Genomic DNA, 57,671 nt, shown 5'->3' on the forward strand with positions numbered 1-57,671 from the left:
GGCGAACACCTCACTCCCTCACGCTGTTACACCACTTCCCGGGACACCGCCCAGCGGGGAGGCGGTGCGACGGGAGTTGAGGTAGGCGGTGTTGATGTTTGTCCGTCTAAAGATTGAGTTTTGGTGCAGTACGTATCCATCGGTGAGATCGCGGAACAGTCCTCTTGATCTCAAGAGAATGCTATTGAGATCAATACCATTCATCGTTGGCCACACACTACCATCGTAACCTGTTGGATTAAGCCCTCCAACTGCCAGCGCTTTCCATACAAAATCGATACAGCTATTCGACAGTCCGTTGTATACGTTACTGAATTCCGGCCCAAATGGATTCTCCCCAAAGGACTTCATTGCATCATATTGTTCTTTGCTAATTTCTATTGTTTGGCTAAAATCAGTGGCCTTGTAGTATTCGTCGTCATTCTTGTATCGTTGCCCTGGGCCGAGCGCATTGTTCCACCACTTATCATCCTTAACAGGGCCAAATCCATAGCTCAAAGGCGCGCCCCCACTTCCATCGCTGAGAGAAATCCACATATGCCCAAAAGATGAACTACCTTCGGAAGTCAAAGTGCCTTTTCCTGCGATCTTTATAGTGACTGTGTACGCCATGACAGCTCCTCAATATATTTTATTTGATAGAATCAACCTTTGGATTGGTTCCGATCGTGAAAATCACTTCTACTCCATCTAGCTCCGGATTGTCTTTTAGGTTTTCAACAACTATACGGTAGCGGCCAATTTTTATAGGGACAGAAACTATTTGCTTGCTATAAAAACCTACTCCGTGACCGTCTGATACAAGCTCTGAATTAACCGCCTCATAAAGCACCGCCGGATTCGGTCCGTCAATCTCGATTATTTTTAACCTAACCGCAACACTCACCCCGGGATCAATTAATTCGCCATTTGCATTCCTCTGAGAGTCGCCCACCAACTTGCGGACACGCTCGCGATCCAGGCTGTCTTCTTTTCTGTAAAGGAAAAGAAGATTGAACGAGTAAAATCTGTGATCAGTCACTCGATATTCAATTTCAATTCTGCTCCCTGCCTTCTGTGCCAGAAATGGCACACCGGTTGGCGAAGTAGTTATTGAACAGGACACAAGGATCGGAAAAAATGCCGTTGCGACTATTGCCAAAAACCTATCAATCCACGTTAGCAAACCACCGCCTTCTTTAGTTTCATTTCCTTTCTTCATGTCACCTCCATCAGAATTATTCATTCCTTTACTCACTCAGCCATTTCAACTTCGCTCGCCTGCTGCGGCCCATCAAAACTAAACACCTCATCCACCCTCAGCCCCTTGGGCACCTGATGCGTAATGAAGAGCATCGTCACCTTGCCCTTGAGGGTGTTGATGGTTCGGGCGAAGTGTTCGGCCGTCTGCTGGTCAAGGTTGGAGACGGCTTCGTCGAAGATCAGGATCTTCGGCCGCTTGAGGAGCGCTCTCGCAATCGCGATGCGCTGCCGCTGGCCGCCCGAGAGCCCGGTGCCGCGTTCGCCGATCTCGGTCTGGTAGCCGTTGGGGAGTTGTTCGATGACTTCATGGATTTCCGCCGCCTTGCACGCAGCAATCACGTCCTCGAAGCGCGCGTGCGGGTGCGCCATGACCAGGTTGTCGTAGAGCGTGCCGGCAAAGAGGATGGTTTCCTGCGGCACCACGCCGAAGGCGCTGCGGAGTTCGTTGGCCGCGAGGTGCCGGATGTCGCGCCCGTCGAGGGTGATTTGCCCTTCGTTGGGCTGGTAGAAACCGAGCATCAGTTTGGCCAGCGTGCTCTTGCCGCAGCCCGAGGGGCCCATCAGCACGGTAAGCCGGCCGGGCTGGAAGGCGAGGTCGAGGTTCTTGTAGAGCCAGGGCAAATGCTCGCCGTAGCGGAAGGCGAGGCCATGCAGGGTCAACTCCCCGGCGCCGCGCCCTTCGCGGCTGGGGGTAAGGGCGTGCGGTTCTTGCGGGATGTCGAGGATGTCGCCCAGGCGTTTGACGGCAATGCTGGCTTGCTGGAACTCCTGCCACAGGCCGACGAGGCGCAGGAGCGGCTGGCTCATTCTTCCGGCGAACATCTGGAAGGCGACCAGCATGCCGACGGTGAAGCCTTCGTTCTGCATCACCAGCAAGGCGCCGACGATGAGGATGGCCAGGGTCATCACCTGTTCGAGGGCGTTGGCGATGACGTTGTAGGTGTTGCCGACCTGCTTGGTCGAGAAGCCGGCGACGAGGTACTGGGCGAGGTAGTCGCCGTACTTCTTGTCGATGTCCGGCTCCATCTGCAAGGACTTGACGGTGGCGATGCCGGCGACGTACTCGGTGAGGAAGGCCTGGTTCCTCGCCCCGAGCATGAACTGCTGGTTGAGCTTGTCGCGGAAGAGCGGGGCGACGAGGGCGCTGATCAGGGCGATGGCGCCGAGGAGGCCGACGGCGATGAGTGAGAGCTGCCAGCTGTAGGCGAACATCACCGCCAGGAAGATGAACAGGAAGGGCAGGTCAAGGATCAGGGTGACGGCGGCGCCGGAGACGAACTCGCGGATCGTCTCGACCCCGTGCAGGCGGGCGACCAGGGTGCCGGTGGGGCGCAGTTCGAAGTACGGCAGCGGCAGGCGCAGGAGGTGACGGAAGACCTGGCTGCCGAGCACGGCGTCGATGCGGTTGCCGGTGTGCAGCACCAGGTACTGGCGCAGCCAGGTCATGCCGCTGGTAAAGAGCATGAACATCACCAAGGCCACCCCCAGGACGATGAGGGTGCTGTTGGTCTGATGGACGATGACCTTGTCGATGATGACCTGGGTGAACAGCGGCGTGGCCAAGCCGACGAGCTGGATGGCGAGGCTGGCGAGCAGCACGTCGCGCCACAGCGTCTTGTGTTTGAGGAGTTCGGGGACGAACCAGCTAAAGCCAAAGGCTTTCTTCTCCTGCTCGAAGCCGGGGATGTCGGGTTCTTCGCCATGGGCCCCGCTGGCGCCCGCGGCGCTTTCCTTGGCGACGAGGAGGAGTTGCGGCGCCCATTGGGTGGCGGCGTCAGCAAGGTAGATCGTCTCCGGGCTCTGGCTGCCGGGGCGGAAGTAGATGACTTGCTCACCGGCCACCTTGACGATGAGGCGCAGGGCATAAGGGGGCTCGGAGGGCGGCTCGGGCGAGGTCTCTGGTGAAGGCGCCGGGGCGGAATCGAACTGACCTTCCGCTTCGGTCGGCGCCGCAGCGAGGTGCAGCGCGGGCGTAGTTTGCGGGGGCGAAGCCGTCGGATCAGCGGGGCGGCTGGCGCCGTCGCCCTGGATCACCGAGAGGTGGTGGATGCTGGGGTGGCCTTCGGGAGTGGCGGCTGTTTCAGCGGCTTGTGCTGCAACATCAGAATCCGGGGTGACTGCCGAGGTGGTATCCGGCACCACACGCACGAAAGCGATGGCAGGCAGCGGCAACCTGGCCCAATCCATCCCCTTAAGGGGGCGCATCCCGGTTTTGATGCCGAGGGCGCGAGCTGCGTCGTGCAGGCTGGCGAGGGTAAAGGGCGGCGGGTAGTTCTGCTCGATCAGCGCCGGATCAAAGGGGATGCGGCACAGGCCGCACAGGCTGCCGAGCAGCCACAGCGCCTCCCCGCGTTGGAGTTCCCCGCGTAAATCCATTGCCCCAGCCTCTCGCCTGCGCGCAGTTCCGGCGGCGCTGCAAGCGCCTGCCCGGCCACGCCTCATGTTGTGTGTTGTGGGTGCACCGCCGGCCTAAAAGCAAATAGTTATTGCCTAAGCGGCATACTTATTGATGCAAAACACCACAATCCTATACCCCAAACAAATAATGATCAATAGATACAAAAGTATTTCGGCATAGACAAACGAACAAACAGGCGATTGATTATTATTGAATATTTTTATACGCACCGTGAAATAAGCGTAAAAAGACAATCACTTAAAACATGGATTAAAAACAAGAAAATGGCACCAACACAGAACAACCTCTGGGCATCTTGGCGTGATACATCACACGATCACTGGCCGGACCGTGACAATCCGCGCCTGCGTCATACCTCAATCATCAGGCGGGGGTTGAACCCATTGCACCGCTCGCCGGGATAGCCCCTCCGATTTGTGACCACCCGGCAACCGTTTTCAGCGACGAAATTGATATTGGTGTGCGTGCGCCCATAGCACCAGAGGTCGATCCGATATTTTTCCATCAGCCAAGAGAGATCGGTCACGAAATACGGCGACACGTCACTGCCTTGATGCTGTGGTGCCACGCAGCGTGGATGCGGTGCGAAATGCGTAACCACGACTGTCTTTCCGTCAAACGGTTTTGACAGTTCCCCTTCAAGCCAGCATACGGCGGCGCAGCACAGTTTCAGCGTACCGCGAGGCTCCAGTCGCTTTCCGTTTCGGGCATGGATCATCCAGTAGTCGTTGATGCGTCTCTTGGCGACAGCCATGTAAGCCTCGGCCTTGTCGGTGCCGTAGAGGCCGAAGCTGCTCCAGAGCGTACATCCCAAGAAACGAACGCCATCGAGTTCAAAAGACTGGTGATCCAGAAAATGCACGTCCATCTGTTCCCAGAACGGTTTCTGGAATTCGTCCATCAGGCCAAGCTGTGCGTCGTAATACTCGTGATTCCCGGCGACATAAACGATCGGCTGTTTCGGAAAACGCCGAGCAGCCCATTCCAGGCCATGCGTATGGCTACCAATGTCGCCGGCAAGCACAACAACGTCGGCCTGAAGAGCGCTTTCCGGCGGCTCCCAAGGCACGCCGCATTCGTTGTGCAGATCTGAATATAGGGCGAGGCGCATAGCTCTGTGTATCACGTAGTCCTTGAATTTTGCCAGCGTTGCCTCTTTGAACTAGGACGCTCAGGCAGAAGAACGAGCACAGTCGCATTAAAACAATAACAGCTGCTTCCCTTCTCGTGAGTTAAGGGGGAGTAGTCCGTTTAGCCATTCAGCATCATGATGCAGCAGCCAACGAAAACTCCGATATTCGAATTTGGTGAAGTCGAGTCGTGAACAGCCGGGGTGCTCGCGTATGAATTGGATGCAGCGACGTCGATGGAACGCACCAAAGAGCTCGAACTCTGTCGAGTCATTTGTGCGACCAGGAGCAAGCATCGGCACACCAATCACCTGAAGCCAAGCGCACTTTGCCTTCAACCCAGCAAGACCTCCGAACAACCACTGAACCAGTAGCAGTGCTTCGAATGTCAGGCTTGCTTGGGATGGATTGATGACGTATCTGCTCAACCGTTTAAGTAGCTTCGCTTGCACCTCTCCGGTTCCGCTTACTTCAGGAATTAACAGAAGAGGCCTTAGCTGTGCGGAAAATTCTGAAAGGTGGAGACGGCCACGGTCGGACAAGAGTCTCCTCGCGCGCAGTTCACTGACAATCGATGCGTGAATCAAGGCCGGCGAAGGTGGTGCCGGACATGCAAAAAAATCTCGGACGAGATGAGCAACAGCTTGCATGAAATCGCCAGGCGCATGGCGTCGAGCAACGCACGCTGAGTCCAGGCGCTTGAAGTCGCCCGGGAGCGGAAAAGTTGTGTGCAGGTCAGCCCGTTTCATCGGCACTTTGACCAATGACTCACCATGATCAGCGCAATACCAGACGATAGGGATCTGGTGCTGTCGGCGCCAATAAGACATGCCATACCCCAGAAGATCGCGCTTCCGACAGGCCGGGCAATACCTCAAGCTCACTGATTCCGGGAATGTCATTTCGGCCAGCGTTGGCTTGACTAGGCCGGCAGCCACGTAAGTCCCCCTTGATGGAGAGGCCACCTCAAGGCGTCCCGCAGCCCCCATCCAGGTGAGATTTTCGAGAACCTCGACGGGTTCACCGTACGCACCTTTCGTCCTGACGCAGAACTCAACGACATCCACTGGCGCGTTGATGAATGTCGTGTGCAAGCCATGTCCGAACAAAAGCGTGACCACATCACCATAGTCAGAGATACCGTTCAGGCGGCACAGCCTCGCCAGCAGGCTTGCGAGTGACTCATCGGAGAAAGGCTTGGGCAAAATCATGGGCTGGCGATTTATCTGCGATGCCAAATGAAATTATTGCGACTTAAAAACCTCACGCAGCGAGGTTGACAGGGCATTATTTTCATAGTCGTCGCGCAAAAAAATTGGGGACGTCATCATCAAAATCCAATGCGGCGCTCGATCTCTTCGGCGGCCATCGGAAGGCGACAATCATCGGCTGTAATCTCATGCCTCTCCGCATAAAGTGCTCGCCCGACCGCCTCGCGAAGAATCTGCCGCTGGCGCCGTGGTGCCATCTGTCCGAGCACGGCACTGACATCCGGACTCAGTGGTTGCAGTTCTGTTGGGAGGCCCATTTCGCATTGCAGGGATTCAAAAATGCTGTTGAGGATGGCGATGGCCTGTTCGGGCGTTGGCGGACGGATGTCAAAGCGACGCACTCGGCTCAAGATTGGCCCTGGTAGTGCGTTGGCTTCGTTTGCAGTCAACAACCAATAGATTCGGCTCGCGTCGATGCCAATCCGCGGCATCGATTGATCACGAAAGCACTTGGCAGTCCCGGGCTCGAGGAGTCCATACAACGCCCCAAGGGGGTCGTACTCTGGCCGACCACGGACTTTGTCGACCTCGTCCAGGAGAAACACCGGGTTCGCGTAGTCGCCCTCGACCAGCACTTCGAAGACCGCCCCTGTTTTAGAGTTCGCCCAGAACTCATCTGAGCCCACGAGTTGTGCGTTGGTCTGGGCATTTTCCATATTGAGCCGTCGATACCCGCATCCGAAAAACTGTGCCAAGCACTCGGCAAACATCGATTTCCCGACGCCAGGCGGACCGTTCAGCAAGATCGGGTCGGGCGCGGGTGTTTTTGTACCGTGCTCGGCGACTGCGAACATCGCGCGTAAGTAATCGACCACGCCGGAAAAATTCGGGAACCTGACCTCGATTCCATCCAACTGTGCCCGCCAGTCCTCGGGCAGGCAGGCAAGGCGCCGGAATGCACCGCGCGCCATCAGCCTGCGATGGACCGCCGCTTTTCGCTCCCTGGCCTCGGAATCCTGGTGAGCGTCAGTGCTGGCTTGGTCATGCGTCAGCTCATCCCATTCAAACAACTGCAAGATCGGACCGCTCCAGTCCGCGCAGCAGCTATTTTTCTGCAAGCTGGTAGCAGCCGTTTCGGCCGTGCCCGATGAAACAATCGCTTTGTGTTCATCCGCACGGCGAATCGCGTCCTGCACTTGTTTTGCGCGCTTTAATTCTGATGCGACCTCAGGACTGACAGCGACGCCGCTCCAAATTGACCAACCATGTTCTTCGTGGCCAAAACTATTTCTTCCCATCGCAACCCCCTCCAACGAAAAACCCCGCAAAGGCGGGGTTCGGTTCTACTGGCGAAGGAGGTAGGAGGTGTCTCTCACTCCGATTAAAGTCTCTCACTCCGATTAAAGCTCAGCCCAGAAACCCCGCAAAAACGCCGTCACCCCAATCCGCAGAGGTTTGGGGAGAACGTATCGCTATGCGACCAGGCCACGAGAGCGGATTTTTGGATTGGCGGAGCATGAGCATGGAAGAATAAAAAAGTCTGTATCAGATGGACTTATCGTGACACCAAGATTTTAAAACGTCAACAATAAACACAAAAACAATAAATAGCGCGCAATGAATATGATAAACGATCAGCACTTATTCAAATAAAAACAACGCCAAAACAAACCTTCTACTACCATCCATCAAAAGGTAGCACAACAAATCAAAAAGCAGTTAAATCGCCAACAACTGCTCAAATGATATACAGCAAGCGATATAAGCAAACGATAACAAACACCTTCTCTTGAACAGGCCATATTTTAATGATCGAATAGCGTACTTTCATACTGAAGAACGACCAACAAAAACCAAACAAATTGAAAGGAGCCTCCTTACTCACGAGTCGCGCACACACAAAAAAAAAACCGCGAGGGGCCTAAGCCTCGCGGTTTTTCAAAACTCAGCCGGGGGATCCCCGACCTGTAACTGATCGTTTACAGAGTCTAAGGACGCAATTGCCGTCCGTCAATCCCCCATTTTCGGTTTTCGAACGCCAGCTGGCGAGCGACGGAATTGCTCGCCCTGAAAATGGAGAATTCTATGCGCACCACCAAACGTTTTACCCCGACGGTGCTTGCCCGCTTTGCCCGCGAGGGACGTGGAAACGGCCTGTATGAGACTTATGTGCCTTGGCATCGCGTCAGCCGAGGCGACCCATCGAGCCGTGGCCGCTCTCACTTACAAATGTGGAACGGACGGCAACGCGAGTTGTTAAGCGATGGCGAGTGGGTCGGCACTTTCTTTGCCGCCATGCTCCCGGGTCTCAAAGACATCCGTGAACAGTTCCCGCTCTCAGTCGATTCCGGTCGGCATGAACTCGCTGACTACGTTATCGACGCACCTGCCGGGCTCTTTCCTGGCACAAAGGCGATTGCCGAGCAGCTAAACATTTCTCACCCAGCCATTTCCAGCAACGGAAAATCCGTCGACTGGACCCCAACCACCGACCTGCTTCTCCTCCTGCAGAGCAGCGGAGGGGCGCTCGAGCTGCTGGCCATCGCTGTTAAACCAACCGCGGAACTCACAAAAGGCATGCGAAAGTCACTAGCTCTCGAGAATGCCTACTGGGATGCACGGGGGGTTCCATGGTTGTTGATCACGCCAGAACAATTCGACAACCGCGTCGCACTGACCTTGCGTTGCACGATGCCCTGGGCACTGGGTGAAAAAACGAATGAGGACGATAGAAAAATCGCCGCCTCGCTCGCATCCAAGTGCAACGGACGCTCCTTAACCCACGTGCTCGAAGCCACCTCACGGGCCCTCGATGGTGACTTCGATCGCGCCCAGCGGGCCTTCTGGCAGGCCGTTTGGTGTGGTGACATTCCTCTCGACCTACGCCGCGGTTGGCGCCCTCACACGCCGATCTCGCTCTTGCCAGCCAGTGCCTTCTGGGAACAAAACCCGGTCGCGAGCCGGAGGTCAGCATGGAACTGATGCACAACCTCGCGTTCAGCATTCTTGAAGGCCCAGACGCCGGCATCTATCGCGTCCTCCTTGATGAAATCCAACTCGGCAAGACGGCGGCCGTTCGCCTGGATCCACCGGCTGGCGGGCAAAGGCGCAAAGGTGGGCGTCCACGGCTCACACAGACTAAACGTCCACGCCCCCTCCTCAGAGCACCGCTCCTCGGCGGACTGCGATGGTTCGAGCGTGATGACCTCCTGCGCATGGCCGAGAGTGATCAACTGAGCGAGGTCGTCATCGACGTTGAGAATCACCCGCTCTCCCCCCCAGACGAAGCAGTTTATGCCATAAGAAAAACTGCAATGGCACCGTTTCTAGATTTTGATCACCTCCGCGAACAGGTCTTGATCCACCACGGCATCAGAGGCCTGGTCAACGAAGCTGTGCAAACAGGGGCAAGTGAATCCTTCATCCGAAACTGCTTTTCATTGCTCTGCCGCTTCGGATTTCACGAAACCAGTCTCCAACCCGCGCGCCATCGTTGTGGGGCACCGGGTGTTCCGCGGCCATGCGATCCTGGCGGTCGTCAAAAATCCGGAAGGAAAACGGCCAAGCAACGGATTGCCCGAGCATTCGGAGAACACGCTCCACTTCAACAGCCGGGGATCAGCACCGAGTGGCGCAACAAAATTCTTGCCGCGGATAAACGAATCCCAACGCCAAAACCCGGGATGCCGGAGCGGGTTACATCAATCATCGGTTCTGCCTTCGTCACGCGCTATCGCCACGAGAATGGGACGCTCGTCGCGGTCGATCCAAAGCTTGGCGAGTATCCCAACCGGCGCCAGATTCAGCGTGTCCTGGAAACAGAGATTCCGCGCTTGCAGCGACTACTCGAACGAACGACCAAGGGCCACTTCTTGCGCAGCCTTCGCCGATTGGTTGCGCGAAACTGGCAAGGGGTTTCTGGCCCCGGGCACACCTGGGCGATCGATTCCACCATCGGTGACATTTTTCTACGCTCCTCGGTGAATCGCGCGTGGATCATCGGCCGCCCCGTGGTTTACATCGTCGTCGACGTCTGGAGCACGGCCGTCGTCGGTTTCTATGTCTGTCTTCGCGGCCCCTCCTGGGACACCGCCAAGGTCGCGCTGTTTTCTTCTGCGGTTCCCAGTGAACTTTTGGGCAATCTTTGGGGTTACCAACCGATGCAATCGCTTTATCCGGCCCCAACGATGTGTGCGGCCTTACTTTGCGACCGGGGTGAATACCTGTCACAGGCGGCCAAGATCACTGGAGCAAAACTGATCCCTTGCATGAGCTACACACCGCCGTATCGACCGGATCTAAAAGGCCTCGTGGAGGTGCTGCACCGGATCGCCAAGGACGAGCAGTTCTACTTCGTACCGGGCGCCATCAACCACCGCCGTGCAGAGTTCGAATTACGCAAAATCAATCTTGAGGAATCGGTGCTCACCGTCCCCGAGTACATCGCATACCTGCATACCGTTTTCACCGAGTACAACCTGACAGCGCCCAGACAACATCGAATTGACGCGCACATGAATGGCGCGGGCGTATTCCCAAGCCCGGCCGGCTTGTGGCGCTATGGGCATGAGAAAGGCATCGGCGTTCGTCGTAACCTGCCTGTCGATCGATTGATCACCGATCTGCTTCCGACAGAGCCAGCCAGAGTAACCCGGCGCGGCATCCGTTGGGCCGGCAAAGAGTATCGGTCGGATGTCGTCGATGAACAGCAGTGGACCGCTCTGGCCCGAAACTTCGGGGGCTGGGAGGTTCAAGCAAGCCATTTCCCGGGATCGCTCTCAAGGATCTGGACGCCGCAGACAGGGGCCTCAGGCCTTCTCGAGCTGTCGCTCGCCGACCATTCGACTGCATCCCCGGAGCTTACCGTGGACGAATGGGCAGATGCTTACATGTTCGGACTTTCGCAAGCTGCAGAGACTCAGCACGCCAATCATCTGGCTGCCTTGCACCTTCGGCGACAAGCTGAAGAAATCATCGCCCGTGCTAAAGGCCTCACGCGAGAAGCGTCAGACACTCATTTGGGGACGAAGCCCACGATGTCCGAAGCACGGCAAGTTGAAAACCAGACGATGGGTCAGCGGTCATCGCCCACGCCTGAAGCGCAGCAACGGGTAGCGGACGAGGCAGATGAGGCTTATCACGCACTGATGCAGGAAATCTTTGCTGATTCCAATCGGGGAGTCCCCGAAAATGAATGACCCACGTGACTTTGATCCATACGCCGGGAATTTGTTAACGGCTCACCTCGGCCCCATTCTTTCAAGGGCGGAGGTTGCCAGGCACTTGAGCTTCCTTCCCAGGCATCCCCAGGAGATCGCGAGCATTCCGAAACACATTCGAGTCCATCTGCTGATGCAACTTCGCGACCTGCACATTGCCAGCCAAGAGGACCTTCGACTGCAACCGTCCATCGACTTGATGGTCCGCCAGGGGTACCGTTATCGCGATCCTCACGCTCCACAAACTTGGTCGATTCTGACGGGGGAGAAAATCGCGCACAGAACCCAACGTGCTCCGGCCATGGCCGCTGTCGGCGTGGGGCATTCGGGAACGGGCAAGACCGAAGGCTCGCTGCGATGTCTCGGGCTTTACCCAGACAAAGTGATTCTCCACTCCGACTTCCCAAACATCGTCGGAACTCATCATCAGGTTGTGTGGCAATCCGTCGATGTACCCGCCAGCGGCCGCTCTGCAGACCTCGCCGCAAATCTCATGACGACCTGGGAAGAAACCATGGCAAAGCATGCGCCGGAGCGGATCGGACGATTCACAGCAAGCCTTGGTCGCGAACGGCGCGACGGGCAAAAAATGCTCGACGAGTGGCGCCAGGTCGCACTCGCCCACTTCCTTGGAATTCTGCACTTGGACGAAGTACAGAATTTTTTCAAGCTCCCAAGCCTCTCCAAGCGCCGAAAAGCAAATGGCAACCCCGGGGACCTTGAGCTGAGCATCGTCGAGGACCAGTGCTTAAAGTGGATACTGTCGCTGACCAACACCTGGCAGATTCCGGTGCTACTGACCGGAACGCCGGATGGCGTGGGTGCGCTGACCAAGCGACTGGCCAACATCCAACGCTTTGTGACCTGTGGTTACCATCCCTTTCGCCATTTCGAGCATGCCGATGACCTGGCCTATTCGAAAGGATTTATCGGCCAGTTGGCACGATATCAATTCGTCGCCACACCGCTCGCCGTCACCTCCGAATTGCTGGAGCTGATCCTGCTGTTGACGGGAGGAATTCCGCGACTGATCGTCGCGCTCTGGATTGCGGCGCACAGGGTGGCATTCGAGCGTCCGAAGGACGATGACTTGCGGATCGAGGATTTCAAAAAAGCCGCCGACACGTATTTGGCCCCGGTCGGCCCGGCTGTCGCCGCGCTCCGTAGCAAGGACCCGCGGTTGATGGCCCGCTATGAGGACCTCATCCGACGCGATGACAATTACTGGGGCACCTTCTGGAACTCGATGTCCCGCACCTGATGCCTGACACCTGCGAATCACCCCGAGGTCATGCCGAGTAAGGGCATGGCCTCGGGCAATTCCTGAGCTTCTTTGGGGCTCAATCGACGCGGTCGTTTGGCGGCTGTCTCTGGTGGGTGTGACACGCAGATTTCCCTGAGGGCACACCCCAGTGCACTCCCTGAACGACGGACCATATTTTCCATTTCACCCGGGGTAATGCGCCCCGCCGCGATGCTCTCGTTCCACGATTTCTCTTCGACATAAAAGGCGATCGCCGCGTCAAATAACCGAGCCCCCCGCTTTCCGGAAAAGTTCGGAAAACCCAGGGTTGCATAACGGCTAGCCACTGTCTGGTAGACACAATCGAAACGCTCCGCTGCCCGAGCGTAATCCCCACGAGACTGAATGTATGCCTCAATCAGGTCATCGGTCGAGAGCTCAGCTCTACGTTTCCGGCGAATGCCGAGGTCCTGCGGACGCACTTCGGCCAGCGCATTGATTGCCACGCCGGCAGAGGAGTAGAGCAACGCACAAACGAGGGCATAGGCAGCGGCCGACGACGATGATTTTTTGAGATAGCACACTCCGTCGACTTGGTACGAGATATCCCCTTCTGGTTTATTTGCCAGCGCCGGCACCACCGTTGCCAGCCACTGCCGGCCAATCACTTTGATGGCCATGTCGCTCAGCAGAGGGCGCTTCACCGGTCGGCCACTTGCTTGAAAGCCTTGCGCGCGAGCTTCCGCCTTGAGCACGTGTGAGACAACAGCCACGTCAAACGGACGATCACGTTCCAACAACCCAGAACAGACATCTGCGTATTTCTGAAGGTACGGATTTCCGATCAGTTCTTCGACCCACCCTGGGGATAAACGGGTGGCCGTCTCCACGAATTCGGACGGAGGCCTTTGAAACGCAGACTCTTTCTCCACGTAGCACAGCGGCGCCCTGTGCTTGTCACACCAAAACACGCCTGGAAGCTGGTGACCGCGTCGCCAATAACTCATGCCGTGGGATTCGATATCCTCGGCGACACAGTGCTCGCATAAATACGCACCGTCACGCGGCAAGTGCATCGGCCCCGACCACAACAACTGCAGCATTGATTCGCAACCGTGTGCAGTCTCTGGATGAAACCACGTAATCGCTCGCCGCAGAGAAACAAAGGAATGTTGCGAGACAAACTCGGTTACGGGTACGCCAGCTACCTTGGCAAACAAAACGGCACTTGGTACTTCGCGGTAGCCCGAGCCGGCAACCCCTGCCCATGCGCGCATCAGCGTATCGAGTTGCTTGTCGTCCGACACACCATTTGAACGCATGAGCCGACCGCGATACCCGTGTATCAGCTCACCTGGAAAGGGCGTCGTCCGAATCAGCACAATCGGCCTCGACAACCCCGCGTCGCGCACCAATGCGCCACAGACTGACGATATCCATACATGCGTTAAGTATTGCTCAACACATGCAGGCATATCAACGGCAAGGCCGTCGTACTGCGAATTATGGCTAGGGATTTTTCAGAAGGAACGGGGGCTGAATGGCGGCGGTTTAGAGTCAGCACTTCGGCCAAAGCTGACGCCAAGGAATGTCATGAGCAATGGCAGCTTTACACAAAACTCCGGACACAACCGCATCACATTCCCCGTCTCCGAGAGTACTCGCGGAGCCTTAAATAACGGCCATCTTGTGCAAGGTTTGGCACAGCTTGCACTATCTCGTTCAAACATTGACCCAACTCCCGAGGACCCCACTGTTGGTCGTCAATCACGGCATTCAGCAGGCTCAGTGCATCTGCTGGATATCGGCTGCACAAACCCGATTCGTGCAGCCGATGTACGACATAGTGCGGGTGTTCAATCGGTTGCAGCCAATCCTGCACCGCAGCCAAGGCCGCCGGGAACTCACTTCGGGCGGCAATCACTAGGCGAGTCAAAGACACGGCGATTCGCCGGGTGGCCAAGTCGCGGGATTTTGGCCAGATCTGCTGCCAGAACGGTTGGGCACGGTTTTTCCAGTAGTCCTCACGCTGATCGGCGGCACCTTCAAGCGCCTGGGAGAGCGCTTGCGCGGATTCCTCCAACCCTTCTTGTGGAAGTGCACCAATCGCAGAGCGGAACTCCTCTACGGTGTATCCCTCGCTCGGGCCCAATGCTGCGTAGGTGAGGAGGGTCGCGAATTGCTGGCGGTGCTCGCCAAGATCGGCATAGTAGTTTGCACAGTCCAGAAACTGTGACTTGAAGGCTGTCAGCAATGGCTGGTACAAGCGCGGCGACCAGAGGAAGCCTTCCCACACGGCCTTGGCTTCAACGGGATTGCTCCAGCCGAACAATGGCAGCAGGTGCTGTTCGGTCCAAGGGCGATCCACACGGAAGAATGCGATCAGCCGCGACCCCATCAGCACCCGACCGTGGCGGAATCGATCTACCTGCACGTCGCATAGTGTGGAGAAAATGGGCTTCAATTCAGCAGGAAGCAGATCGTTGTCGTTCGGGTTCTGCTTGAACCATAGGTTGATCAGTGCCTGCGTGGCGTGCCCGATGGGATGATTGATCGCCGAGCCGACAGGGTCATAGGTCTCGACACCGTTTCGAATAATGCGAGAACCTGAGCCTACTTCTAGCGGCAAGTCCAGAACGCGGCGGCACAGGTTCAGCAGGATGTCCTCATGGCGGCTGATAGCCTTGGAGGCTGCCTCCATCCACCAAGTCACGGCGTGATCAATTTCCAGTAGCAAAGCATCCGGCATGGTCTGTACCAGCGGTGCGGCGTACCGCCAGGATCGCAACACCATTCCTTCTGCGGCCCAAGCCTGCAGAGCTTCGCGCCATCGGCCAGCGGGCCACACGCCATCTCGTGCGAGATCACCTAGCGCGGACAAGCTGTGAAAGAAGCGCGAGCGGCAAACGTCGTGCCACGTGTCTTCGTAGAAGGGCCGCCGCTCGGGCATCGGCTTGGTGAGCCATTGCACCAGTTCCTGCCGCTTACGGGGCGCAATGTCGACATCCCGGCTGTCCTCGTAATCCGGATCGCCGGTGCCGCTCATCCAGTGTGAGAACTCGTCACGCTCATTGGTCGCCAACTGCCATTGCGGGTAGGCAGTGGAAATTTCCTCCAAGCGTGCCGCTGCTGGCGCGCCCAGCACGAGGCCCGATAAGTTCAGTTTGGCCAGATGTAGCCAGACGGAGCGGGCCACCAAGTCTTGCCATTGATCCAGTTCCAGGTCGTCCCGGTACATCTCGCGCGGAGGTCCCGTCAGGATGGCTGCTTCCAGACGGTCCTGTGCAGCCCCTGCCAAATGTCGCCCCTGAAGAACAAACAGCCTGAATACCTCCCGCCCGGTATCTGTGGACCACAGCCACCACGCGCCTTCCTCCAGCAACCAATCCACCCACTGCTTGGGCTGGATGCACTCGTCGTGGCTTGCGGCAAACAGGGCTAGACGTTTGAAAGTGGGGTAAGGCAACTCGAGCCAGTTCTGCGCGATGTGTGTCGCACGCGCACTATCGTTGGCACGAATCGCCAGCCATGCATCGCGCAGCAACTCGATCAGGCTAACCCAGTCGCGGAAACCCCGGTTCTGCCAGTGGGGCGTGATGGATGGCAGATCCCAATGTGAGCGGTCGCTACGGTCGTCGGCTTCGCCCAACTCGCGTAGCAGGTCCAGTGCATCACGCAACAACAGCTGGAAATCTTCCAACAGGTGCGGCAAAGCAGATTTCCATGACTCGTCGGCAAGATCGCGCAGGGTTGAATGCACGTGATCAGCGGCCAGCGCGAGCTCCCAGTCCACCAATTGCTTGATCCGCGTGGGCTCGTCTGTGCTGCTCGAATCGTCGTCATCCCAGCGAAACGGCTTTTTCAAGACAATCTTGGGGGCAAGCAACTCTCGCAATTCCAGACGCAATGTGGTGGTCAGTCCTTCACGCTTAAGACACCCTTTCCAGCGATACAAATCAGGGTCGTGCCACGGTGATTTCACCCGGCTACTGAACAGAAGACGCCACAAGGTACGCATCAAGGGGCCGGGAATCGCCTTGGGGGCGTGCAAGAGAATTTCATCCCGCTCGGAGGTCTTGCCATCACGCTCCAGTGCGGCAAAGCGATCCAGTTCGTGCTCGATCAGCCACGGCCAACGGTCGTGCATTTGCCCGCCATGCTCTACAATCCAGATGATCAGCCTTGGATCATCCAGATGACGAACCAGCCAGCGAGCCAGATGGAACATCACGTCATCCCACTGGCTACCGCTGACGCCTCCAGAAGCCAGCAGCATCGGCGGGGCGCGGTCATAGGGCGCAGGCCGCCGAATCAGGCTGAATCGAAGTTTGGTGTCTACTTCTACGTGAGGTGACACAAGGAAGCGCGGCAGATCGCTGTACTGAAAGCGTTCGTCCGAGAAGGCTTCCAGAAGCCAGTCCAGCGGCGGGACGGGATTCAGGTCCGCAAAGCGTTTTGCCGGTAAGCCTGATTTATCTGACAAGGCCCACAGCATCCGGCCAACGAAATCGTCCTGCCGCGTGCTGTCCTGCGGACGGGCCAGAGCATGTTTGACGACGATGGCTTCCTTGCCCTGCACGCCATCGCGATAGGTATCTGCCCAAGCGTGCAACGTTTGGTGCAACGCGGAATGGTCGTAGGTGCCGGCCGGTACGGTGTAAAGGATGGGCGTGACGCCTTTGGCCTCCCACTCGATGGTTTTCCGGTGCTCCTGCTCCGGCTCACAATCACCCAGTGCCCAGGCCTGCGGCGTGATCTCGCCCAGCATCCGGTCGGCTGCCAGAGCATCCATCATGTAGCGCAGTACCGGATCGTTGATGCTGTAGCCCACGAAGCAGACCACGTAGTTGCGGAACAACTCGCTCACGAAGCGCGCTGCCCAACGTTCGGTCAGATACGCCAAGCCGAAATCACCACTGGTGACCACCAGCCGGTTCAGTGCGGTGTCGTCGGTTTTTTCCGGTAGCAGGCCATGCAGGTAAACCAGCCCATCCCAACGGCTGTTTTTTGGGATCGGCAGCATCGGCGCTGCATAGGCCTGGAACGCTTGGCCCGTGCGTTTGGCTGCCACATGAAAGATGCGGTCAAAGTTGGTCGTGACCAATCGCAGCGCACCCTCGCGGCTGCGCGCCAGACGCAACAGCGCCGCCTGCGTATCAATGGCGCCCTTGCGGCGGAGCTTTGGTTTCAGGGCTTGCGCCAGTGCGCGGCGGACGGCCAGACGCTGCCCCGGCAAGCGGCGTTCGAGCAGGTCAAGTGTGGCGTCGAACTGCCCGCGCTCGAAGGCCTCGCGCTCAATGTCCGAAAGTGTTGTGCCGTTCAGGCGGTATATCTGCTCTACCAACCCCTTGAAGCCCGGTAGGCCTGCGGGATAGGAAATGCCCGCACCACAGAAAAACACCACGCGGCCTTCCTCGTGCGCTTGCAAGAGTGCATCCGGGATGTCAGGGCCGTGGGTGACGAACTGCACTCGTTTTGCTCCCTGTCAAATGACAAATGGTAGTTTTTTGGATCATGCCACCAAATGTTTGCTTTAGGTCGTTATATCGATCAACCACATCACATGGTTCGGGAGTTATCTAATGACAGCACAAATCTGTCGCTGAATGGTGGCGCGGGAGTCTGGATTGAGCATGGCGCACGTATTCGCTGATTGAGAGAGCTGCCGTTCAAGCCCCTTCCTAGCTGAGCGGCAGGTAACCGGCGCATAGCTGCTAGCTTTTGACCAGAGGCTAAAAGTCTGCTTTTGCCGAGTCGCTATGTCATGGCTGCTACATCAATCGGCTGGTCGGCCGAAGCGGCCGTCTGCCAGGCCAACGGATTTCGTCGGAAATGCCTGCCTTGGTAAGCTGCCGTTGTATGGCCAATTGCTCTTAACGAGGGCTTTGGCGAAACTTATGCTTTCGCTTTCAACCGACGCGGAAGTAGGCTATCCGCGCTGCCCGGCAAAGGGGACATGAGAATGTGGAAAGGTATTCATAAGCAATCGATGGCCCCTGTACTAGATGACCTGCTCAACGACGTCCGGCTGGCGCGGCTATTCTCGAAGGACGTCCGCCACTGCGCTCTACAGCTGTGGATCTTGCAGATCAAGTCCGAGCAATCAATTGAAAATCGCGTAGTCTATGGCCGCCTGCTCCCCTACAGCCATTCCAGCGACTGCTGGTCCTCCAGCAACGATGATAACTTCCATACCTTCGGGAATGTCCTGGCGCAGGTCGTCCGGCTCAACCTGTACGTCAAAAGCGTCCATTGCGCGGATCTCCTACGACAATTGAGCGCCGGCAGATCTGTTTCGGCAATCAGTGAGGAACTGAAGCTTGGGCTCTCGGACCAGTTGAAAGCGCGGTTCGGAGCGACGGCGCTCGCCGCTGCCGGCCTCGTCTACCGTCCCGTCGCCTACTTGATCAACCGGGATGCGTATGGCGAGCGTTCACTATCGAGCCCGCATGGCGGAGCTGGGGCCTTCAGCGCGTCGATTACGCATACCGATAAGGCGGAGCTGTTCCGCCTGGGCCCGGACTACGACGTGGCCTTGACCGAATCGGTGGTCAGACGCCTCAACACTGACACGGGCCTGAATTTTGGTGGCGCCGACATCGCCCGGTTCGGTGACCTCGAACTGCAGGTCTTCCCTGCCCTGGACGACCTGGAGCGCAGCTTGCTTAACGTAAGCTGGGCCGATGCGCCGCACGCCTTCGTCGCCCGATTCAATCCATTGCAAGTCCCGCACTTCCGCGGATTCCAGTTCCGCCTGAGCATCGAGAACGACGGTCAAGTTGTCCAGTCCGGCGTCGCCACAGCAGTACGCGATGCAGAAGGCGTGTTCGAGTGCAAGTTCGAGCTAAGCGACCAGTTGCGCGCCAGGACCGACAGCACTGAGCTGGAGATCTTCGGCTTTGACGATCAGTCCGGCGACGGCACGCTGTGTTGCCGGTGGCGGATCGGCTACGTTCGGGAACTCCATCTTCAGGGTCATGCAATGGGCCACGGGCCCAGCCCCGTCAAGTTCGACTGGCTGGAAAAAACTACTCGGCCATCCGTGTCCGAGCGAGTGAAGGTAGCCTTGACAATCAATCGCGGCAATCTGGGATTTGCCAACCACATTGGAGGACGAGAGGCGGACCCTTGGGTCCCGGCCAACCGCGATCTCGTATCTCTTTTTGCGCGGCTCCATCCACCAAAGTCGGAGGGGCAATTCTTCCAGCGCTGGGGCCAAGACGATGGCGAGGGGCGGCTGCAATTCGTGGAATGGTTCAGGGCGCTGCTGGCGAAGTACCAGCAGCATCAAGTGGTCATTTTCGATCCCTATTTCGAGACCGCCGGCTTGGGGCTGATGTTGCTCTGTGCGGCTCCGAAGGCTGACTACATCGTCTTCACGTCCCTACCCAGACCATCCAAGGAAGGCGAAGCCACGCCGGGCGAATCCGATGAGCCCATCCCGGGCCGGATTAACAACCTAGTAGCGAGCTGTGAGCACAACCGCCAGCCACTCGAACACATCAAGCTGCGCATCTACGGCCTGAAGGAAGGCCGGCTGCATGATCGATATATTCTTATCATGGGGCCGGACAGACTGCCGGTTGCAGGTTTCAACCTGTCCAACTCGTTTCAGACGGCCGCCCAAAACTACCCGTTGCTAGTAACCCCTATCCCAGCGGATGTCCTGCTCAAGGTTGAGCAATACAAGTCTGGGCTGGTGCGGGAGGCGGGCGCCGCGCAGCCCGAGGGCGAGACCGAGAGATCCTCCATACGGCTTCTCTTCGACTCCACAGCGTCGCCGACGCCGCCGAGGGGCTACGAGCCATTACTCTGTCTCGAGAATGCCCAAGCGGGTGACGTGTTAAGCGCATGGACAGGGGAGCCGTCATTGCATGGCTTGAGCGGTGATCGGTTGAAGGAGCACATGGAGGAGTTGAACTTTATCAAGGATGGCTCCCTCGCTTTGCCAGAGACTGCAAGTCTGCGCAACTGTCTTGACCGGCAGGCGGGCAACTTCGATGACTTCACACCTACCTGGGTGGTGCTCGGCGAACTGCTCGCAAATTCGCGTGACGGGGACAGCCGCTTGACCGAGCTCGAATCCGAGCGTGACTTTCTGGAATTCCTGTTGCGCTTCCTCGATGCATCGCTCAATCGCACGCATGACAAGGCAGGCAAGGAGTTATCCGTTGTGGTCGCCCGCTTCTTTCGGGAACCAATCGAGGCCCTTCTAAATAGTCCCTATCGCTTGGAACACTTGTTCCACCCTACGAAATATGCAGCCCTGACTTGGCCGGAGTATTTCACTATCAAGTTCCTTTGGTGGTACGCGCCGGACGCGCTGTTAGCGATCGCCGAAGCCCAGATGGCGAGCGTACCAGTGGAGCCCCAAAGCTCGGATACGATGCGGCTGTCCCTGTTGAGCCAGATCGTCAGTGAGATCTCGCTGTCGGTGCAGTTCGACATCAGCGAGGGGCAGCGGGAGCGACTTGTTCGCAGCGGCAATGGATTGCTGCAATGGATGGGATTGAATGCAATTGAAATGCAGATGGAAAAACCGGGAGGGTTCGCCACAGTACTGCAGTTGGTGGCCGCCTTTGCCTATCCAGAGCGAGTGCGTGCCTTGGGTTGGATGGTTCATCGCGCGGCAATGAATCCGAAGAAGGCCGACATATACAAAGGCCTAGTAGCGGCGCTGCACGAGGAACTTCCGGCAACCATTCCCGCTGAAGAGTTGAGACGCCTGGTCGACTCCATGCGCGGACATATGCGACAACTGGCCTGGACCGAACCTTGGCTATTCCAGGATGTGGTCTTACCTTTGCTACAGAATGGCCGCGCTAACGCGGATGATGCCTGCGAAATTTGGGTTCTGGAACTGGCTGCTTTGCTGGAACCGAAGCCGACGAGCCAGCTGCGGCTGTTTAACTTAGAGCATGAGGGCCAGACCACCATCATCACCGCGCTCCTCCTAGCCTACAGCAGCCCGGAGCGACTGCAGGCTAGTCTGAAGACGATGCAAGCGATCCTGAAGCGGCAGAGGCGGATCGTGCAACAGCCTCTCTCCAGCACTTCCGACTGGACCCAATGGGACTGTGCCCTGATGGTCTCGATGTGGATCTTGGCCCTAAGCCGATGGACTCAGTACTACCTGCGGGAGCGCAGTATGACCGACCGCGAGTTGGAGGATTTGTCGCGGGACGCTCGCGAACTTGCGATGGTCAGGCCAATGGCCGAATGGCGCTCGGAGCGCGCCAGCAAGCCGAGTCAGCTTGCCGCGTTCCTCGACCAGGTGGAGGAACACCTGGCCCCAAGCAACGACACTGGAAGTGAACTTCAATAATCATCAGCGCCCCTTTGTCATCTCTGCGCTTGAAGTTGGTTGTGACCCGCGGCATTGTCAAAGCGCAGTCATCTCACACAAAACCGGAGCCAGCGTCGGGAAGCAGTTCTACACCAGTCGCCCGTTGTCTCCAACGCAAACGGCCGCTTTGGCCGAGATCCCGCCGTCTTCGACCGCCCTATCGTTTAAGGACCGCCAGCGACCGGATAACCGATGCCAGAGCCCGAGCGTGTGCAGAGGTGCCATCCCAAGTCACGCGAAGCGCCTCGATAAGATCGTCATTGGAACGCACAGCGTCCAAGGTCACGCCGCCATCTTCAAGGCGCTCCGCATAGAGGCAAATTTCTTCCGACAGTCTAGTCGCGCGCGAAAGATTTCCCTGTAGCACCCGACTAACATGAGGTTGGCTCGCCCCAACAACGCCCCCCACCTCGTCCTGTGTCACTCCATGGCGGCGGAAGATCTCCGCGGCGCGAAGAATCCTCGTTCTTCTTTCAGCCTTCGTCAGCACGATCACTCCTTGTTTCGGTTCGAGTTACAAGTCGAGATCACTGAGCACTTCAGCCGCGCCCTCGGCCATCCTGGCTACCGGGAGTTTTCGACTATATTGCCGAGTTTGCGACTTTAATGACCAGTTTTCGACTTTAATTGTCAGGATTACAAACCGATACACGAAACTTCCCTTGTGTTTAGCACTCTCAGAAGCAGAGTGCTAAAATCGTTTTGCAGTCAACCGATTACCCGTCCATACCGGAGGTGAAACAAACCAATGACGCAAGCCCTGGCTTTTCCCACGATCTCTGCCGTAGGCAACATCGACGCCTACATTCAGGCCGCAAAGCAGTTCCCCATCCTCACCGAGGAGGAGGAGTTTCGCCTGGCGACGCGTTTCCGCGAGAACGAGGATCGGGACGCAGCGCGTCAGTTGGTGCTTTCCCATCTGCGGTTGGTGATCTCCATCGCCCGCGGCTACCTGGGCTACGGCCTGCCGCACGCAGACCTGATCCAGGAAGGCAACATCGGCCTGATGAAGGCGGTCAAGCGCTTCGATCCGTCACGTGGCGTGCGCCTGGTGTCCTTTGCCATGCACTGGATCAAGGCCGAAATTCACGAATACATCCTCAAGAACTGGCGTTTGGTGAAGGTGGCCACCACCAAAGCGCAGCGCAAGCTGTTCTTCAACCTGCGCAGTCTCAAGCCGGGTAGCGAGACGTTGACGCCGGCGCAAGTCGCCGACGTGGCGCACCAGCTTTCGGTCAAGCCGGAAGACGTGGTCGAGATGGAAACCCGTCTCGGCGGCCACGATCTGGCGCTGGAAGCCAATGGCGACGAAGACGAGGCCTTTGCCCCGATCACCTACCTTGAGGACAACCGCAGCGAACCGACCCGTGTGCTCGAGTCGCGCGCCCGCGACCACCTGCAGAGCGAAGGGCTGAGCACCGCGCTCGCGGGGCTGGATGAACGCAGCCGTCGCATCGTCGAGGCACGCTGGCTCTGCGACGATCCGGCCACGCTGCACGAACTGGCCGCCGAGTTTGGCGTTTCGGCCGAGCGCATCCGCCAGATCGAGACCAAGGCGATGCAGAAGATGCGCGCCGCGCTGGCACCGCTCGCCGCCTAGCGCCTGTACCACCATTAACCCCACCGACGCGCCGCTTGCCGGCGCGTCGTCGTTTTCAGCGGTTCACGCCGGCGTAAAGAGGTAATTATCGGCCGCCAACGCGCCGCCAACCCAACCGCCGCCGAGCGCTTCCGTGGCATACCCGCGTCCGGCTGCCCCCAGGGCGACGAACAGGGGCATCAGGTGTTCCGGTGTCGGATGCGCTTGCGTCGCCCCCGGCGCACTTTCCCAGTCCAGAAGGCGTTCGGCCGCACCGCCCATCAACTCGGCGTGCGCCCAGTCCCGAAAAGCAACGGAGCCAGGAGAGGGCCCGGCACCGCGCCTGAAGAAGAAGTCGTTCAGGTTATGCGTCAGGTGTCCCGAGGCGAGGATCAGGATGTTCTCCTCGGCAAGGCCGAGCAAGGCCTTGCCGAGTGCGAAATGGTGACGCGCGCCGAGCGCAGGCTGGACAGCCAGCGGCACGACAGGGACATCGGCCGCGGGAAAGAGGTGCAACAAGGGCACCCAAATGCCGTGATCGAGCCCACGCGCGCCATCGACGCCGGCCACCAGGCCCGTCCCGCTCAGCCGCTCGCACAGGTGTCGCGCCAGATCCGGCGCCCCTGGCGCCGGATACTCGAGACGACGCAGCGCCGCCGGGAAACCGCCAAAGTCGTGGATCGTCTCCGGCTGGGCATCGCCGCCCAAGAGCGGCACGCCGCTTTCCCAGTGCGCACTGACGGCGAGGATCGCCGCCGGTCTCGACAAACGCGCCGCCAACGCTGTCCAAACCGTGCTCAGGCCGTCACCCCCCAGCGCACTGAGCGGCGAACCGTGCGAAACGAAGAGAACGGGCTGACTGGAACTCACAGCATCACCTTTTGTAAGTGCCTACTTCGCCTGCTCGGCTTCGATGGCAGCGCGTACCGAATCGCGCGCGGCAACGCGGGCATGGAAGGCGGCAAGCCTTGGCCAACGGGCGAGGTCGATGCCAACCCATTGCCCCCAGTTGATGATGACAAAAAGATAAGCATCGGCAATCGAAAACGTCTCGCCAAGCAGGAAAGGCTTCTCGCCCAGTTGCGCCGCGATGAAATCGAGGCGCAGGCCGAGTTGTTCGCGGGCTGCATTCTTAGCGTCTTCGCTCTGGCCGGGCTTGAACAGCGGAGAGAACCCCTTATGCAACTCAGAGTTGATGTAACCGAGCCACTCCTGCAAGCGGTAGCGCGCCAGCGTGCCGTTGGCTGGCGCCAACTGGCGCTCGGGTACCCGGTCGGCAAGATACTGCACGATGGCGGGACCTTCGCTCAACAACTGCCCGTCGTCCAGCTCAAGCAAGGGTACATACCCTTTGGGATGAATCGCCCGGAAATCGCGACCGTCGCTGGCAACGGTATGCGTCTTGAGGTCGACGCGCACAAGTTCGAACGGCAATCCAGCCTCGCGCAACACGATGTGCGGAGACAGAGAACAGGCCAGAGGCGAGTAGTAGAGTTTCATGCAAAGCTCCTTGAAAATGTGGGGCGGGAACCCCGTGTTGCCGGACGGACCGGATTCGTTTCAGCGGGACGCGCCGCGCAAAGCGTCCAGGGACAGCGCACCGCTCCCGAGCAGGGCTTGAGCCAGACTTGCGACCGCCAAGAAGGCCGGGAATTCCCACCCTCCGTTGGGTGAACTGAACACCCAGCCGTTGCCCAGATGCACGCTCAGGGCACCGAGCAGGATTGGCAACGTCAGCAGGGCTACACGCCGCGTCTGGAAACCGACGATCAACGCCAGCCCGGCGAGGACTTCCGCCGGTGCGACAACGTAGGCCATCCACGCCGGAAATCCGACCGAGGCAAAGAAACCCGCCGTACCCGCAAGCGTGAAAACCAGGAATTTCAGCCCCCCGTGGGCGAGCAAAAGGACGCCGAGCGCCAAGCGCAGCAGGGCGATCCCATATGGAACGGTTTTATCCGCGCCCAGCCGGGTCGGAGTAAGCGCAACAGCCGCGCGGGCAGAAGACGAAGCGATCGAAGACATGTGCATTTCCTTTTTCTTTCGTTTGGGGAATGGCGAAAGCCAGAAGCCCGTGTGTCGGGTTGAATGCAGTCTAGACCTCCGAAAGAACGGGATAAATGCGATTAAAATACAAATATTATTTCTTTATTCGGGACAATCATGGACAAACTCGATGCCCTGCGGGTGTTCTGTGCCGTCGTCGAAGCCGGTGGTTTCGCCCTGGCGGCCGATCGTCTCGGTCTATCGACCACTGCGGTTTCACGCCATGTGGCCCAGCTCGAAACCCAGCTCGGAGTGCGCCTGCTACACCGCACCACCCGCCGCATGCGCCCGAGCGACGAAGGACTGGCTTACTACGAGCGCTGTACCCAGCTTCTGGCGGACCTGGAGGAAGCCGATGCCTTGGCCAGCGGCACCGCGCTGCGCCCGCACGGCCGCCTGCGCATCACCGCGCCGATTGCCCTGGCCACGCTGCGCCTCGCGCCAGCGCTGGCCGAATTCTCTCGCCAGCACCCACAACTCACACTCGACCTCGTGCTTTCGGATCACCTCGTCGACCTCACCGAGGAGGGCATCGACATGGCCATCCGCATCGGACGCATCGGCAGCGACAACCTCGTTGCCCGTCGGATCGCCGAAACCGAACTCCTGCTCGCGGCCTCACCCGATTACCTGGCCCGGGCCGGAACTCCTCAGACACTTGACGACCTGAGCCGCCACGACTGCCTCACCTACAGTCACGAGCGCAACGGCAATCATTGGTCGTTCGCCGAGCCCGGCGGAGAGGAGCGCCAGGTCCGCATTGCCGGGCGGATCAACGCCAACAACGGCGCCCTGCTCGCCGAAATGGCCGTCGCCGGCAGCGGCATCACCCGCGCCCCGTGCTTCATTCTCGGGCCGCTGATTGAGCGCAGTGTTCTCACCCGCGTGTTGCCCATGCTGCCGCGGCAGACCTTAGCGATCCATGCGGTATATCCGACACGGCGACACCTCTCCGCCAAAGTCCGGGCATTGGCCGATTTCCTGGCTCACAACGAAAGCATGCGTCGGATCGCCGAACCGTGAGGCCGGCCGGCGCCCTTAACGACGAGGCTACGCCCGGGTAAGATGCCGCCTATTTGGAGTCGCCCCATGTTCATCGGCCGCCTTGCTGACCTGCCCGTCCAACGTGCCTGCCTTCCCGCAGCCATCGTACGTGCCCTCGATGCCCTCAACGCCTTGGATCTGGCCACGCTCCCCAATGGCCGTCATGAACTCGAAGGGGACCGCCTCTTCGTTCTCATCCAGGACGCCACCCCGCGCGCCATTGAGGACAGCCGGATCGAAGCCCACGCCACCTACGCCGACATTCAGCTTCCGCTGGGCGCGCGCGAATGCTTCGGCTTCTCCCTGGCGCAGCCCGGCCTCGCCGCATGCGACGACCAACTTGCCGAACGCGACCTCGCCTTTTACCCGGACCCGGAAAACGAAGCTTTCATCGATGTCGCACCAGGCGATTACATCGTTTTTCTGCCGGGAGAGCTGCACCGCCCCTGCCTCGCCGTGGAAGGCGAAGGCTCGGCGCCATTCCGCAAGGCGGTGCTCAAGATCCACCGCGAACTTCTCGGGCTGAACTAACCCACACCCCGTTTGCTGCAGCTGAGCCGCAGCGAAAAAAAACCTCGTCCGGAGCACCGGACGAGGCAGATCGGATGGCCACCGACGGCGAGCAGCGCCCCAGCGCCCCCCGCCGTCGAGGTTTACTGCGGCAGACCGAGACCGGCGCGAACCTCGCGCTTTGCCTCGGCAAAATCGGCCAGGAAGGCCGGGTTGTTGCGCATTTCAACCGCACACGCGACCGCCAGGATACGCCCGGCCTCGACGTCGCTCGGGAAATGCGCGCCGCCGATGATGCGGTTAAGACCAAAGGCACGAGCCCGCGCCATGATCTCGTCGCGCTTCTCCGGAATCATGTCGGCCAGAACGATACCGGTGAGCCAGCCGAAAGCGGCATGCCCGCTCGGGTACGAGCCCTGGTTGGCAAAACGGCTGACCGGCTTGATCTGGTCGTTCTGCCCGGGCGGACGCAGACGGGCCCAACGCTCCTTGCCCTGCTTGTTGAGGTGGCTCTCGGTGCGGTAAACCGCGCGGAAGAACTTGCGTGCCGTGGGAAAGTTGGCCGCGGAAAACTTCTCGCCGACCACATCCGCGAAGACAAAGACGCTTTGCTCGGAATCGATCACGGTCTGCGCGGCCATCGCGGCCGTACGCTTATCCTGCCAGCGCACCACGGCCAGCATGTCCTCCTCGGCCTCCAGACCCACAGGCGGCGGCGACATGTAACGCGTTGAGTCGAATTTCGCCGGATCGATGTACACCCGGTCCTTCCCGACATAAACGGCGCCGTCCACGGCATCCGCCGCCAAGACGAGACCTGACGGTGCCGAGAGCAACAGGCCCGTGACCAAAACTGCTGTTCGCAACATTTTGTTCATTCCACCCTCCTTGTAATTAAAAAACAACTTCACTCGGAGAGGACAGCTTAGCACTCGGCCTGAACATGCTCAATGCATGCACAGGACATGATCCAGCGGCGAATCAGGAACTCGCCAAAGCCGTCAGCAAACGTTCATGCAAGCCGCCAAAACCACCGTTGCTCATCACCAGAATAGCGTCTCCTGGACGGGCCTCAGCGGCAATCTGCGCAACCAAACGTTCGAAATTTTCCTCGACGGTCGCCACCTGACCAAGTGGGGCCAGGGCTTCGGCGGCATCCCAGCCCAGGTTGGCACCGTAACAGAACACCCGGTCGGCAGCGGACAGGCTGCTCGGCAGCTGCGCCTTCATCACCCCGAGCTTCATGGTGTTCGAACGCGGCTCGAGCACCGCCAGAATCCGGCCGGCGTCGCCTTCGCCATGCATTCGCCGCCGGAGACCGGCCAAGGTCGTAGCGATCGCCGTCGGGTGGTGGGCAAAATCATCGTAAACACGCACTCCGCCCACCGTGCCGCGCAACTCGAGACGACGTTTAACGTTAGCGAAACGGGACAGCGAATCGAGCGCTTGTTCCGGGCGGACGCCGACATGCCGTGCGGCAACGATGGCCGCGGCAGCATTGGCACGGTTGTGCTCGCCGCTGAGCGCCCATTGCGACCGAGCCAAGACTTCGCCGGCCCGGGACAGAACGAGCGTACCCTCGGCATCGTCGCCGTCGACGCGCCAAGCATCAACTGCGTTGAAACGCTCGACGGCGGACCAGCAACCGCGTGCCAGAACACGCCCGAGACTGGCTTCTGCCGCATTGACGACCACCTGCCCGGACGCTGGTATCGTCCGCACCAAATGATGGAACTGCGTCTCGATCGACGCCAGATCAGCGAAGATGTCCGCATGATCGAATTCAAGATTGTTCAACACCGCAGTGCGCGGGCGGTAATGCACGAATTTGGAACGCTTGTCGCAAAAAGCGGTGTCGTACTCGTCGGCCTCGATGACGAAGAACGGCGAAGTCGGGTCGAGTTCGCCCGCCAAACGCGCCGAAACGCCGAAATTCATCGGCACGCCGCCGATCAGGAAGCCCGGGCTCATTCCGGCGTCCTCAAGAATCCAGGCCAGCATGGATGCGGTCGTCGTCTTGCCGTGCGTTCCCGCCACGGCCAAGACCCAGCGCCCAGCCAACACATGATCGGCGAGCCATTGCGGCCCAGAAACATAGGACAGGCCGCGGTCGAGAATCTCTTCGAGAAGTGGGTTGCCACGCGAGATGGCGTTGCCGACCACGTAGCAATCGGCCGCCAATTCCAACTGTTCGGGCCCATAGCCCTCAATCAACTCGATCCCGGCCGCTTCGAGCTGGGTACTCATCGGCGGGTAGACCCCGCTGTCGCAACCGGTGACACGATGTCCGGCCGCACGGGCCAACTGGGCCACGCCGCCCATGAAAGTACCGCAGATTCCGAGGATATGAATGTGCATGAAAACGTCCACGCTAGAATAAAAAATGCCGGAACCTCAGAACATGCTCCGAACCCGGCCTTGCCACATTGTACCTTGCGCCTGCCTGAGACCGCCGCCGAAAGCCGCCGCCATGCCCACAGCCCCCTCTGAACGCGACGATCTGCGCCGCCGCATCGCGGCGCTGGCGGCGCGCATGATCGCCGAAGACGGCGTCAACGACTACGCCCAAGCCAAGCTCAAGGCTGCCCAGCAACTGGGACTGAGCAACAAACACTTACCCGACGACGCCGAACTTGAAGACGAAGTACGGGTGCAACTCCGACTGTTCAACGCCACCGAACACAAAGAAAATCTGAGCGATCTTCGGCAAAAAGCCTGCAAAATTCTCGAACTTGTCGAACCATTCAATGCTTATGTCGCCGGCGCCGTACTCGACGGCAGCGCCGGCCGGCACGCTGAAATCGACATTCAGCTCTATCCCGACAGCGCCAAGGACGTCGAAATTTTCCTCCTTAATCGGCACATCGAATTCAGCCATAGCCCTCCACGCACGCCGCGCGCCGAAACCGTCCTGAGCCTGCCCATCGGCGACACCGTGGCAAATCTTGTGATTTACCCACGCGACGAGGAACGACGCGTCGTCCGCGGACACGATGGCCGGCCGCGTCCACGCGCCCGCCTGGCCGAGTTGCGCCGCTTGCTCGACACAGTGCCCGACGAAGCATGAACCCGCGCCTCGCTTTTGCCGCTCTCGCCCTGCTGGCGGCCTTGGGCGCCGGCGCGTTCTTTGGCGGCACTTACCTGAACGGGAACGTGCCAACATCCCGGCCCCTCCTCGTCCCCTTGCAACGCCTCTCTCCCGAAATCACCGAACGTTTGTTCGCCAGCCGTTTTCGCGATCAGAATGGGGAGCCCCAAGTCCTGAAACAATGGCACGCGACACCTCTGCTCATCAATTTCTGGGCCAGCTGGTGCCCGCCCTGCCGAGCCGAAATTCCCGACCTCGCCCGACTACACCGGGGAAACACCCTAAAAAACGGACAAATCATCGGAATCTCCGTCGATCTTGCAGACAAATCACAGAAAATCGCACTAGAGGCTGGCGCCACCTACCCGCTACTCCTGGGAGAAGCAGAAGGACTCGCGCTCCTGCCCCTGCTGGGAAACCCCGCGCAGGCCCTCCCCTACACGCTAATCATTGATCGCAAGGGAGAAATCCTCCTCCAGCACGCCGGGCGAGTCCCCTTCGAAACCTTGCGCGCAACCTGGGAAGCGGCGCAGGCGACACCACCCGACGAAAACCGGCCAAAAACCCCAGGCAAGTAGACAAAATGCTGGCAAATGTTGCAAACTGGCCGCCATGAAGACGCGCAAAGACTCATCTTCGCCCCCCCATTCGAACCCGGAACGCCCGCGTTTGCTGGTTCTCCACGGCCCCAACCTCAACCTGCTGGGGACGCGCGAACCCAAACACTACGGGCTCACCACCTTGGCCGACATCAACCTGGCGCTCGCCCAACGGGCTGCTTCAGCAAACGTCGACCTCGAGGCTTTCCAGAGCAACCACGAGGGCGCTCTGATCGAACGCGTGCATGCCGCACGCGAGCAAGGCGTGCGCTTCATCCTCATCAACCCGGCGGCTTACACGCACACCAGCGTTGCCCTGCGCGACGCACTGGCCGCCGTCGCCATTCCCTTCGTCGAGGTGCACCTCTCCAACGTGCACGCCCGCGAACCCTTCCGCCAGCATTCGTATTTTTCCGATTTGGCGGTCGGCGTGATCAGCGGCCTCGGCAGCGAAGGCTACCTGCTCGCGCTCGAATACGCCCTCGGCCGCCTCGGCCAGGACTGAGCGCACCGTCCGCCCGCCGACCCCGGTCGGCCCCTGTATTTGCAAGGAGACCCGCATGGATTTGCGTAAACTCAAGAAACTGATCGACCTCGTCGAGGAATCCGGCATCACCGAACTCGAAGTGACCGAGGGCGAGGAAAAAGTCCGCATCGTCAAGCAAAGCGGTGTCGCCGCAACGCCGACCTATGTTCTCCCTGCCGGCGCACCAGCAGGGGTGCCGCAACCCAAGCGCAGCAGCGTCGATCTCGACGATGACCCCGAGGAAGACGACGACCTGCCCGCCGGCCAGGTGGTCAAGTCGCCGATGGTGGGCACGTTCTACCGCGCCGCCAGCCCCGGTTCCGACCCCTTCGTCGAAATCGGCAGCACGGTCAAGGCCGGCGACACGCTGTGCATCGTCGAAGCCATGAAACTGCTCAACGAAATCGAGACCGAATACGCCGGTACGATCAAGGCCATCCTGGTCGACAACGGCCAACCGGTCGAATACGGCGAACCGCTGTTCATCGTCGGCTAAGGAGCGCGCCATGTTCGGCAAGGTTCTCATCGCCAACCGCGGCGAGATCGCGTTGCGCATCCAGCGCGCCTGCCGCGAACTCGGCATCCGCACCGTCGTCGTGCATTCCGAAGCTGACCGCGACGCAAAATATGTCCGCCTGGCTGACGAGTCGGTATGCATCGGCCCCGCGCCGTCGAGCCAGAGCTACCTCAACATCCCGGCCATCATTTCGGCCGCCGAAGTCGCCGACGCCCAGGCCATTCACCCGGGTTACGGCTTCCTCTCCGAAAACGCCGACTTCGCCGAGCGCGTCGAAGCCTCCGGCTTCGTCTTCATCGGTCCGCGCCCGGAAACGATCCGCATGATGGGCGACAAGGTCGCGGCCAAGGCCGCGATGAAGGCCTCCGGCGTGCCGTGCGTTCCGGGCTCAGACGGCGCGTTACCCGAAGATCCCCGCGAAATCCTGAAAATTGCCCGCACAATCGGCTACCCGGTGATCATCAAGGCGGCCGGCGGCGGCGGCGGACGCGGCATGCGTGTGGTGCATACCGAAGCGGCATTGCTCAATGCCGTCACCCTGACGCGTTCCGAGGCTCAGAGCTTCTTCGGCAACGCCGAGGTCTACATGGAGAAATACCTGGAAAATCCGCGCCACGTGGAAATCCAGGTTCTCGCCGACAGCCACCGCAACGCCATTCACGTCGGCGAACGCGACTGCTCGATGCAGCGCCGCCACCAGAAGATCATCGAGGAAGCGCCAGCCCCCGGCATCCCCAACCGGCACATCGTGCGCATCGGCGAACGCTGTGCCGAAGCCTGCCGCAAGATCGGCTACCGTGGTGCAGGCACCTTCGAATTCCTCTACGAGGACGGCGAGTTCTACTTCATCGAGATGAACACCCGCATCCAGGTCGAGCACCCGGTAAGCGAGATGATCAGCGGCCTCGACCTCGTTCAGGAACAAATCCGCATCGCGGCAGGCGAGAAGTTGCGCTATCGCCAGCGCGACGTCGAGTTCCGCGGGCACGCGATCGAATGCCGCATCAACGCCGAAGATCCCTACACGTTCGTGCCTTGTCCCGGCAAGATCACCGCTTATCACCCGCCCGGCGGCCCCGGCATCCGGGTCGATTCGCACATCTATCAGGGCTACACCGTGCCGCCGCACTACGATTCGATGGTCGCCAAGGTCATCGCCTACGGCGACACCCGCGAGCAAGCCATTCGCCGTATGCGCATCGCCCTCTCGGAGATGAGCATCGAGGGCATCAAGACCAACATCGCACTGCACCAGGAACTGATGTACGACGCCGGCTTCATCAAGGGCGGAACCAACATCCATTATCTGGAGAAGAAGATTGCGGCGTACCATGAAGTCAAGAAAAACGACTAACGCAAGCGAACACCCCGCATGAGCTGGATTTCCCTTTCCATCGACACCGACTGCGCCCACGCCGAAGCCCTAGCCGACGCATTAATGGATGCCGGCGCCCTGTCGGCAAGCATCGAGGACGCCGACGCCGGCACGCCGGACGAAAAACCGCAGTTCGGCGAACCCGGCTCGGTCACCACGCCGGGCTGGGACCGCTCGCGGGTCGTCGCCCTGCTCGAGCCCGGAACCGACGTCGACGAACTTCTCGCGGCCTGCGCACCGCTCGCCGGACTCACGGCGCTGCCCAGTTACACGACCACCCCGGTCGAGGAACAGAACTGGGTGCAACTCACTCAGGCACAGTTCGAACCGATCCGCGTTTCCGGACGGCTGTGGATTGTCCCCTCGTGGCACGAAGCCCCCGACCCCGAAGCCATCGTCATCGTCCTCGATCCCGGCATGGCCTTCGGCACCGGCTCGCACCCGACCACCCGCCTGTGCCTGGAATGGCTTGACCGCACCGTGCAAGGCGGCGAGACGAAGCCATCGCTGCTCGACTATGGGTGCGGCTCGGGCATCCTGGCCATCGCGGCCGCGAAACTGGGCGCCGCCCCCGTTTCAGGCGTCGACATCGACCCGCAAGCCATCGTCGCCGCGGAGTACAATGCCGAACGCAACGCTGTGCAGGCTCATTTCGCCGATTCCGCGCACGCCATCGAGGGACAATTCGACATCGTGGTCGCCAACATCCTGTCCAACCCGCTCAAAGCCCTGGCCCCGGCCATCTGCGGCCACGTCCGTGCGGGCGGCCGCCTGGCGCTCTCGGGCATTCTTGCCGAACAGGCCGACGATCTGATCGCCTGTTACGCCCCTTATCTTCCGCTCGCCGTCGCCGACACCCGCGACGGCTGGGTCTGCCTCTCCGGCGTCAAGCCCGACTAAGCGATGCAAACCCGCTGCCCCGAGTGCCAGACCGTCTTCCGGGTCACCCCGGAGCAGCTCAAGGCCCGCGCCGGCAACGTGCGCTGCGGACAGTGCCAGACGGCCTTCAACGCCCTCGACTCGTTGCTCGAGGCGCTGCCCACCGCGCCGCTGGATGCGCCACAGTCAAACAACGCCATGCCGCCGGGCGACGAACCGGTTGCCGCGCCGGTCGCACCGACGCGTGCGCCCGCCGAATTGCATTTCCTGCCGTTGGCAGAGGAATCCTCGCCCGCTGCCGAAGGCCCCGCGCCGACGCCAGCCGTCACAGCACACGACGAAATCACCGAGACGGTCCCCGCCCACGACACGTTGCAGGCAGCGCCCCTCCCCACAGACGTTGATAGCGCGGCCATCGTTGCCCCCCCTCACGCCCCCGCACCGCAAGCAACGGACGCCGCTGGCGAACCGCAGACCGACGCCCCGGCCCTGACCCCCAGCCAGGCTCAGGCCCTCGGCAAGGCCACCGGACTCATCCTGCCGCGCGAGACCACCGAGATCCCTGGCTACAGCAAATGGACCGAAGGGGTAATGACCACCCCGCTCACCTTGCCCCCGGAAAAAACCGGCCGCGGGCCGTTCGCGTTTGCCGGCATCGCCCTCGCGCTGCTCCTCGCCGGGCAATTGGCCTACCACTACCGGGGCGAACTCGCCGCTTGGCAGCCCAGCCTGCGCCCGCTGCTCGCCACCCTCAGCGAAAGTTTCGGCAGCACGCTGCCCCTGCCGCGCCATAGCGAGCAGATCAGCATCGAAACCTCTGACCTGCAGACCGACAGCGCCCGCGGTAACCTGCTCGTCCTCAGCGCCACGGTACGCAACCGCGCCGCCTACGGACAGGATTTCCCGGCGCTCGAGCTGACCCTGACCGACACCGGCGACAGCCCGCTGGTACGCAAGGTTTTCCAGCCTGCCGACTACCTTCCCGGCGGCCTGCCGGCCGACGCCACATTCCCGCCCCAGAGCGACGTCGCCATCCGCCTGTGGCTGGATGGACAAGGCGTCGCCGCCGCCGGCTACCGCCTCTTCGTTTTCTACCCGTAAGCCGGCGCACGCCTGACGACAGGCATCACGGGCGCTCCGCGGAAAAACGGATGGACAAGCGCGTACGCGCGTCCATACTGAAAGCGTTTTCCCCGGAACCGACCTGGGAGGGCGTATGCGCCGATCCCGCCTGCCTTTCGCCATCCATTTCGCCACCCGCTTCGCGGCCCTCTGCGCCGCTTTTTCCGCCCTCGCTTTGGCGGTGTCCGTGTCTGCATCCGCCTCGCCGGCACTGAGTCTGGCGCATAATTTCGCGCCCGGCAGCCTGCCCGACCGTACCGCCGCCAAGTTCGCCGAATTCACAAAATCCGCGGCCGACAAGCCGCAGCAGGCCCTGCGCATTGTCATCCAGCGCGGCCCCTCCGGTGAAGAGGGCGACAACCTCGCCCGCCTGAGACGCGGCCAGATCGACTGTGTCCTTTCCGACCTCGCCGTATTCAGCGATACCGGCAGTGACCGTTATCGCATTCTCGGCCTGCCTTTTCTCTACAGCGGCCCTGAGCATGCCTTGAGCATCCTCGACGGACCACTTGGCGAACATGTCCTGCAGCATCTGCGCGACGAAGGTCTTGAACTGCTCTCCTGGCACTACCTCGGCCCCCGGATGCTGACCGCCAACGCCCCGATCCACAGCTTGCGTGAACTGCACGGACTGAAGCTGCGCCTGCCGCAGGACGACACCGTCAGCGCCGCCTGGCTGGCCCTCGGTGCCCATCCGCGCCAAATCCCGATCACCGAGCTGCCGACGGCGCTGCGTCGCGGCCAAGTCGACGCACAGGAAAATCCACCGGCCCTGATCCGCAGCGAGCGCCTTTACGAACACCAGAAATACCTGATGCGCACCAACCATCAGCCGCAGCCGCAACTGCTCCTGTGCGCCGACCGCGCCTGGAAGAAGCTGTCCGCGGACGCCCACCGGCAGTTGCGGCGCGCCGCCCGCGAGGCCAGTGCCTGGGCCACACGCCAGGCACTGGCCGAACAGGAGGCAGACGTCCGCTGGCTGGTCGAGGAAGGTGGCATGACCCTGATCGATTTCAATCCACGCGGCGTCGAGCGCGCCCTCTCCGGGCTGGCGCGCCTGCTCGCAGGGAACGAGGGCGAACTCGTCTACCGACAGGTGCGCGAACTGCGCTGACCTCCCCATGCCCCAGACCAGCACAACCCCCACCCGCATCCTCTATGTCTTCAGCCTGGCTGTGGTCCTCAGCACCCTCGGAGGCGCGGCACTGTTCCTCCAGGAAACCTGGAACAACACCTTGCTCCGAGCGCAACGCGATGCGGAAAACAATGTGCGCGAACAAGCCTTGCTGCTCGGTGACCAGATCGCCAATGCCGAGGTCGTCCTGGCGCAGCTCGAGACCCAACTCGAACGGCACCAGTCGCTTCCGGAACGGCAGAAAGAACTGCAGGATCTGCTGCGCCGTTACCGACAACTCTTGCCCAGGAGCAGCGAACTGCTGTTCCTCGACCGTGACGGCCGTTTGCTGGCCTCGGCCAGCGGCGTCGCGTCGCCGGTGGCGCTCGCCGACTACTGCCCGTCGCTCGCCCGTCATGCACCAGAACTCGCTGCGGCGACCGCCTTCGTGTTCCCGCACGCGCCCGAAGCGCAATGCCCCGGTGCCGACGCCATCATCCACTCCCGACCGCTCGGCGACGGCCAGCGCAGCTTCTGGCTGATCCTCTTCCCCGACCTGTTCACCCACCTCCTCGGCCAGGATTTCGATGCACTCGGCCAAGACGCCCGCCTGCGCTTCGTCGACGCACACGCCCACTCCCTCGAAATCGCCGCGCTCGCGCAACCGAAGGCGACCCCTGGCAGCGTCGACCTCGTGCGTTGGCTGATGGGGGAACGCGGTGACACGCCAGCCAGCGTCGGCACTCCGGTCAGCGGTACCGGACTCGAAGTGCGCATCGTCTATTCGCCGCTCGAAGTCCTCGAACAACGCTGGTGGCCGGAAGCCCGTTTCGCGCTGCTCGTCGCGCTCGGCATTCTGCTCGGCTGGCTGCCGATGTCCGTCTTCGTCATCCGGTTTGCGCAGCGCGTCCAGCACCGGCTCGCCGAAAGCGAACAGCATTTCCGCACTCTGGCCAACAACGGCACGGCGCTGATCTGGACCTCGGACACCGACGGCCTGTGCAACTACTTCAACGATCCCTGGCTGCGCTTCACCGGCCGACGGCTTGAGCAGGAGCTCGGTAACGGCTGGGCCGACGGCGTCCACCCCGACGACCTCAGCGCCTGTATGGGCACCTTCCTCGAAGCGTTCGCGCAGCGCCTCTCCTTCTCGATGGAATACCGCCTACGCCATGCCGACGGTGACTACCGCTGGATCCGGGACGACGGTACGCCGCGCTACAGCACCACGGGTGCCTTTCTCGGCTACATCGGCCACTGTTACGACATCACCCCGCTCAAAACCGCTGAGGCGGAGCGCGACCGTTACCGCGGCGACCTGGAAAAGCTTGTCCGTGCTCGCACCGAAGAAGTCGCCGAACTCAACCGCGAAATGCAGACGATCTTCAATGCCGCCCCGGTCGGCATCGTCGTCTCCCGCGACCGCGTCGTCCTGCGCTGCAACCGGAAGTTCGAAGAGCTGATCGGGTACAGCAACCAGGAGCTGATCGGCGGCAGCACCCGCCGTTTCTACGCCTCGGAGGCCGAATTCGAGCAATCCGGCCGAAAAATCTACACCAACGTCGGCATCGACAGTGTCGAAATGCTCGACCTACGCTTCGTTCGCCGCGACGGCAGCCATTTCTGCGCCCGCTTTTCCGGCCAGATGCTGGGGCCGCCGCACCCGCCCGGAACCCTGCTGGCGATCATCGAAGACGTCACTCACGAACGCGAACACACCGAGCGCCTGGCGCAGGAGAAAGACCGCGCCGAAGCCGACAGCCGCGCCAAGAGCACCTTCCTGGCCAACATGAGTCACGAGATCCGGACGCCGCTGAACGCCATCATCGGGCTCACCCACCTATTGCGAAAACGCAGCCAGGATGCCGAGCAGGCGCTCAAACTCGACAAGATATCCACCGCCAGCCACCACCTGCTCGACATCCTCAACGACATTCTCGACCTCTCCAAGATCGAGGCCGGCAAGCTCATCCTCGACGAAGGTCCGTTGCGCATCGACAGCGTGATCGCCAACGTCGTCTCGATGCTCGGCGAACGTGCCCGCGATCGCGGCCTGTCGCTGCACTGCGAGCTCGACACCCCCGCCGGCTGGCTTGAAGGCGACGTCACCCGCTTGCAACAGGCGCTGCTCAATTACGCCGGCAACGCCATCAAATTCACCACCACCGGCCACATCATCCTGCGTTGCGGAGTCGTCGACGAAGACGCGCATTCCGTCCTGCTGCGCTTCGAAGTTGAAGACACCGGCATTGGCATCGCCCCCGAGGCGCTGCCCCGCCTGTTCGCCAGTTTCGAGCAGGCGGACAACTCGACGACACGAAAATACGGCGGAACGGGCCTGGGGCTGGCGATCACCAAGAAAATCGCCACGCTGATGGGCGGCGACGCGGGGGTCGACAGCGAACCCGGCCGGGGCAGCTGCTTCTGGTTCACCGCCCGATTGGGGAAATATCCGGAGATCAGCGGCCCGACAAGCACGACCGTAGCGCCCTCCGAAGCCGCGCTACGCCGCAATTACGCTGGCATGCGCATCCTCGTCGCCGAAGACGAGCCGGTGAATCAGGAAATCACGCGCATGATGCTCGAAGACGCCGGCTTTACGGTCGACCTGGCGGGCGACGGGGCCGCGGCGCTGGCCTTGGCGCGCCAGCACCCCTACCCCCTGATCCTGATGGACATGCAGATGCCGATTCTCGACGGTCTCGGCGCCGCGCAGGCCATTCGCCAGCTGCCGCAGCACGCGCACACCCCGATTCTGGCGATGACCGCCAACGCTTTCAGCGAAGACAAGGCCCGTTGCCGCGAGGCGGGAATGAACGCCTTTCTGGGCAAACCCGTCCCGCCGGAAGAACTCTACGCGGCGCTCGCCTACTGGCTGTCGTCCGGCGTGCGACGCCCTGCCTGAGCCTCGTCCACCTGGCCGGCAGCCTGCGCCGGCGGCACGCGCAGCGCCCGACCGAGGCTGGCCGCCAGGTCGTCGAGCGCGACCGGCTTGGTGACGTACTCGTCCATGCCCGCTGCCAGGCAGCGCTCGCGGTCGCCGCTCATCGCATGCGCGGTCATTGCCACGATCGGCGTGCGCACACCGGCCGCGCGCAACCGGGCGGTCGCCGCGTAGCCGTCGAGGCGCGGCATCTGGCAGTCCATCAGGATCAGGTCGTAGGCGCCGTTCGGCGCTTTTTCAACCGCTTCCAGACCGTCGCCAGCCTTGTCGATCGTGCGGATGCCGAGTTTCCCGAGCAGGCCCACGGCGACCAGCATGTTCACCGGATTGTCCTCGACGATCAGCACCCGCAGATCACCCCACGCGCCCCCGGTTGCCGGCACCGATGCCGACGACGGATCGCGCGGCGCGGCGACGGCCAGGGGCTCGGGCGTACCGGGGGCGAGCACGACCTCGAAGTAGAAGGTCGTGCCGCAGCCGACCGCGCTGCTGACGCTGATTCGCCCGCCCATCAACTCGACCAGCTGGCGGGCAATGGTCAGCCCCAGGCCGGTACCGCCGAAGGTGCGGGTGGTCGACGAGTCGGCCTGTTCGAAAGGCGCGAAGACCTTGTCGAGGTGCTCGCTGGCGATGCCGATCCCGCTGTCGCTGACTTCGACAGCGAGCACGATGCCTCCGTCGCGGTCGGGCTGACGGCCGACGTGCAACAGGATGCCGCCGGACACCGTGAACTTGAGCGCGTTGCCGACGAGGTTGATCAGCACCTGGCGCAGGCGCACCGGGTCGCCGCGCAAGCGTTGCGGCACCTCCGGCGCCAGCTGCCATTCGAAGCTCAGGCTGCGTTCGGCGGCAAGCAACGCGAACAGCTCGGCGAGTTCCTCAAGCGTCCGGCGCAGGTCGAAATCAACCGTCTCGAGTTCGAGCTTGCGCGCTTCGATCTTCGAGAAATCGAGGATGTCGTTGATGATGCGCAGCAGCGAACTGGCGCTCGAGCGGATGATCTCCAGCTGGCGCCGCTGCTCGTCTTCGAGCGAGGCGTCGAGCAACAGCGTGGTCATGCCGAGAATGCCGTTCATCGGCGTGCGAATCTCGTGCGACATCATCGCCAGAAAGGCTGCCTTGGCCTGGTTGGCGGCCTCGGCCCGCTCGCGCGCGGCGACGAGATCCTGTTCGATGCGGATGCGCTCGGTGATGTCGTGGAAACCGTAAACCCGGCCGATGATGCGTTCGTCGAGGTACTGCGGCAAGGAACGGCATTCGAAGACGCGCCCGTCGCGCAGGTGCAGTTCTTCGTAGCGGTCCTGGCTCTCGACGATCTGCCGCAGATGGGCGCGAAACAGATCGCCTTCCTCGACCTGGCCGACGATGTAATCGACGATTTCGGTGTCGTGCCCGCGCAGCAGTAACTCTTCCGGCAGGCCCCACATCCGGCTGAACAGCCGGTTCATGCTTGCGACATTGCCCTGCCAGTCGATGACCAGGATGCCGTTGCCGGTCGATTCCAGCGTCGCCCGCAGCTGCGAGCTCGTGTTCGCAAGGTCGTCCTCGATCCGCCGTTCCTCATGCACCTCGCGCGCCTGCACGAGCAGGAAGCGCTGGCCGGCGTACTCGAGCAGCCGCACCGACTTCTCCACCGTCAGCATCGTCCCGTCGGCGCAGGCGTAAAGCCCTTCCTGGGCCTCGATCGGAGAGCAATTACCGGCGCGCACTTCTTCCCAGAAGAACACGTCCTGCAAGGCGCTTTCGATGTCGAGGATGCTGCGCGCACGCAGTTCGTCCTCGCTGTAGCCGAGGCGTTGCTGCGCCACTTGGTTGGCAAGGACAACCTGCAGCCCGTCCGGCTCGACGAGCAGGATCATCTGCTCGGCATGATCGAGCAGCAGGCGGATCAGACCGGCATCGACGGGCGTCATGCGCCCGCTGCCTCGAGTCCTGGGCCGCCGACGTCGAAGTAGTAGCTCACCTGCCGCCGCGGGCTCAGGTAGTTATAGACTTCGCGCGGCAGTTGTGCCGGGCGCAGGGCGCGGGCGATATTGACCTCGACCTCGCGCCCCATGTCGACGAGGATCGCTTCTTCCTTCGGAATGTTGGCGTCGTAGAGCACCAGTGTCGGCTTCATCGGCTTGGCGGTGTTGATCGTCGCCACCATGCCCAGACCACCGTTCGAAAGCTGCACGATCGTTCCGGGCGGATACACCCCCAGACAACGCACGAACACCTGCAGCAGCTTGGGATCGAACTTGCCGCGCAGCTTGGCGAACATCGTCGCCAGCGCCTCGTGCGGCGTCTGCGCGTCGACCAGATTGCTCGGGTTGCACAGTTCGTCGTAGTAGTTGGCGATGGCCACGATCCGCGCCAGCGGATGGATGGCGTCGCCCTTGAGCTTCTGCGGATAGCCGCTGCCGTCGAACAGCTCATGGTGCTGCTGGACGATGGCCTGCGCGGCGGGGACGAAGCCGAGCGCCTTGACGATCTCGGCGCCGTACTGGCAATGCAGGGCGTAAAAGTTCTGCTCGGCCTGGGTGAGCGGCTCCTGCTTCATCAGGATCTTGTTCGGAATTTCCCGCCGCCCGACGTCGTGGAACAGCGCGCCCATGCCAAGCGCCTGCATCGCCTCCTGCGGCAGCTTGATGTCGCGCGCCACCATCAGTGAAAGCATGGTGACGTTGAGCGAGTGGAAGTACAGCTCCTCACCGCCAATCTTGTCGCCCATGACGTGGATCGCAAGCTCGGGCGCGGAGAGGATCGATTCGGAGATCTGCTCGACCAGTTCGCTGGCCTGGCGCACCGACTGTTCGGGGTTGCCGAGCAGGTTCTTCTCGATGCCCTGAAGCGTGCGTGCGGTATCGACGAAAACATGCTCGATCCGGGCCGCAGCCTCGCGCTGCTCGCGGATCTTCTCGATCAGCACCCGCTTCGCCGCCAGCGCCGGATGCTCGCGCGGCGCGGCAGGGGCCTCCGCCTCGGCGGCGCTCGGGGGCTCGGCGGCCGGCGCCACAGCGTCCGCCACCGCCTCGGAAGGACGTCGATCGCTGCGGGTCGGGTCGTAACGCACCTTCCCGACGCCCAGGCTGCGGATCACGGCGATCTGCTCGGCATCCTTGATCTTGAAGTGATTGAAGGCGAACGGATGCTCGAACCATTTCAGGTCAAGATGCACGTACATCCCAACCTGCAGTTCGTCCACCGGTACAAAAACTATGTCCTGACTTTGCATCCCCTGCCCCGACGACTCAAGGAGCGCGCATCGTACCACCGCGCGCCTACCTGGACTCCTTCACGATGCGGCCGTTGGCCGCTTGGACGGGCCGCGCGTTGGCCGGATAGAGGCGCTGCAGGATGGCCAGTTGTTCGATCGAGACCTGCTGCGCCTCTTTGAACACCAGCCAGAGCACGTCCTCACTGCACGGCGGCGTGCTCAGCGACCCCAGGAAAGTGTAATAACGGCGCCCGGCCGGCAACAGTTCGCCCGGATCGAGCGCGCGCCCCGGCGGCTGGACGCTGCCCAGGGGTTCGAGCGGCAGGTCGTTGAGCGCGCCCTGCACGAAGCGGTTTTCCGTCCCGGCGTCGAAAAGCACGGCGACGATGGCCGTGCTGCCGTCCGCCGCACGGTGCAGCAGCTGCGCCTCCAGCGGAGCCTGCCGCCCCGAGAGCAGCGTTTCGGCCGGCCGCACGAAACGGACGTTCTCCAACGCATAGGTGCGCCCGAGCAACGAGAAGCCGCCGCCGAAGGGTGACACCTGCAACCAGCGTCCTCGGTCCTCAACGCGGAAACTGACCGGCCGGTAATCGAACAGCGGCGGTTCCAGATCGACCGCGATGCCTTCGCGCAGGTCGATCGGCGCCTGCCGGAAGCCATTGCTGCACTGGGCGTATTCGCCTTTCAAGCGGCCCCAGTGCTCCGGCCCGCCCGGACCGCTGTAGGCCCAGGCCACAGGCGCCGGTTCACGCGCCCCCGAGGCCGACCGTGAAGCCGTCGGGGTGCGCCCTCGGGCACGGGTGAGCTCCTTCTGCACCGCCCGCTCGACCATCGCTTCGTTGGCCGGCCGCAGTTCGGCCGCCAGCGCGTTGACCTTGTCGATGGCCCGTCCGGTCGTCGGTGGCGCCGCCGCAACCCCGGCCGGCCGGCAGACTTCGCGCATCATCCGGTCGTCGGGCGTGCCGCTGCGCACCGGCATATCGAAGGGCGACCGCACTTCCTCCTGGCGGACGAGATCGTTCTCGTCCTTGTAGTAGGCACGCTTGAGCGTCGCGTAGGTGCGCCCGGCGCAGTCGAAGCGGTTGAAGATTTCGATGATGCGGTAGCCTGAGGAGGTGCGCGGGTCCACGATCGGCTTGTCGAGCACCACCCGCCCTCTCGCCGTGGTGCCTTCGCCCACCTGCTCGACGCTGTCGCGATCGACCTCCACGCGCTTACCCGGTTCGCTGGCGACGACCACCCATGCGGCCGCCTGCGCGCCCACGCTCGCCGACAGCGCAGCGACCGCGGCCAATCGCACGGCGCGGCGGGCAAAGCCCGCGCGCCAAAGTTTGTGTTGCATACCCATAGAACGATTCACGGACATCCTTGCGAATACTTTAGTCATTTTTCTTCGCCCCCGGGAACCGCCCCGGAAAGAACGCCTCAAAAGCGGGCGAATCTTGCCTTGAAGGGCCAAATCCAGTACCTTCTGGCGAGTTCCATCAGGGGTGCTGCGCTCAGGTTTCCATCCGGCGCGGCTGAGAGAGTCCCTTTGAACCTGTACGGGTAATGCCGTCGTAGGGAAAAACCATGATCACCCACTCCGTTTCACCGTCATCCGCGCCCCGCGCGATCCCCAACGTCGTTTCGATCGCCGGCATCGATCCGTCCGGCGGCGCCGGACTGTTCGCCGACCTGAAGGCCTTTTCGGCGCTTGGCGTCTACGGTTGCGGCGTCGTCGCCGCGCTCACCGCGCAAAATACGCGCGCCGTCACCGGCGTCCATCTGCCGCCCAACGACTTCATCCGCCTGCAGCTCGACACCCTGTTCGACGACGTGCCGATCGCCAGCGCCAAGATCGGCATGCTCGGCAACGCTGGCGTCGTGCGCGCGGTGGCCGACGGCTTGTACACCCGCCGGCTACCCCACCTCGTGCTCGACCCGGTGATGATCGCCAAGAGTGGCGATGCGCTGCTCGCCGACGACGCCATCGCCCTCTTGCTTGAAGCCATTTTTCCACTCGCCACGCTGATCACCCCCAACCTGCCCGAAGCCGGCGTGCTGCTGCGCGAACGCGCGCCGGAGTCGGTGCGCGAGATGCGGCGCGCCGCTGAAAAGCTGCGTGAGCTGCTGTCGCATTCGGACGAACGCTGGGTGCTACTCAAAGGCGGCCACCTGCCCGGCGACGACCTCGTCGACCTCCTCTTCGACGGCGACAAGATGTACGAACTGCCGAGCCGCCGCATCGCCACGCGCCACACCCACGGTACCGGCTGCAGCTACTCGGCGGCGATCGCCGCCCTGCTACCGCAACGCGACCACGTACCGAGCACGGTGCGCGAGGCGCACGCCTGGCTCGCCCGCGCCATTGCCCGGGCGGACGAACTGGCGGTCGCCGGCTCGCCCGCCGGGCACGGGCCGGTGCATCACTTCCACGCACTCTGGCCGACGCGCTGATCGCCCCGCCCCGGTTTTCCTTTCGTCTTTCCGTTTCCTCCGCCTGGACTTGCCATGAACGCCACCGACAAATTCGTCGCGGCCGACGCCCACGTTGACGCCGCCGCCATCCAGCCCTTGCCCAACTCGCGCAAGATCTACGTCGAAGGCTCGCGCCCGGACATCCGCGTGCCGATGCGCGAGATCAGTCAGGCCGACACCCCGACCGCCTTCGGCGGCGAGAAGAATCCGCCGATCTTCGTCTACGACTGCTCCGGCCCCTACACCGACCCACAGGCCAGTATCGACGTGCGCCAGGGGCTGCCCGCAGTGCGCGCCAATTGGATCGCCGAGCGCGGCGATACCGAACAGCTCGCCGACCTCTCCTCTGAATTCGGCCGCCAGCGCGCCGCCGACAAGGGCCTCGACGAACTGCGCTTCCCCGGCCTGCACCGCCAGCCCCTGCGCGCCAAGCCCGGCGCCAACGTCAGTCAGATGCACTATGCGCGGCGCGGGCTGATCACGCCGGAGATGGAATACGTCGCCATCCGCGAGAACAACAACCGCCGCGTCTACCTTGACGCTCTACGCGCCAGCGGCCCGAAGGGTGAAAAACTCGCCGCCCTGCTCGGTCGCCAGCACCCCGGACAAAACTTCGGCGCCTCGATCCCGGCCGAGATCACCCCCGAGTTCGTGCGCAGCGAAATCGCCCGCGGCCGCGCCGTGCTGCCGGCCAACATCAACCACCCGGAAGCCGAGCCGATGATCATCGGCCGCAACTTCCTGACCAAGATCAACGCCAACATCGGCAACTCGGCACTCGGCTCGTCGATCCAGGAAGAAGTCGAAAAAATGACCTGGGCGATCCGCTGGGGCGGCGACACGGTGATGGACCTCTCCACCGGCAAAAACATCCACGAGACGCGCGAGTGGATCATCCGCAACTCGCCGGTACCGATCGGCACCGTGCCGATCTACCAGGCGCTGGAAAAGGTCGGCGGCAAGGCCGAGGAACTGACCTGGGAAATCTTCCGCGACACGCTGATCGAGCAGGCTGAGCAAGGCGTCGACTACTTCACCATCCACGCCGGCGTGCGCCTGGCCTACGTGCCAATGACCGCCAACCGGATGACCGGCATCGTCTCGCGTGGCGGCTCGATCCTCGCCAAGTGGTGCCTCGCGCACCACAAGGAAAGCTTCCTCTACACGCACTTCGAGGACATCTGCGAGATCATGAAGGCCTACGACGTCGCCTTCAGCCTCGGTGACGGCCTGCGCCCCGGCTCGATCTACGACGCCAACGACGAAGCCCAGCTCGCCGAACTCAAGACCCTCGGCGAACTCACCGACATCGCCTGGAAGCACGACTGCCAGACCTTCATCGAAGGCCCGGGCCACGTGCCGATGCACATGATCAAGGAGAACATGGACCTGCAGCTCGAATACTGCAAGGAAGCCCCGTTCTATACCTTGGGCCCGCTGACCACCGACATCGCCCCCGGCTACGACCACATCACCAGCGGCATCGGCGCGGCGATGATCGGCTGGTACGGCACGGCCATGCTCTGCTACGTCACGCCCAAGGAACACTTGGGCCTGCCCGACAAGAACGACGTCAAGGAAGGCATCATCACCTACAAGCTCGCCGCGCACGCCGCCGACCTCGCCAAGGGCCACCCCGGCGCGCAGATCCGCGACAACGCGCTGTCGAAGGCGCGCTTCGAGTTCCGCTGGGACGACCAGTTCAACCTCGGCCTCGACCCGGACAAGGCGAAGAGCTTCCACGACGAAACGCTGCCCAAGGAATCGGCCAAGGTCGCCCACTTCTGCTCGATGTGCGGCCCGCACTTCTGCTCGATGAAGATCACCCAGGACGTGCGCGACTTCGCCGCGCAGCAGGGGATCAAGGAAGACGAAGCGCTCAGCAAGGGGATGGAAGCCAAGGCCGTCGAGTTCGTCAAAACCGGCGCCGAGGTCTATCGCAAGCTCTGAGCCGTCACGGTCTCGCCCCGAAGCCGCCCGCAGAGGCGGCTTTTTTGCGGGCTTTTTAAGCTTCGTTTAAGCCGATGCGGGAATACTCGGCGCCATCATCCCGGAGCCCGCCATGCCTTTCTTCTCCCGCCACAACGACGCCCCGACCTGGCTCACCCGCGCCTTGGCGCTGCTGGCGGCCAGCGCCCTGATCATCCTGGTGCTCGGCCAATACACCGACCTCGACCTGTGGCTTGCCGACCTGTACTTCGACCCGGCCAGCCAGCGTTTCCCGTGGGACAAGACCTGGTTCGCCACCGCCTTCATGCACGGCTACGTGAAGAACGTGCTGATGTGGATCGGCTTCCTGCTGATGGCCGGCGCGCTGCTCGATCTGATCCGGCCCTTCGCGCGGCTCGCACCGGCACCCCGCGCGGCACTCCGCATCTCGGCCCTGGCCGCGTTCTTCGAACCGCTGCTGATCTCCACCTTAAAGCGCGGTTCGGCGTTGCACTGTCCCTGGGGCGTCGACCGTTACGGCGGCCACAATCCCTTCCTGCGCCTGCTCGACGTCGTTCCCGCCGACTGGGCCGCCGGGCACTGCTTTCCCGCCGGGCACGCCAGCAGCGCGATGTGGCTCTCGGCGCTGGCTGCATTCTGGCTGCCGCACGCGCCGGCCCGCGCCCGCGCCGTGTTCGCCTTCGGCCTGCTCGCCGGTTTCACCCTCGGCTGGGTGCAACAGATGCGCGGCCAGCACTTCCTCTCGCACACCCTGTGGACGGCCTGGCTCTCCAGCGCGCTGATCGTCGCACTGTTCGCCCTCTTCGCCCGCCCGCTGGGCCTGGCCTCAAGCTCGCCCATCGCCGCACGGCCGAAGCTCGTCGAAGCGCGCCCCTGAAGGCTCGCCCAAGCCCCGCGACCGACGCGTACCGTCGGCGCGGTGCAACGCCGTCCGCCATTCCCGCGCCAGTTTGTCGCGCGCCGCGCCTGCGACCACGGACGCGGTGCTACGATGCGCCGGAGCGCAATCGCGCACGACCACGAATGGGGAGCGAGATGAAATCGACCGTCTGCATGCTGGCCCTGCTGGGCCTGGGCACGACCCTCGGCACACCGGGCTTCGCCCAGAGCCACCTGATCCTGCCACAGACCCCCGACGAAGTCCGGGCGCTGACCCAGAGCGCCGACCCTGCGGGCGCCTGCCCGACCTGCGGAACGCTGGTCAATGTGCGCAGCGAGCAGCGCGAAGCGCCGCCCAAACGAACCGCGCCGGCAGCGGGCAGCGGCCTGCAGACGACCACCGTGCTGGCCTCCGGCACGACGCCCAAGGCGCTGCGCGAAGCCCGGCAGGCGCGGCAAACCTACTACACGCTGGTCGTGCGCCACGACGACGGCAGCTTCGCCAGCTACGAGCAGGACGAAGCGCCCAGCCTGGCCAAGGGCGACCGCGTCGAGGTCGTCGCCGGGCGCGTGCAAACACGGACCCGCTGACGCAGGGCTGCCGCCCTCCCGAGCGCGGTGGTGAAGTCTAAAAATCGACCTGTGAGCCGAGTTCGACGACGCGGTTCGAGGGCAGCTTGAAGTAACGCGTCGGACTCGTCGCGTTGCGATACATCGCTGCGAACAGCAGCTGCCGCCAACGCGCCATCGGCGTTCCGCTGCGCAACTGCAGGCTTTCCCGACCGAGGAAGAAGCTCGTTTCCATCATCTCGAATTCGAGCCCGAAGTGGGCGCAGGCCTGCAAGGCTGCGGGCAGGTCGGGCTCATCCTTGAAGCCGTAGTGCACGGTCACGCGCCAGAACGCTTCGCCCAGCCCGGCGACCTCGACCCGATCGATCTCCGGCACGTAAGGCACGTCGAAGACGCGGATGGTCACCAGCACCATGCGCTCGTGCAGAACGCGGTAGTGTTTGAGGCTGTGCAGCAAGGCGCGCGGCACCCCGTCGGGATGGCCGGTGAGAAAGACCGCCGTGCCCGGCACGCGCGTCGCGCCGCCCAGCGCCAGGCTCTGGATGAAAGGCTCAAGCGCCACGGCCTCGAGCGCGACCTTCTCGCGCAGCAACTCGCGCCCGCGCTTCCAGGTGCTCAGGACAACGAACACCGCCAGGCCGAAGACCAACGGGAACCAGCCGCCGTCGAGAATCTTGGTCGCGTTGGCAGAAAAGAAGGCAATGTCGATGACCAGGAAAGGCAAGACCAACAGCACCGCCAGCCAGGTCGGCCAACCCCACAACCAGCGCACGACGACGAAGGCGAGCAGGTTGGTGATCAGCATCGTCCCGGTCACCGCGATGCCATAGGCTGCGGCCAGGCGGCTCGAGGACTCGAAACCGAGGACCAGCACGACGACGGCCACGAGCAGCAGCCAGTTGATCGCCGGCAGGTAAATCTGGCCGATCTCGCGCTCCGAGGTGTGCTGCACGTCCAGGCGCGGCGAGTAGCCGAGCAGCACGGCCTGCTGGCTGATCGAGAAGGCGCCGGAAATTACCGCCTGCGAGGCGATGACCGTGGCCGCCGTCGACAGCGCGACGAGCGGGTAGAGCGCCCATTCCGGCGCCAGCAGGTAGAAGGGGTTTTCGACCGCCTCGGGCGTAGTGAGCAGCAGCGCGCCCTGGCCGAAATAGTTGAGCAGTAGCGCCGGCAGCACCAAGCCGAACCAGGCCAGCTGGATCGGCCGCCGGCCGAAGTGCCCCATGTCCGCGTAAAGCGCCTCGGCGCCAGTCAGGCAGAGCACCACCGCGCCGAGCGAAAGAAAGCCAAGCTTCGGATGCGCCATCAGGAACGTTAACGCCCAACTCGGATCGACGGCCTGCAGCACGGCCGGCGCGGCGACAATGCTGCGCACGCCGAGCGTGCCGAGTACGGCGAACCAGAGCAGCATCACCGGCCCGAAGAGTTTGCCGACACGGTCGGTGCCGTGGTACTGGATGAGGAATAGCGCCAGCAGCACGATCAGGGCGATGGGCAACACATAGGGCTGAAAGGCCGGGGTGATCACTTCCAGGCCTTCGACCGCGGAAAGCACTGAAATCGCCGGCGTCACCACACCGTCGCCGTAAAACAGCGCGGCGCCGAACAGCCCGAGCACGACGATCGCCCGCCGCCGCAACGTGCCCTCCTCCGCGCTGCGCAAGGCCAGTGCCATCAGCGCCATGATCCCGCCCTCGCCCTTGTTGTCGGCGCGCATGACGAAGGACACGTACTTGCCGGTCACCACGATCATCAAGGCCCAGAACACCAGCGACAAGATGCCCAGCACGTTGTCCGGGGTGATCGGCACGGGGTGATGCGCGCTGCCGAAGACCTCCTTGAGGGCATACAGGGGGCTGGTGCCGATGTCGCCGTAAACCACGCCGAGCGCCGCCAAGGCCAGGGCGCGCAAGCGGTTCGGGGGCAAAAAAGCGGACGAGCTGTGGGACATGGGATTCCTTCTCGGCCGAGGCGCCGCTGGCGCTAAAGGCGGCGGGCGCGCCAACGAGCGCAAGCGCGCATGCGATACGGGCGGCCATCATAGCGCTTTGCCCGCGCCGCAGCGGTCTCCGGCTCCGGCGGAGTCGCACCTACGCTACCAAGCGTGGCGTTCCGGCAACAATGTAGAGGCCCGGCCAACTTGCCATCAGGCGCGACCTCGCCCAAAGTGGATAAACGCGCAGCGTCTTCGGCGCGAACAGCTTCCTCGAGGCCCGCATGGCCGAACTCTTCTCCACCGCCTTCTGGCTCAGCCTGCTCGAAATCGCCTGGCTGAACCTGCTGCTTTCCGGCGACAACGCCATCGTCATTGCCATGGCCACGCGCCGCTTGGCGCCCGGAACGCGGCGCCAGGCGATCCTGTGGGGGGTCGTCGTCGCCGTGGGCTTGCGCGTCACGCTCACCCTGTTCGCCGCCGAACTGCTCCAGGTCGGGGGCCTGCGTCTGCTCGGCGCGCTGCTCCTGCTCTGGATTGGCGTCGCCCTGTGCGGTGAAGAGAACAGTGAAGCCGAGGTCGGTGAACGCGACACGCTGCTGGCGGCGATCCGCACCATCCTCTTCGCCGACCTGGCGACCGGACTGGACAACGTCGTCGCCGTCGCGGCCGTCGCCGACGCCAGCGCCAGCGGTGCGCGCAGCCTGCTGGTCGCCTGCGGGCTCGGGCTTTCGATCCCGATCGTGATCTTCGGCAGCGGCCTGATGGTCCAACTGGTGCGCCGTCTGCCGGCCCTGGTCATGCTTGGGGGCGCCTTGCTCGGCGGGGTCGCGGGCGAGCTCCTGGTGCATGAGCGCCTGCTGGCGCCGCTGCGAAGCGCGCTGGCCGTTCCGCCGTGGGCTTATTCACTCGCCGGGGCAGCAGTGGTGGTGACGCTCGGCGCCTGGTCACGCCGCGCGCGCTAGGGCGGGCCTGCGAAGACGCGGCGCTCAGTCGAAGTAGGTACGCGCCGCTTCGAAGCGCTGCGCGTAATAGCGGGCGGAGAGCGAATCGATGCGCACCCGGCCGTTGCTCGACGGCGCATGCACGAACCGTTGGCCGCCGATGTACACCCCGACGTGAGAAAAGGGTTTGTTGCGGGTATTGAAGAAGACGAGGTCGCCGGGGCGCAGCTTGGCCGCTTCGATCGAGCGCCCCTGGCGGGCGATGTCGGCGGCGCTGCCGCGCAGGCGCATCCCCGCAGCCCGCTCGTAGATGTACGAGACCATGCCGCTGCAATCGAGCCCTGCATCCGGGTTCTTGCCGCCGAAACGGTAACCGGTGTCGAGCAGGCCGAGGGCAAAGATCGTGACTTCGCTGCCCGGCTCGGGCTGCGGCGGCGGCCCGACGACCGGCGTTGGCGCGCTATCCGCCGGCGTGGGCGGCGATGTCGAGCACGCGGACAACCCGGCGAGCAGCGCCAGCAACGGGAGGACGGTGCGCAAGGATCGAAATTGCATGCGCAGGAGTATAAACTGTCACCCTCGCCCGCGCCCTGAACGGCGCGTTTGTTTTTCCGCTCCGCCCGGAGCGCCTGCCGCCCGACCCCCGATCCCGTGATGAACGCCTCATTGCCGCTCGCCCGTCCCGACCTCCTCCGTACCCTGGCCCGCATCGGCGACCGCTGGCTCGCCGCCGACGACGGCCGCAGTTTCCCGGTACGCAATCCGGCCAGCGGCGACGGCCTCGCCGAAGTCCCGCTGATGGGCGCCGCCGAAACCCGGCGCGCGATCGCCGCCGCCGAAACCGCGCTGGCCGCCTGGCGGCAGACCACGGCCAAGGAGCGCGCCGCCCTGCTGATGCGCCTGCAGGCACGCCTGCTCGCGCACCAGGACGACCTCGCCCGGCTGATCACCGCCGAATCGGGCAAGCCGCTCGCCGAAGCGCGCGGCGAAGTGGCCTACGCCGCTTCGTTCTTCGAATGGTTCGCCGAGGAAGGCAAGCGCGCCTACGGCGAGAGCATCCCCAGCCCGACGCGCGACAAGCGGCTGATCACGATCCGCCAGCCGGTCGGCGTCGTCGCCGCGATCACGCCCTGGAATTTCCCGCTCGCCATGATTGCGCGCAAGGTTGCGCCGGCGCTCGCCGCCGGCTGCACGACGGTGGTCAAGCCGGCCGAACAGACGCCGCTCTGCGCGCTGGCGCTGGCCGCGCTGGCCGAGGAGGCCGGCCTGCCGCCCGGGGTGCTCAACGTGATCACCGGCGAGCCGACCGCGATCGGCGGCGAGCTGTGCGCCAATCCGGCGGTGCGCAAACTCTCGTTCACCGGCTCGACCGAGGTCGGGCGCCTGCTCATGGCGCAATGCGCGCCGACGGTGAAGAAGCTCTCGCTCGAACTCGGCGGCAACGCCCCCTTCATCGTCTTCGACGACGCCGACCTCGACGCCGCGGTCGAAGGCGCGCTCGCCGCCAAGTTCCGCAACACCGGGCAGACCTGCGTCTGCGCCAACCGCTTTTACGTCCAGGCCGGCATCTACGACGAATTCGCGCACCGCTTCGCCAACCGCGTCGCCGCGCTCGAAGTCGGCCCGGGCGAACGCGCCGGGGTCGCCCAGGGGCCGCTGATCGACGCGCCCGCGCTGGACAAGGTCGAAGCCCTGCTCGCCGACGCCCTCGGGCACGGCGCCGTGGCGCTGCTCGGCGGACGCCGGCACGCGCTCGGCGGCACCTTCTTCGAGCCGACCGTGCTCACCGGCGTCACGCCCGCGATGCGCCTCTCGCGCGAGGAGATCTTCGGCCCGGTCGCCGCCCTTTACCGCTTCGCCAGCGAAGAGGAAGCCATCGCCCTGGCCAACGCCACCGAATCGGGCCTGGCCGCGTACTTCTACACGCGCGACATCGGCCGTGGCTTCCGCGTCGCCGAAGCGCTCGAATACGGCATGGTCGGGATCAACACCGGCCTCTTTTCGAACGAGGTCGCCCCCTTCGGCGGCATCAAGCAATCGGGCCTCGGCCGCGAAGGCTCGAAGCACGGCCTCGACGAATACCTCGAAATCAAGTCGCTGTGCTTCGGGATCGGCTGAGCCGATCCTCCCTTCGCCAGTTCCCGCTCCGGCGCCCGCACCAGTCCGCGCCGGCGCGACCGTCGCCGCAAGGCGCGCCCCCATTGGCCCCGGACGGGTCTGGAAGGCACACCGATGCTGGATCGCAGCCGCACGGCCTGAACACTGACTTATTCGTTCGTTGAATGCCTGGCGAGCCTGCGCAAGACCGCAGCTCGCCGGCTTTCAACATCGCAGCATCCCTCAGGACACGTGCGTTCAGGCCACTCCATAGCGGGCAAACCAGGCCAGCAGGCGTTGCCAGCCTTCCTCGGCCTCGGGCTTGCGGTAGCTGGGCCGGTAGTCGGCGTGGAAGGCGTGCGGCGCCTCGGGGAAAACGACGATCTGCGACGCCCGGCTGGCGGCCGTGCCTTCGGCCAGCGCCCCCCGCATCCGTTCGACGCTCTCGAGCGGAATGCCCTGGTCCTGCCCGCCGTAAAGCCCGAGCACCGGCGCCTGCAGGCGTGCCGCCAGATCGAGCGGCTGTTGCGGCGTCTGCGGCGTCGGCGCGCCGACCAGACGGCCGTACCAGGCCACCCCGGCCCGCACTTGCGGATTGTGCGCGGCGTACAGCCAGGTGATCCGCCCGCCCCAGCAGAAGCCGGTGATGCCCAGCCGGGCGAGGTCGCCGCCCTGCGCACGGGCCCAGCGCACGCAGGCGTCGAGGTCGCCCATGACCTGCGCGTCGGGCACCTTGCTCACCACTTCGGCGATCAGCTGCTGGGTGTTGGTGTAGGGGCGCGGATCGCCCTGCCGGGCGAAGAGTTCGGGCGCGATCGCCAGATAGCCGCGCTGGGCGAGGCGGCGGCAGACGTCCTTGATGTGCTCATGCACACCGAAGATTTCCTGCACCACGAGGACCACCGGAAAATCCCGCCCCTGCGCCGGCTGCGCGCGGTAGGCCGGCATTTCGCCGCCCTCGCTCGGAATCTTCACTTCGCCGGCGAGCAGGCCGGTGGCTGGGGTCTGGATCGCCGTCTGCGCCATCACCGGCTGCACGGCGAGCGCGAAGCCGGCGCCCAGCGCGCTGACGATGAAGCCCCTACGGTCGACGGGAACAGCAGGTTGCAGGCTGGCGAAATCGGCGCCCGGTTCGAGTTCGTTCGGCATGGCAGTCTCCTGGTCTGAGGGAAAGCGCGGCAGGCTTTCGCCGCACGCCATAGACCCGGTGCGGCGTCGCGAATTCCCCTGGAGGCGCCGGCCTCAGTCGAACAGGCAGACCCGGTCGCGCCCGTGCTGCTTGGCACGGTAGAGCGCGTCGTCGGCTTCGGCGATCAGGCCGCTCGGATCGCCGAACTTGTCGGGCAGACGGGCGGCGGCGCCAATGCTGACCGTGACCCGCGGCGCAACGCGCGAACACGCGTGCGGCAGGTCCAACGCATGCACCGCGGCGCAGAGGTCCTGTGCCACCGTCAAGGCGCCGTCCCGGCCGGTGTTCGGCAGCAGCACGACGAACTCCTCGCCGCCGTAACGGGCGAGCAGGTCGACCGGGCGCTGCAGCCGCCCGGCGATGGCCTGGGCGATCGCCTTGAGGCAATCGTCGCCGGCGAGGTGGCCGTAGTGGTCGTTGTAGGCCTTGAAGTCGTCGACGTCGATCATCAGCGCACCGAGCGCCTGCCGTTCGCGCAGCGCCCGCCGCCATTCGTCGATCAGGCGTGCGTCGAAATAGCGGCGGTTGGCGATCCCGAGCAGGCCGTCAGTCTGCGCATACACCTCGAGCTTATGGTTGGCGACGCGCAGCGCCTCGTTGGCCTCGCGCAGTTCGGCGGTACGCTGCGCCACGCGTTCCTCGAGCTGACGATTGGCCAGCAGCAGATCGGTGCTGAGCGCGCAGACCACGCGGTAAGTGTTGCGCAGTGCGGTGATCGAGGCCTCGCCTGCTTTCTCCGGCGAACGCGCTTCTTCGCCCGCCCAGGCCTCGGCGGGCGACGCGCCGGCGCGGATCGCGTCGAGCTGGCGCCCCATCGCCTGATCGACGCCGAGGACGTGCATGCACAACCAGGCGGTCAGGAAGGAGAGGAAGACTTCGGACGGATTGCCGATCGCCGAACGCGCCGTCCACATCGCGAGCACCTGCTCGCCAAACTGGTCGTGCGAGCGGACGTGCGGCTCGAAATGGCGCACATCGACCTGCTGCGCGCGCATCAAAGCTTCCTCGGTGGCGAAGTGCTCGCGCACATAGGCCATCAGACCGGCGAATGCCTCCTGCACCAGGGCTTCGGCATCGGCCTCGCTGGCGGTCAACGCGCCGGCCAGGCGGTTGATGAGGTCAAGCAGGCGGCGATGCTGTGTGTCGATCAGGCTCGAACCGGTGTCGTACTCGTCGCTCCAGACGAAAGTCTTCATCCGCTCACCTCCCGGACAGTTTCCCGACCTTCTGCCGACGACCGAAACATCCTCCCGGTTCCGCGTTCCGTCCTCAGCGGATGAAACGGAAGAAGCCAATCAGCCGGCGCAGGCCGGCCGCGCTCTCGCGCATGCGCACACTGCGTTCGGTCACGTCGCTCACCGCGGCCGAAGTCTGTTCGATGCCGCTGACGATGCTTTCCACCTGCTGCGCGATTTCGTTGCCGGCCGCGGCCTGCTGGCGCGTTCCGTCGGCAATGTGGTGCGAAATCGACGCGACCTTCTCGCCGTGTTCGGCCACCGAGTCGAGACCGCCACGCGCCGCGCCAAGGGCGGCGTCGGTGCTCGCCACGTGCGCTCCGGCCGATTGCATCGCCGTCAGCGCAACCTGGGTCACGTTCTGGATCTGTTGCACGCTGGCCGTGATCTCGCTGGTCTGCTTGCCGGCCTGCTCGGCGAGCTTCCTCACTTCGTCAGCCACGACCGCGAAGCCGCGCCCTTGCTCACCGGCACGCGCCGCCTCGATGGCGGCGTTGAGCGCAAGCAGGTTGGTCTGGTCGGCAATGCCGCGGATGACCTGGCTGATCCGGTCGATGGCCAGGATCGATTGCGACAATTCGGACATCGTCGTCCCGGCGTTGTCGACCGTCTGCACCACGTTGGCCGTCGCCGCCAGGCTCTCGCCCATGCTCGCCGACGCCTGTCCGAGCAGGGCGTCGGAGGCTTCGACCGCTTCCGCGGCCTGCTGCGCGCTGTCGGCAACTTCGTTGACCGAAGCCACCAGTTCCTCGACCGCCGCGGCGATGCGCGCCACCGATTCGGACTGCAGCCCGGTCGCCTGCTCGGTCTGCTGCATCTGCGCGCTGAGCGCGGCGCTGTTGTCGGTCATCGAATCGGCGGCCTCGGCGATCTCCGCCATCATCGCCTTGAGGTGGGTCTGCATGGTGATCAGCGCGTCGTTGAGTTGCCCCAACTCATCCTCGCGCCCAAGCGGAATCTCGTCGGTCAGATTGCCCTCGGCGATGTGATCGAGCCGTTCAACCTGACGCCCGATGATGGTCAGCACTTCGCGCAGGACGAAGAACAGCCCCACCGTCGCGGCCATGCCGAAACCGCCGAACACGGCGAGAATGGTGTCGGCGGTGGCATCGCTCAGGCCCAGGGTATCGGACATCGTGTGCAAACCAAGCGCCAGCGCCTGATCGAAAAGCAGGAAGGCCAGCAACGTGCCGGTCTTCGCCTTGAGCGACAGCCGCTTCCAGAGCGGGGTCTTGGGCACGTGCGCCGAGCCGGCCTTGAGCTTGGCGTAGAAAGCCTCGGCGGCGGCAATCTCCTGGCGCGAGGCTTCGGTGCGCACCGACATGTAGCCGATCGTCCGATCGTCCTTCATGACCGGAACGATCAGCGCGTTGACCCAGTAGTGGTCACCGTTCTTGCAGCGGTTCTTGACCAGGCCCCGCCACGGGCGCCCGCTCTTGACCGTGGACCACAGCCACTCGAAGGCGGCCGGCGGCATGTCCGGGTGGCGCACCAGGTTGTGGTTCTTTCCGATCAGTTCCTCGCGGGTAAAGCCGCTGATCTCGACGAACGTATCGTTGACGACGGTGATCGCACCCTTAAGGTCGGTGCGCGAAACGATGTACCGACCTTTCGGAAACGGCACCTCGATCTGCGTAACAGGCAGGTTGATTTTCATGGCGGGCTCTAAAAAATTGTCTCGTTCAAAACGCTATAGCTCATTTCTCGCACCCTGTCGCCTGCAACGATCTCACAACAGGACAATGTCGTACTGCTCCAAATAAAAAATATTTTTTCTTTATATTCAATTGACTGCACCCGCTTCGACTTGGCTTTATAGCCTTTAGCTACCCGTCTAGCTACCCATCGATCACAAGCATCACTACGTTTCGATTTTAGGGTGCTTTCAACCGAATTGTACCCACCTCAGATCGATGCCTCTCGAACGACCGCAGAGCGGACGTTCGCATTTTACCCCACTGACCACTGCAGCTTTTCTAGGCCCGGTCCGCCGCTTACATCTCAACCCTATGCCGCCACGATTTGTCAAGACGCGATATTCGGGGTTTTTCGCGTCGATGGA

At 62.6% G+C, this 57,671-nt stretch carries 43 protein-coding genes and 1 riboswitch; of the genes, 22 read left to right on the plus strand and 21 right to left on the minus strand.

The genetic code is table 11. The annotated features are described in order from the left end of the window. Nucleotides 1–18 precede the first annotated feature (18 nt). From QMB55_RS05405 to QMB55_RS05430, 6 genes are all read right to left on the minus strand, one after another. Nucleotides 19–612 carry a hypothetical protein gene (locus QMB55_RS05405; RefSeq protein ID WP_497587655.1) on the minus strand — a complete coding sequence of 198 codons (594 nt, stop codon included), beginning with the start codon at nucleotides 610–612 and terminating at the stop codon, nucleotides 19–21. Between the two features lie 19 nt (nucleotides 613–631). Next, nucleotides 632–1,201, minus strand: a complete 570-nt coding sequence (locus QMB55_RS05410; protein WP_497587656.1) for a DUF5625 family protein — start codon at nucleotides 1,199–1,201, stop codon at nucleotides 632–634. Nucleotides 1,202–1,233: 32 nt separating this feature from the next. Then, entirely contained in the window at nucleotides 1,234–3,618 is a 2,385-nt protein-coding gene (locus QMB55_RS05415; RefSeq protein WP_497587657.1) for a peptidase domain-containing ABC transporter, read from the minus strand. Nucleotides 3,619–4,010: 392 nt separating this feature from the next. Then, nucleotides 4,011–4,772, minus strand: a complete 762-nt coding sequence (locus QMB55_RS05420; protein ID WP_497587658.1) for a metallophosphoesterase — start codon at nucleotides 4,770–4,772, stop codon at nucleotides 4,011–4,013. Between the two features lie 87 nt (nucleotides 4,773–4,859). Next, the gene (locus QMB55_RS05425; RefSeq protein ID WP_497587659.1) at nucleotides 4,860–6,002 is read right to left on the minus strand and encodes a TniQ family protein; all 1,143 of its coding nucleotides are present in this window, start codon (nucleotides 6,000–6,002) and stop codon (nucleotides 4,860–4,862) included. A gap of 119 nt (nucleotides 6,003–6,121) precedes the next feature. Next, nucleotides 6,122–7,300 (minus strand): AAA family ATPase, encoded by a 1,179-nt coding sequence (locus QMB55_RS05430; RefSeq protein WP_497587660.1) that lies wholly within the window; start codon nucleotides 7,298–7,300, stop codon nucleotides 6,122–6,124. Nucleotides 7,301–8,087: 787 nt separating this feature from the next. Between QMB55_RS05430 and QMB55_RS05435 the strand changes: the two genes are divergently transcribed. From QMB55_RS05435 to QMB55_RS05445, 3 genes are read left to right on the plus strand one after another with little or no spacing between them, the layout of a single operon-like run. Then, nucleotides 8,088–8,984: a TnsA endonuclease N-terminal domain-containing protein gene (locus QMB55_RS05435; protein WP_497587661.1), complete on the plus strand. Its 897-nt coding sequence runs from the start codon at nucleotides 8,088–8,090 to the stop codon at nucleotides 8,982–8,984. Next, on the plus strand, nucleotides 8,975–11,200 hold the full coding sequence (locus tag QMB55_RS05440; RefSeq protein WP_497587662.1) for a TnsB C-terminal domain-containing protein: 2,226 nt from the start codon (nucleotides 8,975–8,977) through the stop codon (nucleotides 11,198–11,200). The genes QMB55_RS05435 and QMB55_RS05440 overlap by 10 nt, the downstream gene beginning before the upstream one ends. Continuing rightward, nucleotides 11,193–12,482, plus strand: coding sequence for an AAA family ATPase (locus QMB55_RS05445; protein ID WP_497587663.1), 1,290 nt, complete (start codon nucleotides 11,193–11,195; stop codon nucleotides 12,480–12,482). The genes QMB55_RS05440 and QMB55_RS05445 overlap by 8 nt, the downstream gene beginning before the upstream one ends. 17 nt (nucleotides 12,483–12,499) lie before the next feature. Here the strand turns inward: QMB55_RS05445 and QMB55_RS05450 are convergent, their stop codons facing one another. Beyond that, the gene (locus QMB55_RS05450; protein WP_497587664.1) at nucleotides 12,500–13,939 is read right to left on the minus strand and encodes a TniQ family protein; all 1,440 of its coding nucleotides are present in this window, start codon (nucleotides 13,937–13,939) and stop codon (nucleotides 12,500–12,502) included. Nucleotides 13,940–14,100: 161 nt separating this feature from the next. Next, nucleotides 14,101–17,934, minus strand: a complete 3,834-nt coding sequence (gene dsr1, locus QMB55_RS05455; protein ID WP_497587665.1) for an anti-phage defense-associated sirtuin Dsr1 — start codon at nucleotides 17,932–17,934, stop codon at nucleotides 14,101–14,103. A gap of 492 nt (nucleotides 17,935–18,426) precedes the next feature. Between dsr1 and QMB55_RS05460 the strand changes: the two genes are divergently transcribed. Both QMB55_RS05460 and rpoH read left to right on the plus strand, forming a co-directional pair. After that, nucleotides 18,427–21,789, plus strand: coding sequence for a VPA1262 family protein (locus QMB55_RS05460; RefSeq protein WP_497587666.1), 3,363 nt, complete (start codon nucleotides 18,427–18,429; stop codon nucleotides 21,787–21,789). 769 nt (nucleotides 21,790–22,558) lie between these two features. Continuing rightward, a complete protein-coding gene (gene rpoH, locus QMB55_RS05465; RefSeq protein WP_497587667.1) occupies nucleotides 22,559–23,410 on the plus strand; it encodes an RNA polymerase sigma factor RpoH in 852 nt (283 codons plus the stop codon). Nucleotides 23,411–23,473: 63 nt separating this feature from the next. Here rpoH and QMB55_RS05470 read toward each other — a convergent pair whose 3' ends face one another. The 3 genes from QMB55_RS05470 to QMB55_RS05480 are packed head-to-tail and all read right to left on the minus strand — an operon-like array spanning nucleotide 23,474 to nucleotide 25,414. Then, nucleotides 23,474–24,259 (minus strand): DODA-type extradiol aromatic ring-opening family dioxygenase, encoded by a 786-nt coding sequence (locus QMB55_RS05470; RefSeq protein ID WP_497587668.1) that lies wholly within the window; start codon nucleotides 24,257–24,259, stop codon nucleotides 23,474–23,476. Nucleotides 24,260–24,280: 21 nt separating this feature from the next. After that, nucleotides 24,281–24,889, minus strand: a complete 609-nt coding sequence (gstA, locus tag QMB55_RS05475) for a glutathione transferase GstA (RefSeq protein WP_497587669.1) — start codon at nucleotides 24,887–24,889, stop codon at nucleotides 24,281–24,283. A 60-nt stretch (nucleotides 24,890–24,949) separates the two neighbouring features. Continuing rightward, nucleotides 24,950–25,414: a DoxX family protein gene (locus QMB55_RS05480; protein ID WP_497587670.1), complete on the minus strand. Its 465-nt coding sequence runs from the start codon at nucleotides 25,412–25,414 to the stop codon at nucleotides 24,950–24,952. Between the two features lie 138 nt (nucleotides 25,415–25,552). On the opposite strand from QMB55_RS05480, the gene QMB55_RS05485 reads away from it, so the two are divergent. Both QMB55_RS05485 and QMB55_RS05490 read left to right on the plus strand, forming a co-directional pair. Next, nucleotides 25,553–26,458 carry a LysR family transcriptional regulator gene (locus tag QMB55_RS05485; protein WP_497587671.1) on the plus strand — a complete coding sequence of 302 codons (906 nt, stop codon included), beginning with the start codon at nucleotides 25,553–25,555 and terminating at the stop codon, nucleotides 26,456–26,458. 66 nt (nucleotides 26,459–26,524) lie between these two features. Then, complete coding sequence (locus QMB55_RS05490) at nucleotides 26,525–27,010, plus strand: NanQ anomerase/TabA/YiaL family protein (RefSeq protein WP_497587672.1); 486 nt, start codon at nucleotides 26,525–26,527, stop codon at nucleotides 27,008–27,010. A 122-nt stretch (nucleotides 27,011–27,132) separates the two neighbouring features. Here QMB55_RS05490 and QMB55_RS05495 read toward each other — a convergent pair whose 3' ends face one another. Then, nucleotides 27,133–27,867 (minus strand): acid phosphatase, encoded by a 735-nt coding sequence (locus QMB55_RS05495; protein WP_497587673.1) that lies wholly within the window; start codon nucleotides 27,865–27,867, stop codon nucleotides 27,133–27,135. Between the two features lie 103 nt (nucleotides 27,868–27,970). Beyond that, nucleotides 27,971–29,347, minus strand: coding sequence for a UDP-N-acetylmuramate:L-alanyl-gamma-D-glutamyl-meso-diaminopimelate ligase (gene mpl, locus QMB55_RS05500; protein ID WP_497587674.1), 1,377 nt, complete (start codon nucleotides 29,345–29,347; stop codon nucleotides 27,971–27,973). Between the two features lie 112 nt (nucleotides 29,348–29,459). Between mpl and QMB55_RS05505 the strand changes: the two genes are divergently transcribed. The 9 genes from QMB55_RS05505 to QMB55_RS05545 all read left to right on the plus strand — a co-directional run bounded on the left by QMB55_RS05505 (nucleotide 29,460) and on the right by QMB55_RS05545 (nucleotide 39,114). Next, complete coding sequence (locus QMB55_RS05505; RefSeq protein WP_497587675.1) at nucleotides 29,460–30,056, plus strand: hypothetical protein; 597 nt, start codon at nucleotides 29,460–29,462, stop codon at nucleotides 30,054–30,056. Next, nucleotides 30,053–30,655 carry a TlpA family protein disulfide reductase gene (locus QMB55_RS05510; RefSeq protein WP_497587676.1) on the plus strand — a complete coding sequence of 201 codons (603 nt, stop codon included), beginning with the start codon at nucleotides 30,053–30,055 and terminating at the stop codon, nucleotides 30,653–30,655. Before QMB55_RS05505 ends, QMB55_RS05510 begins: the two co-directional genes overlap by 4 nt. 34 nt (nucleotides 30,656–30,689) lie before the next feature. Further along, nucleotides 30,690–31,181, plus strand: coding sequence for a type II 3-dehydroquinate dehydratase (gene aroQ, locus QMB55_RS05515; protein ID WP_497587677.1), 492 nt, complete (start codon nucleotides 30,690–30,692; stop codon nucleotides 31,179–31,181). Nucleotides 31,182–31,236: 55 nt separating this feature from the next. After that, a complete protein-coding gene (gene accB, locus QMB55_RS05520; protein WP_497587678.1) occupies nucleotides 31,237–31,698 on the plus strand; it encodes an acetyl-CoA carboxylase biotin carboxyl carrier protein in 462 nt (153 codons plus the stop codon). Nucleotides 31,699–31,708: 10 nt separating this feature from the next. After that, nucleotides 31,709–33,073, plus strand: a complete 1,365-nt coding sequence (gene accC, locus QMB55_RS05525) for an acetyl-CoA carboxylase biotin carboxylase subunit (protein WP_497587679.1) — start codon at nucleotides 31,709–31,711, stop codon at nucleotides 33,071–33,073. A gap of 18 nt (nucleotides 33,074–33,091) precedes the next feature. Next, the gene (gene prmA, locus QMB55_RS05530) at nucleotides 33,092–33,994 is read left to right on the plus strand and encodes a 50S ribosomal protein L11 methyltransferase (protein ID WP_497587680.1); all 903 of its coding nucleotides are present in this window, start codon (nucleotides 33,092–33,094) and stop codon (nucleotides 33,992–33,994) included. Between the two features lie 3 nt (nucleotides 33,995–33,997). Next, nucleotides 33,998–35,074, plus strand: a complete 1,077-nt coding sequence (locus QMB55_RS05535) for a DUF3426 domain-containing protein (protein ID WP_497587681.1) — start codon at nucleotides 33,998–34,000, stop codon at nucleotides 35,072–35,074. A gap of 115 nt (nucleotides 35,075–35,189) precedes the next feature. Then, the gene (locus tag QMB55_RS05540; RefSeq protein WP_497587682.1) at nucleotides 35,190–36,209 is read left to right on the plus strand and encodes a TRAP transporter substrate-binding protein; all 1,020 of its coding nucleotides are present in this window, start codon (nucleotides 35,190–35,192) and stop codon (nucleotides 36,207–36,209) included. Nucleotides 36,210–36,216: 7 nt separating this feature from the next. Then, the gene (locus QMB55_RS05545) at nucleotides 36,217–39,114 is read left to right on the plus strand and encodes a PAS domain S-box protein (protein WP_497587683.1); all 2,898 of its coding nucleotides are present in this window, start codon (nucleotides 36,217–36,219) and stop codon (nucleotides 39,112–39,114) included. Here the strand turns inward: QMB55_RS05545 and QMB55_RS05550 are convergent. The 3 genes from QMB55_RS05550 to QMB55_RS05560 all read right to left on the minus strand — a co-directional run bounded on the left by QMB55_RS05550 (nucleotide 39,078) and on the right by QMB55_RS05560 (nucleotide 43,694). Next, entirely contained in the window at nucleotides 39,078–41,066 is a 1,989-nt protein-coding gene (locus QMB55_RS05550; RefSeq protein ID WP_497587684.1) for an ATP-binding protein, read from the minus strand. The two genes, QMB55_RS05545 and QMB55_RS05550, sit on opposite strands and share 37 nt — an antisense overlap. Then, entirely contained in the window at nucleotides 41,063–42,340 is a 1,278-nt protein-coding gene (locus tag QMB55_RS05555) for an HD-GYP domain-containing protein (protein ID WP_497587685.1), read from the minus strand. The genes QMB55_RS05550 and QMB55_RS05555 overlap by 4 nt, the downstream gene beginning before the upstream one ends. Before the next feature lie 76 nt (nucleotides 42,341–42,416). Further along, on the minus strand, nucleotides 42,417–43,694 hold the full coding sequence (locus tag QMB55_RS05560; protein WP_497587686.1) for a carbonic anhydrase: 1,278 nt from the start codon (nucleotides 43,692–43,694) through the stop codon (nucleotides 42,417–42,419). Nucleotides 43,695–43,828: 134 nt separating this feature from the next. Continuing rightward, a riboswitch (TPP riboswitch) is annotated at nucleotides 43,829–43,935 on the plus strand. On the opposite strand from QMB55_RS05560, the gene thiD reads away from it, so the two are divergent. From thiD to QMB55_RS05580, 4 genes are all read left to right on the plus strand, one after another. Then, nucleotides 43,925–44,791, plus strand: a complete 867-nt coding sequence (gene thiD / locus QMB55_RS05565) for a bifunctional hydroxymethylpyrimidine kinase/phosphomethylpyrimidine kinase (protein WP_497587687.1) — start codon at nucleotides 43,925–43,927, stop codon at nucleotides 44,789–44,791. (Overlaps the previous riboswitch by 11 nt.) A gap of 54 nt (nucleotides 44,792–44,845) precedes the next feature. Beyond that, the gene (gene thiC, locus QMB55_RS05570; RefSeq protein ID WP_497587688.1) at nucleotides 44,846–46,762 is read left to right on the plus strand and encodes a phosphomethylpyrimidine synthase ThiC; all 1,917 of its coding nucleotides are present in this window, start codon (nucleotides 44,846–44,848) and stop codon (nucleotides 46,760–46,762) included. A 112-nt stretch (nucleotides 46,763–46,874) separates the two neighbouring features. Then, the gene (locus QMB55_RS05575) at nucleotides 46,875–47,639 is read left to right on the plus strand and encodes a phosphatase PAP2 family protein (protein ID WP_497587689.1); all 765 of its coding nucleotides are present in this window, start codon (nucleotides 46,875–46,877) and stop codon (nucleotides 47,637–47,639) included. Nucleotides 47,640–47,797: 158 nt separating this feature from the next. After that, on the plus strand, nucleotides 47,798–48,232 hold the full coding sequence (locus QMB55_RS05580; RefSeq protein WP_497587690.1) for a hypothetical protein: 435 nt from the start codon (nucleotides 47,798–47,800) through the stop codon (nucleotides 48,230–48,232). Nucleotides 48,233–48,269: 37 nt separating this feature from the next. Here the strand turns inward: QMB55_RS05580 and QMB55_RS05585 are convergent, their stop codons facing one another. Then, nucleotides 48,270–50,162: a potassium transporter Kup gene (locus QMB55_RS05585; RefSeq protein ID WP_497587691.1), complete on the minus strand. Its 1,893-nt coding sequence runs from the start codon at nucleotides 50,160–50,162 to the stop codon at nucleotides 48,270–48,272. Nucleotides 50,163–50,428: 266 nt separating this feature from the next. Between QMB55_RS05585 and QMB55_RS05590 the strand changes: the two genes are divergently transcribed. Then, complete coding sequence (locus QMB55_RS05590; RefSeq protein WP_497587692.1) at nucleotides 50,429–51,109, plus strand: YjbE family putative metal transport protein; 681 nt, start codon at nucleotides 50,429–50,431, stop codon at nucleotides 51,107–51,109. A 24-nt stretch (nucleotides 51,110–51,133) separates the two neighbouring features. Here the strand turns inward: QMB55_RS05590 and QMB55_RS05595 are convergent, their stop codons facing one another. Beyond that, nucleotides 51,134–51,643, minus strand: a complete 510-nt coding sequence (locus QMB55_RS05595) for a C40 family peptidase (RefSeq protein WP_497587693.1) — start codon at nucleotides 51,641–51,643, stop codon at nucleotides 51,134–51,136. Between the two features lie 99 nt (nucleotides 51,644–51,742). Between QMB55_RS05595 and QMB55_RS05600 the strand changes: the two genes are divergently transcribed. Next, nucleotides 51,743–53,206 carry an NAD-dependent succinate-semialdehyde dehydrogenase gene (locus QMB55_RS05600; protein WP_497587694.1) on the plus strand — a complete coding sequence of 488 codons (1,464 nt, stop codon included), beginning with the start codon at nucleotides 51,743–51,745 and terminating at the stop codon, nucleotides 53,204–53,206. A gap of 237 nt (nucleotides 53,207–53,443) precedes the next feature. Here QMB55_RS05600 and QMB55_RS05605 read toward each other — a convergent pair whose 3' ends face one another. The 3 genes from QMB55_RS05605 to QMB55_RS05615 all read right to left on the minus strand — a co-directional run bounded on the left by QMB55_RS05605 (nucleotide 53,444) and on the right by QMB55_RS05615 (nucleotide 57,266). Beyond that, nucleotides 53,444–54,334, minus strand: coding sequence for a dienelactone hydrolase family protein (locus QMB55_RS05605; protein ID WP_497587695.1), 891 nt, complete (start codon nucleotides 54,332–54,334; stop codon nucleotides 53,444–53,446). A gap of 93 nt (nucleotides 54,335–54,427) precedes the next feature. After that, nucleotides 54,428–55,570, minus strand: a complete 1,143-nt coding sequence (locus QMB55_RS05610; RefSeq protein ID WP_497587696.1) for a GGDEF domain-containing protein — start codon at nucleotides 55,568–55,570, stop codon at nucleotides 54,428–54,430. Nucleotides 55,571–55,643: 73 nt separating this feature from the next. Next, the gene (locus tag QMB55_RS05615) at nucleotides 55,644–57,266 is read right to left on the minus strand and encodes a methyl-accepting chemotaxis protein (protein ID WP_497587697.1); all 1,623 of its coding nucleotides are present in this window, start codon (nucleotides 57,264–57,266) and stop codon (nucleotides 55,644–55,646) included. Nucleotides 57,267–57,671 lie beyond the last annotated feature (405 nt).

It is taken from the genome of Propionivibrio sp. (assembly GCF_041441355.1).
Classification (GTDB): domain Bacteria; phylum Pseudomonadota; class Gammaproteobacteria; order Burkholderiales; family Rhodocyclaceae; genus Propionivibrio.

Coding starts and splice junctions, on each gene's coding strand:
- mpl (WP_497587674.1), bottom strand. CDS start 29,347: ATGCACATTCATATCCTCGGAATCTGCGGTACTTTCATGGGCGGCGTG.
- QMB55_RS05575 (WP_497587689.1), top strand. CDS start 46,875: ATGCCTTTCTTCTCCCGCCACAACGACGCCCCGACCTGGCTCACCCGC.
- prmA (WP_497587680.1), top strand. CDS start 33,092: ATGAGCTGGATTTCCCTTTCCATCGACACCGACTGCGCCCACGCCGAA.
- rpoH (WP_497587667.1), top strand. CDS start 22,559: ATGACGCAAGCCCTGGCTTTTCCCACGATCTCTGCCGTAGGCAACATC.
- QMB55_RS05440 (WP_497587662.1), top strand. CDS start 8,975: ATGGAACTGATGCACAACCTCGCGTTCAGCATTCTTGAAGGCCCAGAC.
- QMB55_RS05540 (WP_497587682.1), top strand. CDS start 35,190: ATGCGCCGATCCCGCCTGCCTTTCGCCATCCATTTCGCCACCCGCTTC.
- QMB55_RS05420 (WP_497587658.1), bottom strand. CDS start 4,772: ATGCGCCTCGCCCTATATTCAGATCTGCACAACGAATGCGGCGTGCCT.
- QMB55_RS05435 (WP_497587661.1), top strand. CDS start 8,088: ATGCGCACCACCAAACGTTTTACCCCGACGGTGCTTGCCCGCTTTGCC.
- QMB55_RS05545 (WP_497587683.1), top strand. CDS start 36,217: ATGCCCCAGACCAGCACAACCCCCACCCGCATCCTCTATGTCTTCAGC.
- QMB55_RS05550 (WP_497587684.1), bottom strand. CDS start 41,066: ATGACGCCCGTCGATGCCGGTCTGATCCGCCTGCTGCTCGATCATGCC.
- QMB55_RS05425 (WP_497587659.1), bottom strand. CDS start 6,002: ATGATTTTGCCCAAGCCTTTCTCCGATGAGTCACTCGCAAGCCTGCTG.
- QMB55_RS05590 (WP_497587692.1), top strand. CDS start 50,429: ATGGCCGAACTCTTCTCCACCGCCTTCTGGCTCAGCCTGCTCGAAATC.
- QMB55_RS05405 (WP_497587655.1), bottom strand. CDS start 612: ATGGCGTACACAGTCACTATAAAGATCGCAGGAAAAGGCACTTTGACT.
- QMB55_RS05580 (WP_497587690.1), top strand. CDS start 47,798: ATGAAATCGACCGTCTGCATGCTGGCCCTGCTGGGCCTGGGCACGACC.
- QMB55_RS05430 (WP_497587660.1), bottom strand. CDS start 7,300: ATGGGAAGAAATAGTTTTGGCCACGAAGAACATGGTTGGTCAATTTGG.
- gstA (WP_497587669.1), bottom strand. CDS start 24,889: ATGAAACTCTACTACTCGCCTCTGGCCTGTTCTCTGTCTCCGCACATC.
- QMB55_RS05505 (WP_497587675.1), top strand. CDS start 29,460: ATGCCCACAGCCCCCTCTGAACGCGACGATCTGCGCCGCCGCATCGCG.
- QMB55_RS05485 (WP_497587671.1), top strand. CDS start 25,553: ATGGACAAACTCGATGCCCTGCGGGTGTTCTGTGCCGTCGTCGAAGCC.
- QMB55_RS05495 (WP_497587673.1), bottom strand. CDS start 27,867: ATGAACAAAATGTTGCGAACAGCAGTTTTGGTCACGGGCCTGTTGCTC.
- QMB55_RS05510 (WP_497587676.1), top strand. CDS start 30,053: ATGAACCCGCGCCTCGCTTTTGCCGCTCTCGCCCTGCTGGCGGCCTTG.
- QMB55_RS05445 (WP_497587663.1), top strand. CDS start 11,193: ATGAATGACCCACGTGACTTTGATCCATACGCCGGGAATTTGTTAACG.
- QMB55_RS05535 (WP_497587681.1), top strand. CDS start 33,998: ATGCAAACCCGCTGCCCCGAGTGCCAGACCGTCTTCCGGGTCACCCCG.
- QMB55_RS05460 (WP_497587666.1), top strand. CDS start 18,427: ATGTGGAAAGGTATTCATAAGCAATCGATGGCCCCTGTACTAGATGAC.
- QMB55_RS05560 (WP_497587686.1), bottom strand. CDS start 43,694: ATGCAACACAAACTTTGGCGCGCGGGCTTTGCCCGCCGCGCCGTGCGA.
- QMB55_RS05480 (WP_497587670.1), bottom strand. CDS start 25,414: ATGTCTTCGATCGCTTCGTCTTCTGCCCGCGCGGCTGTTGCGCTTACT.
- QMB55_RS05490 (WP_497587672.1), top strand. CDS start 26,525: ATGTTCATCGGCCGCCTTGCTGACCTGCCCGTCCAACGTGCCTGCCTT.
- thiD (WP_497587687.1), top strand. CDS start 43,925: ATGATCACCCACTCCGTTTCACCGTCATCCGCGCCCCGCGCGATCCCC.
- QMB55_RS05450 (WP_497587664.1), bottom strand. CDS start 13,939: ATGCCTGCATGTGTTGAGCAATACTTAACGCATGTATGGATATCGTCA.
- accC (WP_497587679.1), top strand. CDS start 31,709: ATGTTCGGCAAGGTTCTCATCGCCAACCGCGGCGAGATCGCGTTGCGC.
- QMB55_RS05605 (WP_497587695.1), bottom strand. CDS start 54,334: ATGCCGAACGAACTCGAACCGGGCGCCGATTTCGCCAGCCTGCAACCT.
- aroQ (WP_497587677.1), top strand. CDS start 30,690: ATGAAGACGCGCAAAGACTCATCTTCGCCCCCCCATTCGAACCCGGAA.
- QMB55_RS05415 (WP_497587657.1), bottom strand. CDS start 3,618: ATGGATTTACGCGGGGAACTCCAACGCGGGGAGGCGCTGTGGCTGCTC.
- QMB55_RS05615 (WP_497587697.1), bottom strand. CDS start 57,266: ATGAAAATCAACCTGCCTGTTACGCAGATCGAGGTGCCGTTTCCGAAA.
- thiC (WP_497587688.1), top strand. CDS start 44,846: ATGAACGCCACCGACAAATTCGTCGCGGCCGACGCCCACGTTGACGCC.
- QMB55_RS05410 (WP_497587656.1), bottom strand. CDS start 1,201: ATGAAGAAAGGAAATGAAACTAAAGAAGGCGGTGGTTTGCTAACGTGG.
- accB (WP_497587678.1), top strand. CDS start 31,237: ATGGATTTGCGTAAACTCAAGAAACTGATCGACCTCGTCGAGGAATCC.
- QMB55_RS05595 (WP_497587693.1), bottom strand. CDS start 51,643: ATGCAATTTCGATCCTTGCGCACCGTCCTCCCGTTGCTGGCGCTGCTC.
- QMB55_RS05600 (WP_497587694.1), top strand. CDS start 51,743: ATGAACGCCTCATTGCCGCTCGCCCGTCCCGACCTCCTCCGTACCCTG.
- QMB55_RS05585 (WP_497587691.1), bottom strand. CDS start 50,162: ATGTCCCACAGCTCGTCCGCTTTTTTGCCCCCGAACCGCTTGCGCGCC.
- QMB55_RS05610 (WP_497587696.1), bottom strand. CDS start 55,570: ATGAAGACTTTCGTCTGGAGCGACGAGTACGACACCGGTTCGAGCCTG.